Annotated in this window: 33 protein-coding genes and 5 pseudogenes; 22 read left to right on the top strand and 16 right to left on the bottom strand. The window is 68.6% G+C overall.

What is annotated here, in order from left to right; all coding sequences use genetic code 11:
• Positions 1–192: 192 nt before the first annotated feature.
• Complete coding sequence (locus GC106_RS49140) at positions 193–318, top strand: hypothetical protein (protein ID WP_281368802.1); 126 nt, start codon at positions 193–195, stop codon at positions 316–318.
• Positions 319–346: 28 nt separating this feature from the next.
• Here GC106_RS49140 and GC106_RS44950 read toward each other — a convergent pair whose 3' ends face one another.
• Both GC106_RS44950 and GC106_RS44945 read right to left on the bottom strand, forming a co-directional pair.
• Positions 347–1,453, bottom strand: coding sequence for an FAD-dependent monooxygenase (locus tag GC106_RS44950; protein ID WP_173142325.1), 1,107 nt, complete (start codon positions 1,451–1,453; stop codon positions 347–349).
• A 23-nt stretch (positions 1,454–1,476) separates the two neighbouring features.
• A complete protein-coding gene (locus GC106_RS44945) occupies positions 1,477–2,949 on the bottom strand; it encodes an MFS transporter (RefSeq protein ID WP_173142324.1) in 1,473 nt (490 codons plus the stop codon).
• 133 nt (positions 2,950–3,082) lie between these two features.
• On the opposite strand from GC106_RS44945, the gene GC106_RS44940 reads away from it, so the two are divergent.
• The 3 genes and pseudogenes from GC106_RS44940 to GC106_RS44930 all read left to right on the top strand — a co-directional run.
• Positions 3,083–4,018, top strand: a complete 936-nt coding sequence (locus tag GC106_RS44940) for a helix-turn-helix transcriptional regulator (RefSeq protein ID WP_173142323.1) — start codon at positions 3,083–3,085, stop codon at positions 4,016–4,018.
• A 49-nt stretch (positions 4,019–4,067) separates the two neighbouring features.
• Positions 4,068–4,290, top strand: a pseudogene (locus GC106_RS48545) (transposase); the annotation flags it as partial.
• 6 nt (positions 4,291–4,296) lie between these two features.
• Positions 4,297–4,439 (top strand): annotated as a pseudogene (locus GC106_RS44930) (cupin domain-containing protein); the annotation flags it as partial.
• On the opposite strand, the gene GC106_RS48540 reads toward GC106_RS44930, so the two are convergent.
• The 4 genes from GC106_RS48540 to GC106_RS44910 form a co-directional block, all read right to left on the bottom strand.
• A complete protein-coding gene (locus GC106_RS48540) occupies positions 4,432–5,031 on the bottom strand; it encodes a PucR family transcriptional regulator (protein WP_246368265.1) in 600 nt (199 codons plus the stop codon). The pseudogene GC106_RS44930 and the gene GC106_RS48540 overlap by 8 nt on opposite strands.
• A 915-nt stretch (positions 5,032–5,946) precedes the next feature.
• The gene (locus GC106_RS44920; protein WP_217281761.1) at positions 5,947–7,092 is read right to left on the bottom strand and encodes an NAD(P)/FAD-dependent oxidoreductase; all 1,146 of its coding nucleotides are present in this window, start codon (positions 7,090–7,092) and stop codon (positions 5,947–5,949) included.
• Between the two features lie 10 nt (positions 7,093–7,102).
• Entirely contained in the window at positions 7,103–7,930 is an 828-nt protein-coding gene (locus tag GC106_RS44915; RefSeq protein WP_173142321.1) for an SDR family NAD(P)-dependent oxidoreductase, read from the bottom strand.
• Positions 7,927–9,036: a trans-sulfuration enzyme family protein gene (locus GC106_RS44910; protein WP_173142320.1), complete on the bottom strand. Its 1,110-nt coding sequence runs from the start codon at positions 9,034–9,036 to the stop codon at positions 7,927–7,929. Before GC106_RS44910 ends, GC106_RS44915 begins: the two co-directional genes overlap by 4 nt.
• A 153-nt stretch (positions 9,037–9,189) precedes the next feature.
• Here GC106_RS44910 and GC106_RS44905 point away from each other — a divergent pair, with 153 nt between their 5' ends.
• Positions 9,190–9,654, top strand: coding sequence for a MarR family winged helix-turn-helix transcriptional regulator (locus GC106_RS44905; protein WP_312873412.1), 465 nt, complete (start codon positions 9,190–9,192; stop codon positions 9,652–9,654).
• 209 nt (positions 9,655–9,863) lie between these two features.
• Positions 9,864–10,679 (top strand): NAD-dependent epimerase/dehydratase family protein, encoded by an 816-nt coding sequence (locus GC106_RS44900; protein WP_173142319.1) that lies wholly within the window; start codon positions 9,864–9,866, stop codon positions 10,677–10,679.
• A gap of 345 nt (positions 10,680–11,024) precedes the next feature.
• Here GC106_RS44900 and GC106_RS44895 read toward each other — a convergent pair whose 3' ends face one another.
• The 3 genes from GC106_RS44895 to GC106_RS44885 form a co-directional block, all read right to left on the bottom strand.
• Positions 11,025–11,732: a TetR/AcrR family transcriptional regulator gene (locus GC106_RS44895; RefSeq protein WP_173142318.1), complete on the bottom strand. Its 708-nt coding sequence runs from the start codon at positions 11,730–11,732 to the stop codon at positions 11,025–11,027.
• On the bottom strand, positions 11,725–12,984 hold the full coding sequence (locus GC106_RS44890; RefSeq protein ID WP_173142317.1) for an FAD-dependent monooxygenase: 1,260 nt from the start codon (positions 12,982–12,984) through the stop codon (positions 11,725–11,727). The genes GC106_RS44895 and GC106_RS44890 overlap by 8 nt, the downstream gene beginning before the upstream one ends.
• Before the next feature lie 459 nt (positions 12,985–13,443).
• Complete coding sequence (locus tag GC106_RS44885) at positions 13,444–14,055, bottom strand: TetR/AcrR family transcriptional regulator (protein WP_312873411.1); 612 nt, start codon at positions 14,053–14,055, stop codon at positions 13,444–13,446.
• A 146-nt stretch (positions 14,056–14,201) separates the two neighbouring features.
• Here GC106_RS44885 and GC106_RS44880 point away from each other — a divergent pair, with 146 nt between their 5' ends.
• Genes GC106_RS44880 through GC106_RS44870 form a run of 3 tightly spaced genes read left to right on the top strand, consistent with a single transcriptional unit; the run spans position 14,202 to position 16,322 of the window.
• Positions 14,202–14,798, top strand: coding sequence for an NADPH-dependent F420 reductase (locus GC106_RS44880; RefSeq protein ID WP_173142315.1), 597 nt, complete (start codon positions 14,202–14,204; stop codon positions 14,796–14,798).
• A 4-nt stretch (positions 14,799–14,802) separates the two neighbouring features.
• The gene (locus GC106_RS44875; protein ID WP_173142314.1) at positions 14,803–15,804 is read left to right on the top strand and encodes a zinc-binding alcohol dehydrogenase family protein; all 1,002 of its coding nucleotides are present in this window, start codon (positions 14,803–14,805) and stop codon (positions 15,802–15,804) included.
• A gap of 56 nt (positions 15,805–15,860) precedes the next feature.
• The gene (locus tag GC106_RS44870) at positions 15,861–16,322 is read left to right on the top strand and encodes a nitroreductase/quinone reductase family protein (RefSeq protein WP_173142313.1); all 462 of its coding nucleotides are present in this window, start codon (positions 15,861–15,863) and stop codon (positions 16,320–16,322) included.
• Between the two features lie 486 nt (positions 16,323–16,808).
• On the opposite strand, the gene GC106_RS44865 is transcribed toward GC106_RS44870, so the two are convergent.
• Positions 16,809–17,270 carry a hypothetical protein gene (locus GC106_RS44865; protein WP_173142312.1) on the bottom strand — a complete coding sequence of 154 codons (462 nt, stop codon included), beginning with the start codon at positions 17,268–17,270 and terminating at the stop codon, positions 16,809–16,811.
• Positions 17,271–17,615: 345 nt separating this feature from the next.
• Here GC106_RS44865 and GC106_RS44860 point away from each other — a divergent pair, with 345 nt between their 5' ends.
• The 4 genes from GC106_RS44860 (at position 17,616) to GC106_RS44845 (ending at position 22,337) form a co-directional block, all read left to right on the top strand.
• Entirely contained in the window at positions 17,616–18,995 is a 1,380-nt protein-coding gene (locus GC106_RS44860) for an alpha/beta hydrolase (RefSeq protein WP_173142311.1), read from the top strand.
• Between the two features lie 54 nt (positions 18,996–19,049).
• Entirely contained in the window at positions 19,050–20,447 is a 1,398-nt protein-coding gene (locus GC106_RS44855; RefSeq protein ID WP_173142310.1) for an alpha/beta hydrolase, read from the top strand.
• 223 nt (positions 20,448–20,670) lie between these two features.
• Positions 20,671–21,699: a sensor histidine kinase gene (locus GC106_RS44850; RefSeq protein ID WP_173142309.1), complete on the top strand. Its 1,029-nt coding sequence runs from the start codon at positions 20,671–20,673 to the stop codon at positions 21,697–21,699.
• Positions 21,696–22,337 (top strand): response regulator, encoded by a 642-nt coding sequence (locus GC106_RS44845; RefSeq protein ID WP_173142308.1) that lies wholly within the window; start codon positions 21,696–21,698, stop codon positions 22,335–22,337. Before GC106_RS44850 ends, GC106_RS44845 begins: the two co-directional genes overlap by 4 nt.
• A 185-nt stretch (positions 22,338–22,522) precedes the next feature.
• Here the strand turns inward: GC106_RS44845 and GC106_RS44840 are convergent.
• Positions 22,523–22,665, bottom strand: a pseudogene (locus GC106_RS44840) (IS481 family transposase); the annotation flags it as partial.
• A gap of 361 nt (positions 22,666–23,026) precedes the next feature.
• On the opposite strand from GC106_RS44840, the gene GC106_RS44835 reads away from it, so the two are divergent.
• The 5 genes from GC106_RS44835 (at position 23,027) to GC106_RS44815 (ending at position 29,330) form a co-directional block, all read left to right on the top strand.
• Entirely contained in the window at positions 23,027–25,180 is a 2,154-nt protein-coding gene (locus tag GC106_RS44835; protein ID WP_173142307.1) for an MMPL family transporter, read from the top strand.
• 5 nt (positions 25,181–25,185) lie between these two features.
• A complete protein-coding gene (locus tag GC106_RS44830; protein ID WP_173142306.1) occupies positions 25,186–26,295 on the top strand; it encodes a sensor histidine kinase in 1,110 nt (369 codons plus the stop codon).
• Positions 26,292–26,930 (top strand): response regulator, encoded by a 639-nt coding sequence (locus GC106_RS44825; protein ID WP_173142305.1) that lies wholly within the window; start codon positions 26,292–26,294, stop codon positions 26,928–26,930. The genes GC106_RS44830 and GC106_RS44825 overlap by 4 nt, the downstream gene beginning before the upstream one ends.
• Positions 26,931–27,167: 237 nt before the next feature.
• Complete coding sequence (locus GC106_RS44820) at positions 27,168–28,715, top strand: alpha/beta fold hydrolase (RefSeq protein ID WP_173142304.1); 1,548 nt, start codon at positions 27,168–27,170, stop codon at positions 28,713–28,715.
• A gap of 330 nt (positions 28,716–29,045) precedes the next feature.
• Positions 29,046–29,330, top strand: a complete 285-nt coding sequence (locus GC106_RS44815; protein WP_312873410.1) for a hypothetical protein — start codon at positions 29,046–29,048, stop codon at positions 29,328–29,330.
• A gap of 71 nt (positions 29,331–29,401) precedes the next feature.
• Here the strand turns inward: GC106_RS44815 and GC106_RS44810 are convergent, their stop codons facing one another.
• Positions 29,402–30,358 carry an NADP-dependent oxidoreductase gene (locus tag GC106_RS44810; RefSeq protein WP_173142303.1) on the bottom strand — a complete coding sequence of 319 codons (957 nt, stop codon included), beginning with the start codon at positions 30,356–30,358 and terminating at the stop codon, positions 29,402–29,404.
• A gap of 91 nt (positions 30,359–30,449) precedes the next feature.
• Here GC106_RS44810 and GC106_RS44805 point away from each other — a divergent pair, with 91 nt between their 5' ends.
• A complete protein-coding gene (locus GC106_RS44805; RefSeq protein ID WP_173142302.1) occupies positions 30,450–31,025 on the top strand; it encodes a TetR/AcrR family transcriptional regulator in 576 nt (191 codons plus the stop codon).
• Between the two features lie 365 nt (positions 31,026–31,390).
• On the opposite strand, the gene GC106_RS44800 is transcribed toward GC106_RS44805, so the two are convergent.
• Positions 31,391–32,626, bottom strand: a complete 1,236-nt coding sequence (locus tag GC106_RS44800; protein WP_173142301.1) for an acyl-CoA dehydrogenase family protein — start codon at positions 32,624–32,626, stop codon at positions 31,391–31,393.
• Positions 32,627–32,914: 288 nt separating this feature from the next.
• Here GC106_RS44800 and GC106_RS44795 point away from each other — a divergent pair, with 288 nt between their 5' ends.
• From GC106_RS44795 to GC106_RS44785, 3 genes are all read left to right on the top strand, one after another.
• The gene (locus GC106_RS44795) at positions 32,915–33,250 is read left to right on the top strand and encodes a hypothetical protein (protein WP_173142300.1); all 336 of its coding nucleotides are present in this window, start codon (positions 32,915–32,917) and stop codon (positions 33,248–33,250) included.
• A 426-nt stretch (positions 33,251–33,676) separates the two neighbouring features.
• Entirely contained in the window at positions 33,677–39,496 is a 5,820-nt protein-coding gene (locus tag GC106_RS44790) for an RHS repeat-associated core domain-containing protein (RefSeq protein WP_173142299.1), read from the top strand.
• 5 nt (positions 39,497–39,501) lie between these two features.
• Positions 39,502–40,086 carry a HEAT repeat domain-containing protein gene (locus GC106_RS44785; RefSeq protein ID WP_173142298.1) on the top strand — a complete coding sequence of 195 codons (585 nt, stop codon included), beginning with the start codon at positions 39,502–39,504 and terminating at the stop codon, positions 40,084–40,086.
• A gap of 27 nt (positions 40,087–40,113) precedes the next feature.
• Here GC106_RS44785 and GC106_RS44780 read toward each other — a convergent pair.
• The 3 genes and pseudogenes from GC106_RS44780 to GC106_RS44770 all read right to left on the bottom strand — a co-directional run.
• Positions 40,114–40,236: pseudogene (locus GC106_RS44780) on the bottom strand (transposase); the annotation flags it as partial.
• A gap of 380 nt (positions 40,237–40,616) precedes the next feature.
• Positions 40,617–40,910, bottom strand: coding sequence for a hypothetical protein (locus GC106_RS44775; RefSeq protein ID WP_173142297.1), 294 nt, complete (start codon positions 40,908–40,910; stop codon positions 40,617–40,619).
• Between the two features lie 23 nt (positions 40,911–40,933).
• Positions 40,934–42,496: pseudogene (locus tag GC106_RS44770) on the bottom strand (hypothetical protein); the annotation flags it as partial.

Raw genomic sequence — 42,496 nt, 5'->3', positions numbered from 1 at the left:
CCGTGTTTCAAATGCCCGATCGCGATAGCCGGGCCGGATGCGGCCCCTGACGCCACCGCGGGACCGCCCAAAGACAACCAGTATTCGCGGCGATCCCGCGGCGACGCCAGGAACCGCCCCGATCCCGACTCTCATCGACCGGGACATTCGAAACACGACCTAGACCGCGGGCCTTGGAGCGAGCGTAACGCGGTGGCGTTGGGCACCGGCAGTACGAACGCCTGCCCGCGGTTCTCCGAGGTGCCCGCACTCGCGGTCCGGTTCCGCTCGCCACCGCTTACCGCGCAGCAGATCGTTGCCGCCCACGCCCGGCTGTGAACTCTGCCCGTCCGCCGTCGAGGTCCGCTCATTGTGCGGCGCCACGGGGCGCGAACGAGTTGCTGAAGTGCCGGCCCGAGCGGACGAGTTGGCGGGCCGGATCGAGCCGGGCCGCTTCGTAGCGGCGCAGTGCGCCGGAAATGCTGCCCCGGTTCCCGTTGCCGCCGAGCGCTTCGGCAAGGGTGAGGGCGTCTTGCGCGGATGCGTCGAAGCCGCTGCCGGTCATCGGTGAGGGCAGGTGGGCCGCGTCGCCGACGAGGCACACACGTCCGGAAGCGAGTCGGTGCGGCAGGTATTCGCCGATCGGTGTGCCGATCACTGCTCGCCGGCGGATGCAGTCGACGATGGCTTCCCGCCATGGGCTGGGCCAGATTTCCTGTGCTTCGTCGGCTAGTTCGTCGAAGGTCGTGCCAGGCACGTCAGCCGCTCGGAGCGTGCGCTGGACAACATCGTCGATCACGGCTCCGCGGGCGCGCAGGAGGTCGTTGCGACTGGAGTCGTACCATCCCCAGCCGATTCGCCGCTTGCCCTGGGCGAGAGATCCGTCCGCTCCGGGCAGGTAGTAGGCGTTGAGGCAGTAGTCCTGTTTGTAGAGGATCGCGAGGTCCGACGGCCACGGGCGGGACCGGATCTCGCGTTCGTCGACCAGGCCGAGCCAGATAACGTATCCCGAGAAGGTCGCGTCGGGCGCCTCGGGGGCGATGTGACGACGGACGACGCTCGCGTGACCGTCGGCCCCGACGACGAGGTCCGCGCGCACGAACTCGCCGTCGTCGGTGACGACCCACGCCGATCGCTCGTCCTGGCCCACATCGGTCACCCGCACCGGCGACCGAAGGGAGATGCCGGGGTCGGCCTGTGCGGCGGAGCTGAGGCCGGCATGCACGTCGGCCCAGGCCTGGCCGCCCGACGGGAGGATGTCCTTCCCATCGGGTGAGCGCCGGCCCGTCAGGCGCTCCAGCAGTCCGTCGCTCACGGGCAGGGCGGCGCCAGTCCGGACCTTCCGGGTCGAGCGCTCCAGCATCGTCACCCGCAACCCGATGCGCGAGAGGGTCAGTGCGCTCATCAGTCCGGCCAGGGAGGCTCCGACGACGATGGCGGAACCACGTGTCCCTGGCTGGTGGTCCTTGGTCATGTGCTGTCTCCTGGAACCGTTGGTCATTGCGTTCCTGCGTGCGCTTCGTCGGCTTCGGTGTCATGGGATGTGCGCAACGCCCACGCGGTCAGAATCGCTCCGACGACCGCGAGCACGCCGAGGCCGATCACGACGACGTGCAAGGCGGCGGCGAACGCCTGCCCTGTCGGCACCGGCACCGGCCGGCCTTGCACCGCCGCGACCGCTTGCGCGGTCGAGGTGCGGGCGGCGGTGATCGAGATGAGCACCGCGGCGGTGGCCGCCACTGCGAGCGACTCGCCGGTGATCCGCATGGTGTTGAACATCCCCGCCGCCGCGCCGGCCTTGCCCACCGGAACCGCGCTGACGGCGGCGTTGTCCATCACCGAGAAGGCCATGCCGACGCCGACGCCGAAGAGCAGGAGGGGAAGTGCGGAAACCCACGTCGAGGTGTCGCGTTCCACCACGACGAGCCCGAAACTTCCCGCGGCGATCACGACCGGGCCGGCGACCAGCAAAGTCCGCATCGACCAGCGGGACGTCAGCCATCGGGCAGCCAGTGGCACCAGCAGCACGGGGAGTTCGAGTGGGGTCAGCTCGACCGCGGCTCGCCACGGGCTGGCGCCACCGCTCTGCAGGAAGACGGGAAGGAAGACGTTCAACGCGGCCAATCCGAACGTTACCGAGAAAGGCAGGCACATCAGCGCCGTGAACGCGGGACGGCGGAACAGGCGGACGTCGAACATCGGATGGCTGCTGCGGAGCTCGACCAGGACGAACGCGCCGAGCAGAAGGATCGTCGCCACGAACGCCAGCAGAGTCCACACATTCGACCACCCCGCCTCACCGGCCTGGATGAACCCCAGGGACAGCACGAGCAACGCGCCACCGAAACAGGCCATGCCGGGCAGGTCCGGGCGAGGCGCGGACGGGTCGCTGGACTCCCGTGCATAGCGGGATGCGACGAAGGCGATGGCAGCTCCGAGTGCGATCACCACGAAGATCGACCGCCACCCCAGCGGAGCGAGTGCGCCGGCGACCAGGGGGCCTGCGGCGGTCCCGCCACCGAAACTGGCGCCGAGAAACCCGAACACGCGAACTCGCCGCGGCCCGGACGTGGCGTGTGCGAGCACGGCCGAGCCTGCGGAAACCGTGGCGCCGGCGGCCAGGCCCTGTACGCCTCGCAGCACGTCGATGACCAGGATGTCGGACGAGACGGCGATCAGTGCCATCGCCAGCCCGAACGTCGCGATGCCGATGCGCAGGACGAGCCGACGCCCGAAGCGGTCCGCCAGGCTACCGGTGGCGAGCACGGTGGCGGCGAAGATCGCGTTGTAGGAGTTCTGCACCCACTGGGTGCCGGCCGATGAAGCGTTCAGGTCGGCCGCCATGTCAGGCAGGACGATCGCCGGTCCCGTCACGGCGAAGGGCAGGAAAAAGGAAGCGAGAAGGACGGCGCCGATCGACGCTCGAGTCGCAGTCGCCGAGACCGTCGGCGCGCGGGGATCTGAATCCATGCTCCCAGAGTCGAAGATCCGGGAGCGTCCATTCAGGGCCGCTACGTACCACGGGGCGCCCGACCAGGGTATTGGCGAGCCTGGGTACTCGCATGACCACCCAATGCCGGCCTCTCGATGGCAGGCTGGCGGAATGACCGCGACAACGCCTGGCAACTGGAAGTCCGAGCTGGGGGAGTTCCTCCAAGCTCGAAGGGCTGCCGTGTCGCCGGCCTCGGCCGGACTGCCGGACACCGGCCGACGCCGGGTGCCGGGGTTGCGCCGTGAGGAGCTGGCCGCTCTCGTCGGCGTGTCGACGGACTACTACGTGCGGCTTGAGCAGGGCCGCGGTGGCCGCCCCAGCGAATCGCTGCTCGATTCCATCGCCCGTGTCCTCCTGCTCGACGACACGCAACGCGCCCACCTGTACGACCTGGCACGCCCCCGGCCCCGCCGTGCGCGGCGCGCGGTCAAAGAGCGCATGCCCGACGTGACGCGCCAGTTCCTGGAGACTCTCACCGTGCCGGCACTGGTCATGACTCGGACGATGCAGGTGATCGGCTGGAACCCCCTCGCGTGTGCGGTCTTCACCGATTACGCAGCCCGGCCCGAAGCCGAGCGGAACTCGGCGTGGCTGCTGTTCCTTGACGAGGAAATCGCTGCCCGGCACCGGGATTGGGAGGCGTCGGCACGCGGCACCGTCGGCATCCTGCGGAAGACCGCGGGTGAAGACCCCGGCAACTCCCGGCTCGCCGCGCTGGTCGGCGAACTGGCCGTCCGCAGCGAGACGTTCCGGCGGCTGTGGGCCGAGCACCACGTCTTCGAGAAGACCACCGGGGTCAACCTCATGCGGCACCCCGACGTCGGGGACATCGACCTGTCGTACATCGCCTGGACGACGCCGGGCGCGCCCGACCAGATGCTGGTCACCTACCTGGCCGAGCCGGGATCGAAATCCGCGGAGGCCCTGCGGATCCTCGGGTCGATGGCCGCCTCCTACCAGGGGACCGGTCGCGGCGACGTCCATACCCGGCGCCCCGCGCGGTCGGAGGACGAAACGCGCGAACAGTGGCCCGCTCAAGACGTCTGAGAGCGTGTCTTACGTGGTGATCAGTCGGTGATGAGCGATGGTCTCGGCTGTGGTTGATCGGCTGCCGGTGCGGTTGGTGCCGGGTGAGTCGTGGGAGCTAACGCCGGCCGCTGCTCCCGGCGTTCGAGCCGCGTCCGCAGGGCGGTGGCACTGCCCCGGTGGACGCCAGCGCGGTGTTCACCGCGATCGTGTACGTGCTGGCCAGCGGATGCGCGTGGCGGGATCTGCCGCCGTCGTTCGGGATGCCGTTCCAGACCGCACAGCGCCGCTTCAATCAGCGCGTCGGCGAACGGCGCGCGCTCGCGAATCCGGGGCTCGGTGGCAGACCGTACGCGACACCGACGCTGTGGGCCGCCATCCAGTACCTGATGCCCGGCGAGGACGCCCCGAGCACCGGCACGCGCGGAATGCCTTCAGGTTCCGGCAACTGTCGAGGCGGTCGTGCCGGGTAGTAGTCCGAGCAGGGCGGCGACGCGCAGTCCGAGGGTGAGGTCGAACCTGGTGTCGCCGTCGCGCAGGTTGGCTCCGGTGATGTCGGCGATCCGGTCGATGCGGTAGTAGAGCGTGGAGCGGTGCAGGTGTAGTGCTTCCGCGGCTGATCGGGCGTCGCCGCCAGTGCGGAGGTAGGCGTCAAGGGTGGTGATGAGTTCGCCGCGGTCGAGTTCGATGAGTGTGCGCAGCCCGGGGTGGAGGTTGGCGATGAGGTTCTCGTCGCCGACCTGGTGGCCGGCGAGTCTGGCCAGCAGTCGCCAGGGGCCGATGTCCGTCCACGACAGCAGTCCGTTGCCGTTGCCGGTCACCTGGGCCACCCAGGCCGCCACGCGGGCGCGGTCGTAGGCGTGGGGGATCTGGTCGAGGGAGACGGGTGCTCCGCCGGTACCCACGGCTGTCGGTGCGGTGAAGCAGGACCGCAGGGCGGTTTGGACGGCCTGCGCGACCGCGGTCTCGGTGACCGGTGCCGCGGGGTCGAGCAGCACGGCCAGCACGCCGGGCCGGTTGCCCAGGTGCACCATCCAGTGCACCGGCAGCCGCAGGTGCGGTAGCCGGTCCTGGACTTTCAGGGCCAGGTCGATCAGGTCGCCGCTGCCGGCCGTGACGTCCGGGCGTTCGAACGCCGCCACGATCACCTGGCTGTCCGGTGGCAGGTTCTGGGCCGTGGTCAATGAGGTGACCAGGTCGGTCTCCTCGTAGTCGCTGCCCAGCAGCCGTGCCAGTACCAGCTGTTTCGCCTGCTCGGCCGTTCGGCGCCGGCGTCGCTGGGCGTCGAACGTGGTCGCGATGAACAAGGCGCTGCGCTCGGCGGCAGCGACCTGCTCGGGTGACAGCGAACCTTCCGGTGCCAGCACCCACAGGTAGGCGAGCAGGGTGCGGCCCTGGCGGACGGGCACGCACAGTCGCGGCTCCGCCTTCCACTCGGGCAGCGCCGGTGTCCACATCGGCCTTCTCGCGGAGCTGATCCCCAGGCTCAGGTAGGCGCGCAGAAACCCGGGCTCCACACCCCGGTGCAGGATCACGTGCAGCCGGGCGCCGTCGATGTCGTCGGGTTGCCTGCTGTACACGATCGGTCTCAGTTCGGTGTCCTCCAGGATCACCGGGCGGCCCAGCACCGCTTCCAGCAGATCGACGCTCTGCTGAAGGCCTTCACCCAGGAGTTCGGCCTCGTCCGCTGCGGTCACCGCGCCAGTGTAGGTCGCTCGCACGGCTGTGACGGCCGTGCGAGCGAGCGCTGTCGTGGTGTCGCGGCGGATCCGATGTCCCAGGGCGAACGAAGCCGCGCTTCCGCGGCGACCCGGTTCGGCAGTCACTGTTGGCGCTCCCCGAACGTCTCAAGATGCACCGCCGTGTCCCGTCAACGGCAGGTGTGCCGATCTGGCCGGACGTGAAGACCCACTCGCCGCGCGATCGGTGGTGGCCCAACGGGATTGTCGTCAGAAGACCAGCGATGTCGCGGCAAGTCCGGCGTTGCCGAGCCGGTCGATCCTCAGCGGGTCGATGTCGACGCTGACGGCCCGGCCGCCGACGATCTCCTCGGCGGTCACCTTGCCCACCATCGGCGCCTGCATCACGCCGTGGCCGGAGAAGCCGCAGGCGTTGACCCACGTCGGCGTACCGGGCATCGCACCGAGGAACGGGCGGTGGTCCGGGGTGACCTCGTAGGTGCCCGCCCAGGAGGCGGTGTTGTCGATGGGAACGTCCGCCAGCCACGGGAACCGCTCGACACCGAGTTCCAGCGCGGTCTCCATCCAGCGCCAGTCCATCCGCGTGCTGTAGCCGGCCTTCTCGTCCGGGTTCGCGCAGCCCATCAGCAACCGGGAACCTTCGCTGCGCAGGTAGAACCCGGTGCGGACGTCGATGGTCATCGGCAGCTGCCCCGAGACCCCGTCTGGTGTGCTGGCGAAGATCATCCGCCGGACGTGCCCGACCGGAACGGACAGGTTCGCCAGCGCCGCGACCTCGCCCGCCCAGCCACCCGCCGCGTTCACGACGTAGCGGGCGCGCAGCTCCGTCGTCGGTGTGGTGAGCGTCCACTCGTCACCGAGGTGTTCGATGGCGCGGACCGGCTGCCGGAAGCCGACGATGACACCCAGCTGCCGGGCCAGGTCGAGATAGGTCGTGGTGACCAGGTGCGGATCGACTACGCCGTCGTCTCGGCCCCAGGTGCAGCCACCGAGGCCGGCTGTGTCGAAAGAGGTGTGCCGTTGGGCGTCCTGAGGGGTGAGGACGTCGACGTCGGCGCCGAGTGAGCGTTGCAACGCCACCGCCGCCAACTGCTGCTCCCAGCGGTCCTCGGGTACGAGCAGGAGGTAGCCCGATGCCCGGTAGCCGACGTCCACGCCGTGCCGGGACTCGAAGTCGCGGTAGATCTTGATGCTCTCCCAGGAGAGCTGGATGTTGGTGATGTCGGCCCACTGCGTGCGGATCGAGGCGAACGAGCGGCCGGTGCTCTCCATGGCCGGTCCCTCGTTGGCCTCCAGCAGGGCGACGCGCGCGCCCTGGGCGGCCAGGTGGTAGGCGCAGCTGGCACCCATGATGCCGGCGCCGATGACGACGACGTCGGCTTGCCTTCCGGACACATGCGCCTCCTCAGCCGGTCGTGGTGGAGTCGTCCTGCGGTACCTCGGGGAAGGCGCTCACCGGGAAGGTCTCGATCTGTGGGCTGCGCTGTTGCACCAGCACGCCGCCGTCGACCACGAGCCGTGTACCGGTCACGTAGCGGGCGTCCTCGGAGGCGAGGAAGACCGCCGGCCCGGCGAGGTCCTCCGCGACGCCACCGCGGCCCAGCGGAATCGTCTCGTCGCGGCGGCGCAGCGACTCGGTGGTCTCGTCCTGACCGGTCGCGATCAGGCCCGGCACGAGCGTGTTGACGCGGACGCCGTACGGGCCCAGTTCGAGCGCCAGCCCGCGGGTGACGGCCTCGATGCCGCCCTTGGAGGCGTCGTAGGCGATCATGCCGCGGTGTGACCTGGTCGCACCGCCGCTGGAGACGTTGATGATGCTGCCGGAACGCTTGCGCGCCATGATGGGCGCGGCGTGCCGGACGCACAGGTAGTGGCTCTTGAGGTTCGTGGTCAGGTACCGGTCCCACCACTGCTCGTCGGTGTCCAGGAAGTGTCTGCTCGGCCCCATCACGGCGGCGTTGTTCACCAGGACGTCGACAGTGCCGAACTCGTCGAGCGTCACCTCGAACAGCGTGTCGACCGAGGTGGACACACCGACGTCGGTGCCCACGGCGACGGCGGTCGCCCCGGACGCGCCGATGCTTTCGGCGGTCTCCTTCGCGGCGGGCTCGTCGATGTCGGCGACGACGACGCAGGCGCCTTCGGCCGCGTACCGCCGGGCGATCGCGCTTCCGATGCCCCTGGCCGCTCCGGTGACGATCGCGACCTTCCCGTCCAGCTGTCGATGGTTCATTCGGCTTCCTTCGTCAGGGCGTTGTCGAGGTCGTTCCACAGGTCCGTCACGTGCTCGCCGCCGATGCTGAGCCGCAGCAGGGACTCCGGCGCGGAGGACCCGGTGTACCGGGCCCGGCGGTCGATCAGACTTTCAATTCCGCCAAGGCTTTTCGCGTGCGTGAACACCCGCACCCCGCGGCACACCGACTCGGCGAAGTCGGCCCCGGCGGGTAGTTCGATCGAGAGCATCGCGCCGAAGCCGTCCATGAAGCGCCTGGCCCGCTCGTGGCCGGGATCACCGGGCAGCCCGGGGTAGTGCACCTTGCCGACCGCCGGGTGCGCCGACAGCCGCTCGGCCAGTTCGAGTGCCGTCCGTTGCGCGGCGTCCAGGCGCAGCGGCAGCGTGCGCAGTCCGCGCAGCGCCAGGTACGACTCGATCGCGCCGGGCGTTGCGCCGAGCTGTGCGCGCACGTGCCGCAGCTTGGCGTCGAGGTGGTCCTCACGGGTGGTCACCACGCCCAGGAGCAGGTCGCTGTGCCCGCCGATGAACTTGGTCGCGCTGTGCATCGAGAAGTCCGCGCCGAGCGCGAGCGGCCGCTGCAGCAGCGGGGTGGCGAACGAGGAGTCGACCGCCACGAGCACGTCCCGGTCGCGCAACGCCGCGCAGATCCGGTCCAGCTCGGCGATCTCGATCATGGGATTGCTCGGGCTTTCCAACCACAACAGGTCCGCGTCCTCGCACGCCTCCAGGGTCGCCTCGGTGTCCGAGGTGTCGACGGACGTGAGCGTGATGCGCCCGCTGTCGGCCCGCTCCCGCAACAGGCCGCGGGTCCAGGCGTACCCGGCGGCCGGTCCCACCACCTTCGCGCCGGCGGGCAGTGTCTCGATGATCGCCGTGCTCGCCCCGATTCCCGAGGCGAAGGACACCGACCGGCCGCCGTCCAGGGCGCCGACGGCCTCCTCGAAGGCCTCCCAGGCCGGAGCGCCCTGTTCCCTGGCGTAGCTGCCGCCGTGGAAGCTCGACGCGAGGGTCAGCGGAGGGTTGAGGGGAGCGCCCGGCGCGCGTGGGCCACGTCCGGCGTGGATCGCCACGGTGGACGGGTGCAGCGCTACGTCGTCGTTCATACCGGAAAAACTAGGTGCCGGGCACAGCCGGTCTCCTCGTGCAGCTGTCGGAAAACAGGTCGTCGACTTCGGACAGCGGCTCGACGACCATCGCGTCAGGACCGCTCACGACCACGCTTGACGGTCCTTCCAGGTGGCCCGCATAGTAGTTAGGTGGCTGACAAACAGGCTGATCCTCACCACGAGAGCGCTGGGGCGTGGGCGAAGAAGTACCACCTGGCAACCCGCATGATGATGGAGTCTGTGCTGCGGCCCCACGACCTGGGACCGACGCAGTGGTACGTCCTGTACCAGCTCGCGACGGTCGGGCCCACCTCGCAGCGGGACATGGGCCTGCTGCTGCAGGTGGAGCGCGCGACGCTCACCGGAGTGGTGGCGGCCCTGGTGCGCAAGGGCTTGGTGGAGCAGACGACCGATCCCGCTGATCAGCGCCAGAAGGTGCTGACGATCACCAAGGCCGGCAAGGCGTTGTGGCGCAAGCTTCCCGACCCGATAGCGCTCATCCTCGAGACCGCCTTCGCGGACGAGTCCGAGGCCGACATCGCCACCACCGCGCGCGTGTTGCGCACCGCCACCGGACGCCTCACCGAGTGGCTGTCCAAGGGAGACGACGCGTGATCGTGGTGAACCCGAGGAAGGCCTGCGGGTGATGCTGTGCGAGTGCCGCAGCCTGTCTGCTAGGCGGCTGACGAGTTGGAGTTCGCCAGCTGCCTGGCAATCCGTCAAGAGCTCTGGATCACGTCGCTCTCGGAGGCCGGCTTGACACTTCGTTAGGTGCCTAGCATTATTTGTTAGGTAACTAGCAATCAGTCGCAGCGAGGAACACCATGACGATCCTGCTCACCGGAGTCACCGGCCTCGTGGGAGCCCGCCTGCTGCCGCGCCTCGTCGACGCCGGCATCGACTGCCGCGCCCTCGTGCGTCCCGGCCGCTCCGTTCCCGACGGCGTCGCCGCGGTGGAGGGCGACGTCCTCGACCCGCAGTCGCTCGCCCGCGCGGTCGACGGCGTCTCGGCGATCGTGCACCTGGCCGCCGTCCTGCGCACTCCGGACCCCGCGCGGATCGAGGAGGTGAACGTCCGGGGAACGAGGAACCTCATCGCCGCGGCCCAGGAGGGCGCTCCTCTGGCGCGGTTCGTCATGGCCAGCACCGGCCTGGTCTACGGCCCCGGCCTCGACCGCCCCGCGCGGGAAAAGGACCCGGCCGAGGCTCCGATGCCGTACCCGGTCAGCAAGGTCAAAGCCGAGAAGGCCCTCCGCGAGAGCGGCCTGAACTGGAGCGTGCTGCGCCTGGCCTTCGTCTACGGCGACGCGGACGACCACCTGCGGTCCGCTCCCGCGCTGCTCGGCAACTGGAACTGGCACCCCGCCCAGCGGCTCAGCCTGGTTCACCACCGCGACATCGCCACCGCGGTGCTGCTCGCGCTGACCGGGGCGATGGACGGCCGTGTCGTCAACATCGGCGATGAGTCCCCGACCTCCGTGTACGAGATCGCCGGCATCGTCGGCGCCGACTACCAGGCCTCCGCGGAACCGCTCACCGACCCTTGGATGGGTCAGATGGACGTCACACTGGCCCGGCAGCTCGGGTTCCGGCCGAGCGTGCCGACCGTCTACCAGGCCGCGCGCGAAGGTGCTCTGTGACAGCCGCGTCCAGGTGACCGTGCCGGCACGCGAGTGCTCGGATCGCCCGCGGGCGGCGGCTCGGGACGAGATCAGCGTGGCGGGACCGCCGCCACGCGGAGAAGTGCGTGACCGGTCATGCTCGTCGGGCGTGCGGTGGTGAGGCGGGCGCCACGCACTCGTGGAACCTCTGCCGCCGCCGGGTCGGTTCGGCGTTGGTGCGCCGGGGATCAGGTCGAGCCGGCGAGGGTCACGAGCGGGAAACCCGCGTGGACGCGGGTTTTCCGGGCACCGGACGTGCAAGCACTCTCGACCCAGGGGATCGGCCGGGCCGGCCGATCCCCTCGCGTCCGCTGGCGTCGCGCTCTACCTCGGGGCGACAGGCTGGGAGAGGAGCTCCAGGACGACCGCCCGCTTTTCGCCGAGGGTGCGGATGCCTTCGGCGGCGGTGGCTCGCACCTGTTGCGGGGTGGCTCGTTCCGGTCCGAGCAGGGCGGTGACGGCGGCGGCGAGCACTCGTCCGGGGTCGTCGACCTGTGGTGCGGGCCTGCGGGTGGTGGTCAGCTTGAACCCGGAGACGAGCGAGTCGAGTGCCAGGGCCTGGTCGCCGAGGTGCCAGTCGGTCCTGGCCAGGTCGTTGGCGCGCCAGATCGGCAGGATCTGGCGCATGACGGCGTCCGGTCCGAGGGTGTCGAGCAGGGTCGCGGATCGTGGGTCGTCGGTCATGGCGCCGAGCAGCTCCTCGTCGTTGCCGCTCAAGGCGCTGACGTACGGGTGTGCCGCGGTGGCCCGGAGCATGTTCACGCACAGCCGGGAAGGGCGAGCCAGGTCGGGATCGTCGGTGACGGCTACGACGATCTCGTCGGCGAGTGACAGGAAGTCCCGGCAGACGAGGTCGAGCAGCAGGTCTTCCTTGGTCTTCCAGTACAGGTAGACGGTGCCTTTGCCGATGTGCGCCTTGCGCGCCACCTCGGCGATCGTGACGCCTCTGCTGCCGCGGGCGAGCACGAGCTCACCTGCGGCGGCGAGGACGCGCGCCGCCTTGGACGGGAGGTGTCCGGCCGGCTCAGGCAACTCTTGTCTCCTCCGGAGGGCTGACTGGGTCGCCCAGGATTTTGCCAACAATGTCCGCGCCTTTGTACTTGATAACCTCGTCGAACCGCATGATCCGGTCGGCGAGCCGCTTGCCGAGCCTCGACCTGCCGAGCAGGGGGATGGCGCGGCGCAGCTGGATCTGCGCGTGGTTGTCGGGGACGAAGATCTTGCGGTCGTCGGGCGCGGTGTCCTGGTAGTGGGTGATGTAGGGGCGCAGCCCGCGTTCCCACTCGGTCAGGGCCGTCGCGATGTCGCCGGGGTGGCGTTCGAGCATCGTGCCGAGCACGTCGGCTCCGGCCAGCGCGGACGAGACACCCATGCCGGAGTAGAGCGTGACGCACCAGGCGGAGTCGCCGACCAGGATCACCCGGCCGTTGTGCCAGCTGTCCATGTGCACCTGTTCGACCGAGTCGAACAGGACGGCGTCGGCGGTGTCGAGCGCGTCGAGGACCGAGCCGAGTGTGCCGCCGGGTGGCTGCGGGCCGAAAGCCGCGCGGACGCTCTGGGCGATCGGCCGGGTGAACTCCGCGTCCACGTCGTCGGTGCGGTAGCTGAGCAGGATGGTCGGGTCGCGGTCGGCGAACGCGAAGACCCACATCGACCGATCGGGCTCCAGCAGGGTTGCTCCCTGTCCCGGGGTCAGTCCGGCGGGCACGCCGGGGTACTCGAACGCGGCGAGCATGAACCCCATCCGCCTGAGGTACCGCTCATGCGGGCCGAAGGCGAGTGAGCGAACCGTCGAGCGCAGCCCGTCCGCGCCCACGACCAGGTCGAACCGCTCGGTGGTGGTGCTGCCGGTCACCGTGTCGCGCAGCGTCACGTCCACTCCGTCGGCGTCCTGGCTGATGGCTATGGGTCCGGTGGAGAAGCGCACCTCCACGTCCTCGGGCAACGCGGCGAACGCCGCCTCCTCGACGTCTCCGCGCACCATCAGCCACGGCTTGCCGGGCAGGTCGGCGTACGTCATGCCCGGCCTCGTGCCGCCTTTCCTGTCGATGGACAGACCCGGCAGCGGCGATGCGCGGTTGGGCACCTGGTCGAGGATGCCCAGGCGGCGTGCGGCCGCCTGGCCGGCGCCGAACAGCGCCACGAAGTAGCCGCCCGACCGCCGCTGCGGCGCGCGTTCGACGAGGACCGGAGTCCATCCGGCTCGGTGCAACCGCGCCGCGGTGGCGAGTCCGCCGATACCCATGCCGACGATCAGGACCCGTCCTTGCTTGTTTCGGTTCATACAAAAAGCGTACTGACCAATCTGGTCATCTGGTCAGTCTGTGGTGTGCGTCATAGTTCGCACGGCTCCGTGGCGACGGCCTCATGGCGCGTGAGTGAGCGCGCGGCCCGCCCGAACTGATGGCAAGGCGTGCGGACGGGGTTTCGGCACCTACACGCGCCGGGCAGCTGATCGCGCGGTTCGGCCTGCTGGCCACCCGGTCGGTGGAACGCGGAACACTGCCGCAGTTGCACGCCGCAACCGCCTCGGGCGTACGAGGCGGCCAGTTCTTCGGCCCGGCGCTAGGTGAGGAATGCGGCCGCGCGACCGAGGCCCGCCTCAGCCATCGGAGGGCGGCTCTGGGCAGCGACCGAGGAACTGACCGGCATCAGCTACCTCTGAGGCACCCACCGTTCCCTCGACGGGACACTCCTGCCCTCTCGCCAAGGCGTTGCAGGACCCACATCGCCCGCCGGGCGGTCAGAGCTTCTTGAGCCGCCGCCGATTGACCGTCAGCACCTCGTCCGACAGGTCCGGGGCGGCGTCGGCGACCGCCCGGGAGAGGACCAGCGCGCCGACCATCTGGCTGAACATCGCCACCGCGCGCTCGCGGGCTTCGGCGGGAGTGAGTTCGGTGCCGGACTGGCGTGCGCGGTCGAGCAGCATGTCGGTGATGGTGGCGAAATAGCCGTCGAGCCCGCGCCGGTATTCGGCCTGGGCGGCGGCGCCGTGGCGGCCGGCGTCGGTGACGAAGGCGGCTGAGGCGCAGCCGATCTCGGGGTGGTCGCGGTGCTCGGCGTTGACGTACCCGTCGACCATGTCGTGCAGGGCCGCGCGCGCCGAGCGGGGATGCGCTTCGCGGATGGCGTCGAGCGCCGCGAGCGAGTCGGTGAAGCCCTGGTGGAGAACTTCGAGAGCGAGGTCGTCCTTCGAGGCGAAGTGGTTGTAGAACCCGCCGTGCGTCATGCCGGCCGACTTCATCAGCTCCTCGATGCCGATGCCGTCGATGCCGCGCAGCCGGAATCCCGCGCCGGCCGCGTTGACGATCTTCTCGTGGTTGAGCCGCTTCTGCTCTTGCGTGATGCGGGGCACGTCGACCACCTTCCTGGCGAGATCGCTTCTGATGATACTCATCATCAAACCGAGTGTCCACGGAGGAGTCCGGCTTGACATTTAATGATGACGTCTACAATCATAAATTATGATGACGGACGTCATCGAAGACTGAAGGGACAGTCATGAACTTCGGAACCATCGGCGCCGGGACGGTCGCGCAGGCGATCGCCGGCCACCTCGTGACGGCCGGCCACAAGGTGACGCTCAGCAACAGCCGCAGCCCGGACACCCTGCTCGACGTCGTGACCCGGCTGGGCCCGCTCGCGAGCGCGGGAACGGCCGACGAAGCGGCCGCAGCCGATATGGTCTTCCTCGCCGTGAGGTGGCCGCAGGTCGGTGACGCGCTGGCCGGGCTGCCCGAGTGGGACGGCCGCATCCTGGTCGACACCACCAACAACCTGGAGTCGATGCGGCCGACCGTCGCCGACCTCGGGGTGGAGACGGCGAGCGAGTTCGTGGCCGATCGTGCGCCGGGCGCGCGCGTGGTCAAGGCCTTCAACACCCTCTACGCCCAGTACATCGCCGCCGACCCCCGGCACGCGGAAGGTCGGCAGCTGCTGTTCTACGCCGGTGACGACGAGGCCGCCAAGGCGGATTTCCACACCGTCGCCGACACCATCGGGTTCGCGCCGGTCGACGCCGGGACGCTGCGCGATGGCGGCCGCCTGATGCAGATCGGCGGCCCGCTCTCGGCGCTGCACGCCCTGAGGCAGGGCTGAAGCCGTGAAGGCGCTCGCCTACGAGAAAGCGCACACGCTCGACGCGTTCGCCATCACTCCGGCCGAGGTCGCCGAGCCTCGGCTACGCGACGGTGACCTGCTGGTCGAAGTCCGTGCGATCGGCATCAACCCGGGCGAAGCCGCGATCCGGCAGACGCGCAGCGCCGAGCCCGGCGGGCGGCTCGTACTCGGCTGGGAATTCGCCGGGGTCGTCGCCGCGGCCGGGCCCGCGGCCACCGGATTCGCGGTCGGGGACCGGGTGATGGGCACCGGCGACTTCACCCGCGACGGCAGCTGGGCCGAGCGCGTCGCGGTCGACCACCGGGTGGTGGCCAAGATCCCGGACCGGCTCGCGTTCACCGACGCCGCATCGCTGCCCATCGGTGTCCTCACGGCCTGGGAATCGCTGTTTCGCGACCAGGATGCGTTGCCGCCCGGTGTCGGCCGCGTGCTCGTCGTCGGCGGAGCCGGCGGCGTCGGGTCGATGGCCACGCAACTGCTCAAGGCCATGACACCGGCCTTCGTGATCAGCACGGCCTCGCGGCCCGAGTCGCGGAAGTGGGCGACGGCGATGGGCGCCGACCTGGTCGTCGACCACCGCGGCGACCTGGCCGGACAGCTCCGCACGGCCGGGATCAATCACGTCGACCTGGTGTTTTCGACCTCGGGCACCAGCGGCCACCTGGGGGCGATCGTCGAGGTGCTGCGCCCCTTCGGTCACCTGGCCGCCATCGACCTCACCGGCCCCGTCGACCTGGGGGCCTTCACGGGCAAGTCGCTGTCGCTGCACAGCGAGATGGTGTTCAGCAAGATCGTGGCCGGCGGTGACGTCGGCAGCCAGGGCCGCATCCTCGCCCGGGCGGCGGACGACGTCGCGGCGGGCCGGCTGCGCCCGATCGTCACCACCACGCTCGAGGGCCTGACCGCCGAGACCATGAAGACGGCGCACGCCCTCGCCGAGAGCGGCCGGACCATCGGAAAGACCGTGATCCGGGTGACCGGCTGAAGCCGGTGAACCACGGCGGCGCGTGAAAACCCCTCAATGAAAGGAAATTCTCTGAGATGACAAAAGATCTGCTCGACGGTGAGTACGTCCCCAGTGCCGACGCGACGACCCGCAGTCAGGTCGAGCTGTACGAGCGCACCGACGGCCGCGAAGGCGCGACGATGGGGGGTGGCCCGGTGGTCGTGGTGACCATGCGTGGCGCCCGTTCGGGCAAGCTGCGCAAGGTCGCCCTGATGCGCATCGAGCGCGACGGCGTCTACGCCATCGGCGCGGCAGCCGGCGGCCAGGCTCGCAATCCGAGCTGGTTCCACAACCTCGTGGCGAACCCGACGGTGCAGCTGCAGGACGGTCCCGATCGCCGGCTGATGACCGCCCGGGTGGCCGAAGGCGCGGAGCGGGAGGACTGGCTGGCCTACACCGACGAGCTCTACCCGTTTTTCGCCGACTTTCGCGCCCGCGCCGCCGAGGCAGGCAACCGCGAGGTGCCCCTGATCCTGCTCGAACCCACCCAGAGCTGACCGAACTCGCCACGGACGCCAGGCTCACACCCAGGCGCCCACCACCCGGCCGACGCCGACCGGCCATCCGGTGAAACGACGGCATCGCGCTGCGCCACGGCCGACGCCAGAGCCGACGAGGGCACGGCGGATTCTTTTGCGCACCGCGCGCAAACCGTTGGCGTCCGGGGAGCGCGGTGGTTTCTCGTACGAGCCCGCGCAGGCGTTGACAGCCGGTCGACGCCGCGGACGTGCGCCAGGGAAGTGCGCGCAACGGCACCCGGTTGGCCTGTGGTTTCCATGTTTCTGCCGTTGAGAGTCCTTTGTGGACTTGCTGGGGGTTGGAGATCGCAGGTTCTCATCGTGTCGTCCCGACGGCCAAGAGGGTCCTCGCAAGTCAGAGCCGGTGAGGACCCTCCTTTTATGATCTTGCCGAGTTCTTCGAGGTCAAGCGCGCCGCTCGGCGACTCCTTGACTCCATCCGACCATCGCCGCGGGAGCTGGTGATCATTCGGAGGTCAGCTGTTTCGCCAGCTTTTCCAGGCCGTCCCTGATGAGTTGCCCGTACTCGTCGTCGCCGAGCGCGCCGATCGTGTCCCGCGCCTGCTGGAGATGCTCGCGGGCGCGGCCGAGATCGCCCAACTTGCGATAGCACTCGCCGACGCTGAGATACAACGACGGGTACAAGCCAGCGACCGAAAGCGTCACCCCAGCTTGTGCTACCCGCTCGTCGGTGACCAGATCGGCGGCGGCAAGCGCTCGAAGGTCCCAGACCAGCTCCTGGCGCACGTCGTCCTGCACGTCGGCCATCGAATGGGCAAGGACGCACACGTGCAGCGGGTCGCCCTGCTCGCCGCCGATGTCGTCCCAGATCTGCGCGAACAGGTCGCGAGCGGCCTCACGCTGACCTCGATGATGGTGCAGCTCCACCCCTTGGCCGATCCGGGTGATGACTGGGTCAGTGATCATCGGCGGTCCCTTCACCGGCTCATCTCACGACGGTCACACGGATCGTAGTGGCGCGGATGACTCATCCCGAACGGCACGCGACAGCAGAAACCTCGCCGACACCCCGCAATACGCGACACCCGAATACGCGCTCCACCTGGCGGCCCTGCTCGCCGCACCGCGATCGGATCAGACTGGCACTCCTGCTCGGGTATGACCGACGCATGTCCTTGTGACCAAGAGCCACCGCAAAACGAGGGTATTCAGCGCGGACGAGCAGTGCTCGGCCACCGCTGACCACGTTTCCCTGAAAGATCTATCGGAAGACGGACGCGCGCCGGGCCACCGATCGACCAGCCTGGCGGCATGAGGAAGACGACCATGTGGCTGGCCGGTCTGCTCGCCACGTTCGCGGTGGCAGCGCCAGCCGAGGCGGCGCCGCGCACCGGACTGTCCTGGCAGGACTGTGGTGACGGGCTGCTGTGCGCACAGCTGACCGTGCCGGTGGACTGGACCGACCCGGACGGCGCCCGAACCACCCTGAGCCTCACCAAGCTCCCCGCCCGGGACCAAGCCCGCAAACAGGGCGTTCTCTACGTCAACTCCGGTGGTCCGGCCACGCAGGCTCCCCTGCTGCGCAACCCGGCCTTCGCGGGGTTGACCGACGCGTTCGACCTCGTCGTCTCGGAAACACGGGGCTTCGACACCATTTCCTGCCCGATGGGTCCACTACCGGCGGGTGGGGAGTGGGTGTTCCCGGACCGGTCCGCCTACGAGACGTACGTCGAGGAGAACCAACAGGTGGGCCGTGCATGCGCCGAGGCGGCAGGTCCGCTCGCCGGCAAACTCGACTCCCGGCAGGTGGCCCACGACCTCGAAGCCGTCCGAACGGCGCTCGGTGAGCGGAAGCTCAACTACTTCGGCAACTCCTACGGCACCGTGTACGGCCAGGCCTACGCCGAGCTCTTCCCCCGCCGCGTCGGCCGGATGTACCTCGACAGCGTCAAGGACCACACCAACCGCTCGATCCTGGACTGGGTCCTCCCCCGCGCGACCACGGCCGAACGCAACTTGCACCGGCTCGCCGAATGGTGTGCGCGCGAACCGAGCTGTGCGCTCCACGGCCGGGATCTGCTGGCCGTGTGGGACGACGTCATCAGGCGGGCCGAGCAGGAACCGATCCCTGGCGGTGGCACCACGGTCAGCGCGACGAAGATCCTTTCGCGAACCGATCCGCAGGTCGAGCAGCAGTGGCCGATGCTGGCCACCGCGCTCGCGCAAGCCAGCGCGGGTGATGCCACGGCGTTCGCCGGGAGTCCGCCGCCGGGAGCGGGTGGCCCCGGACTGGGCCGTCAGCTGATCTGCGCCGACTTCCCGTACCCGAGTGACTACCGGGAACTGAAGTCCCTGGAGACGAAGCTACGGACAGTCGCGCCCCGGCTGGGCTGGGTGTACGCGTGGCAGGCCGCAGTGCACTGCGCCGGTCTGCCGGTGCCGCCGACGTACGCGCCACATCCTTTCCGTGCCAACGGGCTGCCGCCGGTGCTGATCGTCAACGGCGAGGGCGACAGCACCACCCCGCCCCAGTGGGCCCGCCGGCTCGCCAGCCAACTGCCCGGCGCACGCTACGTGCCGGCCTCCGGCGGCCATGCCCGGTACCTGAGTGGCGACGCGTGCGTTCGTGGGCATGCGGACCGGTATCTGACCACGGGCGCGCTGCCGCCCGCGGGCACACGCTGCGGGTGAAGATCTGCCGAAAGGCAGACGCGTGCGGGCTGACGACCGAGCAGCCTGTACGGCATGAGGAAGATACTCAAGGTCGTCGCCGGCGTGTTGTGCCTGGCCACCGTGTTCGGTGGGATGGCGAGCACGCCGGCCGCGGCCACCCCGAATCTGTCCTTTTCGGACTGTGGGGACGGTCTGCAGTGCGGTGAGCTGTCGGTGCCGGTCGACTGGGACCGTCCTGGCGGTGCGCGGAGCACGCTCGCCCTGGCGAAACTGCCCGCGCTGGACGCCGCGCGCAAACGCGGTGTGCTGCTGGTGAACCTCGGCGGTCCGCAGGCGCAGATCTCCGCGTTCCGGCTGCCGGTCTTCCAGGGCAAGGTCGCGGAGCTGCGGCAGTGGTTCGACGTCGTGATCTTCGATCCGCGGGGGTTCGAGGCGAGCGGCGGCATCTCCTGCCCGCTGCCGGCTCCCGCCGAGGCGGACTACGTTTTCCCGGACCAGGCCAGCTTCGACGCGCATGCCAAGCAGAACGACCGCTTCGGTCGGTCATGCGCGGAGGATCCACTGGCCGGCAACCTCAACGCCCGGCAGGTGGCCCACGACCTCGAAACCGTCCGAACGGCGCTCGGTGAGCGGAAGCTCAACTACTTCGGCAACTCCTACGGCACCGTGTACGGCCAGGTTTACGCCGAGCTCTTCCCCCGCCGCGTCGGCCGGATGTACCTCGACAGCGTCATGGACCACACCAATCCCTCGCTGCATGACTGGCTCGCCCACCGGGCCAGGGCGACCGAGGACACCCTGCACCGGTTCGCCGCGTGGTGCACGCGGGATGCCGGCTGCGCACTACACGGCCAGGACGTGCTGTCCATCTGGGACGAACTCGTCGCACGGGCCGAGCAGCAGCCGATCCCCGGGGGCGGAACGACGGTCAGCGCCACCCAGCTCGTCGCTCGCGCCGACGTCAGGTCCGAGCAGCGGTGGCCGGCGTTCGCGACGGCGCTCGCCGAGGCGTACGCGGGTGACGCCACGAAACTCGCCGTCAAGCCGACGTTCCCGCCCGACCCGGGCGTGATGCGGCTCGCGATGTGTGCCGACTTCCCTTATCCCGACGACTATCGGGCGGTGAAGGCGGTGGAGAACGCACTGCGCACGGTGGCGCCCCGGCTGGGCTGGCGGCAGGCGTGGATCTTCGCCATGAACTGTTCACGGCTGCCGGACAACGGGACGTTCCCGCCGTACCGGCCGCACTTCCGTGGGCTGCCGCCGATCCTGGTCGCCAACGGTGAGCAGGACGACAACACGCCGCCCGAGTGGGGACGGCACCTCGCCGCACAGCTTCCCGGTGCCCGCTACCTCACGGCCAACGGCGACCACGCGCTCTACCTGGACGGCAACCCCTGCGTCCGCGCCCACACGCACCGCTACCTGACGACGGGCCAGCTGCCACCGTCCACTGCGTCCTGTGCGTAGTGCCCCGTCCAGTCGATCACGGGACGAAATCGATGGCCTGCGATACCGCGAAAGGCTCGTTCGGGACACCAGCGATGTTGCGAAAGGACCGTTCGGGGCACTCAACGTCCCCCATGGCGCGTTCGCGACACCTGCCATGTCCCGAACGCGAACGCGCCTTTCACGACACGACGAGCGGGGCGGTTACCCCCGCACCACCTGGACGCGACACTAGTGTGTCGACATGAGACACCTGCGGGAAGCGCTGTTGGTGGTCGTGACCACGGCTCTGCTCGTCAGTTTCACGCTGTGGGAGGGGCAGGCGGCGAGCGTGGAGCTGGTCCTGGTCAGCCTCGCCGTCTGCCTCCCACTGCCGCTGCGGCGGAGACTGCCGGTGACCGTGGCGATCCTGACCTCCACGGTGTCGGTGTTCGGCAGCGTGATCCCAGGCTGGCCGGGCCGGCTGGTGGCGATGGCGGCGTTGTGCTGCGCCGCCTACTACCGGCCGCTGCGGCTGCCGTGGGTCCTGGCCGTCTCCGTGGCCTGGATGCTCGGCTACGGGGTGGTGGCGCAGAAGATGGGCACGGTCGCCGACCTGGTCGTCCTCGGCGTGGCGCTGCCGGCGGTCGGGTACGCGCTGCGACTGCAACGTGACCGGGCCAGGCAGACGGTCGAGCTGCGCCTCGCCGAGACGGACCGTCTGGCCGCCGAGGACCGTGCCCGTCTGGCCAGGGACGTGCACGACAGCGTCGGCCATCATCTGACCGCGATCCGGTTGCAGGCCATGGCGGCCCGCCGGGCGCTGGCCGGCACTCCCGCGCTCGCCGACCGCGTTCTCGGCACCATCAACGACCTTTCGTCGTCGGCGTTGGGTGAGGTGCGGGCACTGCTGACCACGTTGCGGACGGCGCCGGGACTCGCCGAGGTCGGTGACCTGGTTCGCCGACTGTCCAGTCCGGACAGGCGGATCACGGTGCACGGCACGGCGGTCCCGCTGCCGCCCGCCGTCGACCACGCCGCCTACCGTGTCGTACAAGAAGCTCTGACCAACGCCGTGCGGCACACCGACGCCACCGAGATCGAGGTGTGCCTACGGCACGACCGGCACGGAATGGAGATCACCGTCACCGACAACGGCACCAGCGCCGACGAAGTCGTTGAAGGGCACGGTATTCGCGGCATGCGCGAGCGGGTCCGCGCACTCGGCGGCACGATGTCGATCGGCCCCCGGCACCCGCACGGCTGGTCGGTACAGGCGAGAATCCCGGCATGATCCATGTGCTGATCGCCGACGACCAGGAACCCGTACGCGAGGCGCTGCGGCTGGTACTCGACGGCGAGCCGGACATCGAGGTGGTCGACGAGGCGGCCAACGGCGCCGAGGCGGTGCGGAAGGCGTTGTGGCGGCGGCCGGACGTCGTGGTCATGGACCTCCGCATGCCACATCTGGACGGGATCGCCGCCATCCACCAGCTCGCGAACTCAGAGCCGGCTCCTCGCGTGCTCGCGTTGACGACCTTCGATCTGGACGAGTACCTGTTCGGCGCGTTGCGGGCCGGAGCGGCCGGGTTTCTGCTCAAGGACAGCGATCCCGAACTGTTGCTGGATGCGGTGCGCGCACTGCACGCCGGGCACGGGTTGATCGATCCCCAGGTGACCGGACGGCTGATCAGCCGCTTCGCCGCGTTGTCCCCCAACCCTCCCACGCACGAGCTGGACCTGCTCACCCCACGCGAACACGAGGTGCTGCGGCACATCGCCCGAGGGCTGAGCAACGCCGAAATCGCCGACACGCTGGTGATCGAACCGGGCACGGTGAAGACCCACGTCGCCCGGGTGCTCAGCAAACTGGGCCTGCGCACGCGGGTACACGCGGTGATCTACGCCTACGAACACGGACTTGTCGATTAGGCCGTGTTTCAAATGCCCGATCGCGATAGCCGGGCCGGATGCGGCCCCTGACGCCACCGCGGGACCGCCCAAAGACAACCAGTATTCGCGGCGATCCCGCGGCGACGCCAGGAACCGCCCCACCGAGCCGATTCCGGCCTCCGGCCGGGGCAGACTCTCATCGACCGGGACATTCGAAACACGACCTAGGTGTACTGACCTGAGAGGTTGGGACGCGGCTGGCGGGTGGGTGGCCGCCGAGTGCGGTGTGGCCGCGGTAGTGATTGTAGGTGTGTAGCCATCGCGGCAGTGCCTCGCGGCGTTCGGTCTCGGAGCGGTAGGGGCGGGCGTTGACGTCGGCGCACAGGGTGCCCGGCCAGTCCGTGCCGAAGACCATCTTCGTGGCCAGGCGGGCGAGGTCGAAGCGGGCGTAGTACTTCGGCAGGTTCTCCGGGGGCAGGCCGCGAGCGCCGGGAAGGGTGGAGGTTCCCGTGTGGACGATCACCGTTCGGCGAGCAGGTGCGGATAGTTCCGGGACGAACGGTGCGCTCTTTGGCACGCGATCGGCTCGATGCCGGGCCCGCTGCGTACGAGCTGCCCAGCGCGGTCATCTCCGGCAGGGTTGGTGCCGTTGTCCACCGGTTGGTGGACAACGGGTGTCGGTGGGTCAGCCGTGTCAGGCGGGGCGGACGCGGCGCGAGTCTTGGGGCATGAGGAACCTGTCTGTGCGGGTCGCTCGGTGGAGCGCCCGTCATCCGTGGCGCGCGATCGGTGGCTGGCTCGTGTTTGTCGCGGTCTGTTTGGGTGTCGGGATCGGGGTGGGGAACAACGCCGCTGTCACGGCGGATTACCGCGTCGGTGAGGCGGGTCGGGCCGAGGCGATCGCCGCTGAGGGAGGGGTGCAGCGCCGGCCGGTGGAGCACGTGCTGATCACGGCCCGCGACTCCGCCGAGTTGGATGCCGGCGCGGCACGAGCCGCTGCGGCCGACGTCGCCAGCCGGATGTCGGGGCTACCCGTGGTCGGTTCCGTGGGCGAGCCGGTGTGGGCGAAGGACCGCAGGGCGGTGCGGGTCGATGTGACGTTGGAGGTCGAGGAGCGCGAGGCGTCACGAGTGGTCGATGACCTCCAGGCGCGGACCCAGGCGGTCCAGGACGCGCACCCCGAGGTGGTGGTGACGCAGACCGGTCGTGCGTCGATCACTCGGGCGGTGGAGAAGCAGCGCGGCGAGGACATCGCCCGCGTTGAGCTGATCACGCTGCCGATCACCCTGGTCACGTTGCTGTTGGTGTTCTGGTCGCTGAGCCTGGCGCTGGTGCCCGTGTTGCTGGCGCTGTCGTCCATCGTGGCCGCGATCGGTCTGTCGATGGTCGTCTCGCACGTCTTCCCCGACGCGGGCGTGGGAATGAACATCATCCTGCTGATCGGGATGGCAGTCGGTGTCGACTACACGCTCTTCTACCTCAAACGGGAACGCGAGGAGCGCGCTCGGAGTGGCGGAAGGCTCTCAGCCGTCGCTCTGGTGGACCTCGCCGCGGCGACGTCCGGACGCGCGGTCGTGCTGTCCGGGCTCGCGGTGGCGGTCTCAACCGCCGTCCTCTATCTCGTCGACGACGTCATCTTCTCCTCCATGGCCACCGGAACCATCCTGGTCACGCTGGTCGCGGTGGCCAGTTCGATGACGATCCTGCCCGCGACACTGGCCAAACTCGGCGCCATCGCCGAACGTCGAGCCGAGCGCCGTCACCGGCCTGTGCGGACGCCGAAGGCCGGGCGGATCACCGCCACGCTGACGCGTGCGATCGACCGGCGACCGGGTCGCACGCTGCTGCTCGCGGTCCTGCTGATGCTGGCGCTCGCGGCGCCGATGCTGGGCATGAAGATCACCGACATGGGGCCGGAGACCCACCCGCGCGAACTGGTGGCCGTGCAGGACTACCACCGGTTGACCGGTGTGTATCCCGAGGTGAAGGCGGTCCACCAAGTCGTTGTGCGCGGGTCGGGACTCGCGGTGACCGACGCGCTCGCCAAACTCCAGGACGTCGCGCTGCGCGACCCGGTCATCGGCGAACCGGCGACGGTGCGCACCTCCGCCGACGGCCGCACCCACGTCCTGAACCTCGCGGTGCCGCACTTCGTCAGTGAGCAGGCCGCGCCGGACTCCCTGCAACGCCTGCGGGAGCAGTACGTCCCGGCCACGCTCAGGCAGGTGACCGGCGTCGAGTACGCGGTCACCGGCGACGTCGCCCGGTATGTGGACTACCCGCGACACCAACAGCAACGGCTGCCCTGGGTGCTCGGCGCACTGCTGCTCGTGACGTTGCTGATCACCGCGCTGGCGTTCGGGTCGGTGGTGCTCGGACTGATCGGAGTGCTGCTCAACCTGCTTTCCGCGGCGGCGGCGATCGGCGTGCTGGTCTGGGTGTTCCAGGGGCAGTGGGCGGAAGGGCTGCTGGACTTCACCTCGACCGGCTCGATCGGCTCCCGGGTCCCGCTGTTCCTGTTCGTGATCCTGTTCGGCCTGTCGATGGACTACCAGTTCTTCCTCATCAGCCGAATCCGCGAGGCGGTGCTGAACGGCGTGCCCACGCGGCAAGCGGTCTTCGACGGTATGCGCCAGTCGGCGTCGGTGATCACCAGTGCGGCGATCGTGATGGTCACTGTGTTCGCGGCGTTCGTCGGGATGCACCTGATCGAAATGAAGCAGACAGGTCTCAGCCTCGCCGTGGCCGTCCTGCTGGACGCGTTCGTGGTCCGCACCCTGATCCTGCCCGCACTGCTGATCCTGCTCGGAGACCGGGTGTGGTGGCCGACGCGCTTGCGTCGTGGCGAACCGATCACGGCGCCGCTCGAGTCCGTACGCTGAGCGGCATGCGCGGCTGGTACGCCCTGGTCTGGGTGGTCTTCGGGCTATGTCCGGGCTTGGTCGCCGTGTTCGGTGACACGGGCACTCAGCGGTACGGGACCGTTGTGGTCCTCGGTGCAATGGGTGTCGGCTACGCGCTTGTCACCTTGCTGCCCGATCACCGGGCGATCCGGCTGACCTATCTCGTCCTGCTCGTCCCGGCGCTGGGGGCGATGGCCTACCTGCCGGGCGGGGGTGCCGCGTTGTTCGTGCTAACCCTGCCGCAGTTCTGGTTCCTCGCCGGTACGCCGTGGCCGGCGGGCTGCCTCAGCGGTGCCGCCGCGACGGCGGTGGTCGTCGGCGCGGTGACAAGGGAGGCGGGCGCGGTTTCGGGCAATGCCATGGTGGCCGCCAGCGCTTTCGTGATCTCCGTGCCGTTCGGGCTGTGGTGGCTGCGGAACGAGCGGCGCACCCGCACGCTCGGTGACGAGCTGGCGCGGGCCCAGCAGGAGCTGGCCGAGGCCCACCGGCGGGAGGGTGCCGTCCGAGAGCGCGACCGGCTCTCGCGGGAGATCCACGACACGTTGGCCCAGGGGTTCGCCTCGATCATCGCACTGGCCGAGGCCGCACGCGTCGCTCCGGACCCGGAGCGACGCATGGGATACCTCGCCTCGATCGAGACGACCGCGCGGGAGAACCTCACTGAGGCACGAGTGCTCGTCGGCTCGGTGCCGGCGGCCGCCACTGGCTCGCTTCCCCAGTCCCTGCGGCACACGCTGGAGCGGTTCGCCGAGGACACCGGTGTCACGGTGTCCGCCGATCTGGCCGAGGTCGACCCCGATCCGCACCTCCGCGGCGCGTTGCTGCGTTGTGCGCAGGAGTCGCTCGCCAACGTCCGCAAGCACGCCTCCGCCTCGACGGTCACGGTCGTGCTCACCCAGCGCCTGGACACGGTCGAACTGGAGGTCACCGACGACGGCCGTGGGTTCGTCGTGGCGGACGCGCGTGGCTTTGGCATCAACGGCATGCGGCAACGGCTCGCGGAACTTGGCGGCGACCTCACCGTGACCAGCTCGGTCGGCGATGGGACCAGGGTCCTGGCCGAGATTCCGATCTCGAAGGGCGGACATCGATGACCGTGCGTATCGTCGTCGCCGACGACCACCCCGCTATGCGAGCAGGCGTGATCGCCCTGCTTGCCTCCGCACCCGACCTCGAGATCGTCGGTGAGGCCGCCGATGGCCACGAGGCACTTGAACTCGTCGCGCGGCTGCGGCCCGACGTCGCGGTGCTCGACCTCCGCATGCCGGTACAGGACGGCGTCGCTCTCACCACACGGATCGTGGCCGAACACCCCGCCACAAGGGTCCTGATTCTCACCACCTACGACACCGACAGCGAGATCGAACGCGCGGTCGAGGCCGGAGCGCTCGGCTACCTGCTCAAGGACGCCGGCCGTGATCAGCTCACCAGCGCTGTACGCGCCGCCGCCCGCGGCGAGACCGTACTCGCACCCAGCGTCGCCGCCCGGCTGGTCGCCCGGATCCGAGCCCCAGCCCCGATCACCCTCACACCTCGCGAGGTGGACGTCCTTCAAGCAGTCGCCGACGGCCTCTCCAACCCCGACATCGGCGCGCGCCTGTTCATCACCGAAGCCACCGTGAAAACCCACCTCTTGCGAATCTTCGCCAAACTCGACGTCAACGACCGTACCGCCGCCGTCGTCGCTGCCCTCCAACGAGACCTCCTGCCCCGCCACCGCGACCGATAACCCGTGTCCGCCACAGCGGCCGGAGTTCGCCGGAGGGCGCCCGCCTGGCCGGAATGGGCCAATTGGGCTTGGAATCAAGGATTTCCAGACAGTACTGACCGGTATTTCGTCATCCCGTCACATACTGCTCCGGCATGACCGGGTAGGCGAGAGGGAGGTCCTGTGTCGGTAGCGAAGGGGAGACGACTCACAGCGATTGGGTTGAGTCTGGTCGCGGCATTAGGTTTCACGCCGTCGATGTCGGCGGCGGCAGCGCCGGATCTGTCGGAGTTCTACAACCAGCAAGTGCAGTGGCAGCCGTGTGGCGAGGGCGAACTCGCCAAGCTCCAGTGCGCCGCGGTCGTGGTGCCGATGAACTACCGCAAGCCCGACGCGGAGCGGATCTCCGTGGTGATGAGCAAACTGCCTGCCAAGGATCCGGCCAAGCGGCGGGGCGTGCTCCTGCTCAACCCGGGCGGACCCGGCGCGGAAGGCGTTTCGCTGCCGTTGCTCTTCGAGGACCGGCCGATCACGCAGTCCTACGACCTGATCGGGTTCGACCCGCGCGGTGTCGGCCGGTCGACGCCGTTGCGGTGCGAGGTCGCGCCTTCGGTGGGAACACTGAGCAGCCGGCCCTCGGATGCCGAGTTCGCCGTGTGGGCGGCTCAGGCCCGGGCGGAGGAAGAAGGCTGTGAACGCGCCGCCGGTGGCCTGCGGCCGTACATCAACACCCCGAACACGGCGCGCGACATGGACGTGATCCGGGGCGTCCTCGGCGAAGCGAAGATCAACTATTTGGGCTTCTCCTACGGCACTTACCTGGGTGCGGTCTACGGCAGCCTGTTCGCCAAGAACCTGGACCGCAACGTGCTGGACTCCGCGGTACACCCGGAGTGGATCTGGCGGGAGCAGTTCAGGCAGCAGGCAATCGCCATCAGGTCCAATGTGGACGAGTTCACCGCATGGGTCGGGCAGCGCGACAAGACCTACGGCCTCGGCAAGTCGGCCGCGGAAGTGCTGGCCACCAGCGAGGCGCTGGCGGCGAAGCTCGCGGTGACGCCGATCGAGGACCCGACGTTCGGCCGGGTCGACCGGACCATCTACGACCTGATCCTCGGTGCCAACGCCCGGTACCGCCCGCTGTGGGACGCTCTGGCGGAACTCGTGGTCACCTTCAAGGCGGCCGTCGAGAGCAAGCTGGCCGCGGGCTCGCCGGAACTGATTGACGCCCTGAAGGCCGCGAAAGTCCTGTACGACATGGCAATCCCGCCGACCGTGGACGGTGTGTTCACGACGGTGACATGCGAGGCGCCGTGGCCCAAGGATCTGAACACTTACTACTCGGACATGCGCGTGTTCCGCGAGAAGTATCCGTACGGCTTCGGGGTTCTCCGGGTGGCACCGTGGAACTGCACGTTCAGCGAGTTCAAGCGGCCGGACAAGCTGACCGACCTGCGGCGTACGGGATACCCCACCGGCTTGGTGATCCAGGCCGAAGCCGACCCGCAGACGCACTACGACGGTGGACCGGCGCTGGCGGCGAAGCTGAACGACCATCTGGTCTCGGTCCCCGACGACGGTACACACGGCCTCTACATCAGCAACGCGTGTTCTCAGGCGATCATCGACAATTACCTGATCAACGGTGTCCTGCCGGGTACCAGGGTGGTCTGCCCGGGTGACCCGCGCCCGAACGTCCCCGCCGACACGGAGGCCACGGCCGGCCGTCCGCTGGGCACGGGCGAATCGCTTGAGTCGACAGTGCGCGATTTCGTGGCCGAGAAGAAGGTGAAGACCGGCTCCTGAGCTGGTCAAGATCGACGGGCCGGTCGGGCTTCGTCCCGCTCGGAAATCAACACGGCAGGATGACCGGCCGTGCTGCCGCGACCGGCCCACCTCGGCCTGACCGACACCTTCGCCCTGCTGCCGTCGACCGCGAGGACAAGACACCAGGATTCAAATCCTGTCGTCCCGACCAGATGTAGTACGTCGGAACCCCGCTTCACCGCAAGTGAGGCGGGGTTTTGGCGGTCCAGGGGGTATCGCGCCGTGCGGACGCTCCACCCACAGCCGCTCAGTCAGTTCGGCTAGGTCATCCTCGGCGCTCAGATCGTCACTGCCACCCGAACGACGGCGGTGGCCAGCTACATCACCCCGTGGGACGAAACGCCGGATTGGGAACGTGCCAGCGCCGCAGCCGTGTATGACCAAGTTCGCGCCTTCGTCGACATCAGCGACGGCAACACCGCCAAACTCACTCGAGAGCAGAAGGGCCGATTTGTCGCCATCTGCTGGATCGCCCAGATCTACAAGCACATACCCGACCCGAAACCGGCATATGTCGCAGACTGGTCTGAGATGCCGGAATGGCAACGCGAAACTGACGCTGACATCTTCGAACACATCGAGCGAGAGATGTAACGAGCCCCGGTGTCGGGGAACGCTGATGTCGGCGATCGCGCGGATGGTCGCAGCGGAGGTCATCGCGACGGCTAGAGGTCGATGACGACCTTGCCGTGTACGTGCCGGCCAGCCTGGAGTTCGACCGCACGGCGGATCTGCTTGACCGGGAAGCTCGCCGCGATAGGCACCTGGAGCCGGCCCGCCGCGACCAGACGAGCGATCTCTTCCAAGGCCCCGACAGCGGCGTTGGCGCCGTTGGCCGCCGACACGCCGTCGACTTGCGCGGCGACGGTGCAGATGCGGCCGTCCGGAACGCCGAGTTCCCGCGCGGTGTGCACTGTCTCTGTCCCGTGCAGGTCGATGGCGGCGGTGACACCGCCGGGCGCGAGGGCCCGGACCCGGTCGGCCAGGCCGTCGCCGTAAGCGACCGGCTCGGCTCCGAGATCGCGCAGGAAATCGGCCGATGTCGCCGAACCTGTCCCGATCACGCGCGCGCCCGCGATCCGGGCCAGCTGGACGGCGAACACCCCGACCCCGCCCGCCGCGCCGCCGATCAGCACAGTGTCGTCCGGGCCGGGGTCGACCACGGCGAGAGCGGTGGATGCCGTGCGGCCGGCGATCGTGAGGGTGGCGGCGGTGCGGTCGTCGACGCCGTCAGGGGTGTGATGGGCCTCGTTCGCGGCGGTTTCACCAGCCGCGTCGATCACGACGAAGTCGGCGACCGCGCGGGACAGGGCGCCGCCGAACACTCGGTCGCCCGGCGCGAAGCCGGTCACCCCGTCGCCGACCTGGTCGACCACTCCCGCGTAGTCGGTTCCGAACCCGGCCGGGAGGCTCAAGCCGAACCGGGCGGCGGTGTCCGCGTCGGCGGTCATGATCCAGTCCATCGGGTTGAGACCGGCCGCAGTGACCCGCACGCGGACTTGTCCCGGGCCTGCCTGCGGAGCGGGAACCTCGCGAATGTCCAGGACTTCCGGGCCGCCGAAGGAATCGAGCTGGACCGCCCTGCTCGTGCCCGTCAGCTGGTGATCGCTCTGTTGCTGCATGGACGCCTGTCTCCTGGGAATGAAGGGAACGCAGTGAAACGGACTATGCTCCGTTTATAGGGACTCTAACACAACCGGAGCGTGATCCGTTTTGGCTGAGGTGGGGACGCGCGGACCACGGGCGGACGCGACCCGTAACCGCGACCAGTTGCTCGCGGTGGCGACCCGCATGTTCGGATCGGCTGACGCCGAGCCGTCGATGCGGGCGATCGCCCGCGAGGCCGGAGTCGGCATCGCCACGCTCTACCGGCACTTCCCGACCCGCGAGTCGCTGGTCGACGCCGTCTACCGGGACCAGGTCGTGCGACTGACGACCGGCGCTCGTGACCTGCTCAGCCGGTTGCCCCCGGCTGTGGCGATGCGGCGCTGGATGGACTTGTTCGGGGACTGGATCGCGACCAAGAACGGCATGCTCGACACGCTGCTCGCGATGATCGAGTCGGGGGAGATCGCCCACGCCCAGACCTGCACCGAGCTACTGGCGGCCATCACCACGATTCTCGACGCCGGACACGCGGCGGGCGACCTCCGCTCCGACGTCACCGCCGACGACATCGCCGCTTCCCTCATCGGCATCTTCACCGTGGCTCCCCGGCCCGAGCACGAAGCCAAGGCCAGTCGCCTGCTGAACCTCCTGATCGACGGCCTCCGGCCGCCGCCCGGCTGACCCGCCTCGAATCGGCGGGCCGAATACAGATGGGTTCGCCGATTGGTCACGGGCGGCTACCGGGACGAGTCTTCGACTTGTCGGGATTCGAAGCAGACGGAGAACCAAATACTCGCGGCCGGTGGCGAGCTTCAAGCGCTCCTCTTCGTGGGAGCGGTGCGTTCGCGGCAGCCGCAGTCGGTCAGGGTGGCGGACTTGCGGTCCGGCGGCACATCGACGCGGCGATGGGGGACCGCGTCGATCAGCACCGTCGCAACTGAACGCAGCACGCGATCGAGGTTCGGTGGGGTGGCCGGTCTGGCTGGCCACCCCAATGTTCCACCATTGTCCCGCACCTGTTTGTCGCCGAGTTGCCGCCGCAGTGGTCAGGCCATCCCGGAGGCAGAGAGTGGGTTGTAGCCTGGAGTCCGGAACAGTGTCTGCAGTTGTCTGCGGCGTACGCCGACGTTGCTTCCTTCGATGATCGGATAGGACAGGGTGTCCATCAGGTGGCGGATGATGGGGAACTTCTCGTCGTAGGCGGTCACGCCGATGATCTTGATGAGTTCGTTGATGACCTCGACGCCGGTTTCGGAGCCGAAGATCTTGGCGTGCAGGGCGAGTTCCGTTCCGCTGGGATGCATCGACATGACGGCGTCCAGTGCGCGCCACGCCAGTAGCCGGACGGCTTCGATCTTTCCCTTGGCGTCGGCCAGGATGTCGGACACGGCCTGGTACTCGATGATCGGCACCGGGCCGCCGCGCTTCTCGGTGAGCGCGAAGCGGTAGGCGATGTCGAAGGCCTGTCGCATGGCGGCGGTGGCGAAGATGCCGATCGACGCGCCGCTGGGGAGGAACGCGTTGCGGGTCAGGTCCGCTCCCTGACCTTCCGCACCGAGGATGTTGCCGCGTGGAACGCGCACGTCGGTGAGTCTGACTCGGGTGGTCAGACAGCCTTTGAGCCCGGGCAGGTCGTAGTACTCCTCGACGTCGATGTGGCCGGCCAGGTGCTGGCGTTCGGCGACGATGAGCGAGATGCCGCCCGGGGTCCGGCAGACGATGGTCATGATGTCCGGGCCGTCACCGTCCCAGCCGCACAGATGTGAGGCCCAGGCCTTGCGGCCGTTGATGACCCACTCGTCGCCGTCGGGGACTGCGGTCGTGCGTATCCCGTGGCCGGGCACTTCGGTGTCGAAGTTCGCGCTGCCCTCGGGCTCGCTGAAGGCCATGGCCGCCAGCGGTGCGCCGGAGTCGGCCAGGAAAGGTCGTACGAAGCGGTCGACCTGTTCCGGGGTACCGGCCTGGTAGACAGGCGCCAGCGCGATCAGCGGACCGGCCATCGAGATCACGAAGTCCGGGCTCTGCGCTGCCCACTCCTCGATGAAGATGGCGGCGTCGACGCCGCTGGATGCCGCTCCGCCGAACGGCATCGGAATGAGGCCCTTGAGGAACCCCGCCGCGACAGCGTTCTCGAACACCGGCCGTTGCAGCAGCGCCCGCGTCCGAGGGTCGGGTTCCGCACGTGTCGCCGCGGCGAGCGGCCGTAGCTGTTGCTGAGCGAAGGCACGGGCGGCTGCTTTGAGCTGTTCTTGTTCCGGGGTGAGGAGGAACGAAACGGCCATTGGTGGGCCCCTTTTGTCAACGTCTCGGTGGTGCGAGTCAGCGTCACCCCGGAGTGTCGCGCGTCAAGACCTTTCGCACACCCCTGCGGCCGCTACGACCGCCGCCAGTCATGTGTGTTCGTCGGCAGCCTGGACACCCGCACGCGGATACCGCCGTTCCGTGGATCTCAGTCGCCATGCCGCCTCCTCACTTGCTCCTGGCCGCAGGTCTGCACTCGCGTACCTGTGTCCACCTGGCGCATTCTGATGGCGCTTCTCCGGAACTGTGCCGCCCAACGGAGGTGTCAAGTGGACGAACGCAAGCTGAAAGCCTTTGAACTGGCCAACGAGAGTGCGAAGCAGCTTGTCACGTTGGCGGTGGCGATCTTGGCGTTGACGATCACGCTGGTGAAAGAGGTTGGCACGCTGTTGGACATAGTGCGCGTGGCCTGGGTGCTGTACCTGGTTTCGATTGCGGCTGGAGTGTGGCGGTTGGACGCGCTTGCCAGTGAATTGGAGCGTTCCGAAGGTGATCACCAGCCGTCGACGCGAGCGCGCATGGTCCGCATCCCTACGGTGCTTCATGTCCTGAGTTTCGTCGCCGCGTCAGCGATGCTGGTTTATTACGGAATGGTTGTCATCTGAAGGCTGTCTTCTTTGTAGGTCCTCATCCTGGCCAAGGACCTTGCGGTGGGTTCTGGTGAGACCTTCTTGCCAGCCGGGCGAAGCAGTACCTTTGGTGCGCTTCCGACACGGCATGATCACGGTCGTCGATGACTTCGCGCCAGTGGGCCGCTCGTACCTGTTCGCGGGCCACATATTGGTGGCGGACGGTGCTATACCCGGCTTCGCCGGGGACCCGTCCCCGTGCGATTACCTAGGGTCTGGTGGCGCCCCGGTTCACCAGCGATACGGGCCGGGACACAGCTCGCTCTTGCTCACAGAATGCCGAAAGGACAGCACATGAGCAGGGTTGCCACCAAGACCCACCGACCTGGCCGAAGACACCGTGCACGCACTGGGCGAGCAGACTCGCGCCAGGGCGGAGAGCCTGACGGGGCGAGAACTGTCGTGGGCGGATTCGGGCGGGTCCTGTCCGCGGGACTGATGGTCGCGTCGTTGGTGGTACCGACCTCCTGGGCCACGGCTCATGCCGCTGCCGCGCCGGTCGGTGGTGCAGCGGAGTACTCCCACGACGCGGCCGGCCAACTGGTCGGCGTGCGGGACGCCAGTGGCGGAGGCGTGCGGTACGACTACGACGAAGCAGGAAACCTCCGAGGCACCGACATCGTGGCGGCAGGGCAAGTCGCGGTGTTCTCCGTCGTGCCTGAGCAAGCGGCGCCCGGCGCTTCGGTGACGGTCAACGGCACCGGGTTCGGCACCGGCAGCACCGTACGCTTCGGAGACACCAATGCCGAAGTCACGCAGACAAGCCCGTCCCGGCTGACCGTGACTGTTCCCGCGGGCGCGAGAACAGGCCCGGTCAAGGTGACCACCCCGGCAGGCGCCGCCGACAGCCCGCGAGAGTTCCGCGTCGTCCCGGCCCGGGGCGCGCCCACCATCAGTGGATTCGCGCCAGCCTCAGCCGCTTCGGGGACGACGGTGACCATCACCGGCTCCGGCTTCGAAACCGTGCCCGAACGCAACATCGTGACGATCAACCGCACTCAGGCACAGGTGATCTCGGCGACGGACACGAGCCTGGGCGTCGTCGTGCCCGAGGGAGTCGTCTCCGGCCCGGTGTCGGTCCGGACGGCGAACGGTGTCACGGGGACAACGTCGGACCTGGTGGTGACGAGCGCGCCGTACAAGCCCGCGGACGTCTCTACGGCCGCCGCTTTGGCGGTCGACGGTGCTAGCCAGACCGTGAACATCGGCTCGGGCAAGGTCGCGCTGCTGCGCTTCTCCGGAACACGGGGGCAGTCCCTGAGCCTCGGGCTGACCGGATCCACAGTGTCCACCGATTTCACGATCGAGGCCTTCACTCCGTACGGCACCCCGTACGCCCGCTTGGGCCTGAACACATGGAAGTCCTCGAACTTCAGCGGTTCCCTGTCGATGGCGCCGCTGCCCGCCACGGGCATGTACCAGGTTGTCCTCGACCCGGAGAACACCGGCTCGGGCAACGTCACCGCGACCCTGTCCACCCATGCGACCGGCACGCTGAACCTCACGGGGTCCGCCACGTCGGTGACGTTCGGGCGCGCGGGCAGGCACACCGCCCTGACCTTCGACGCCGTCGCGGGCCAGTGGATCGGCGTCGGGTTCACCGATCACGAGCTCGCGGCGAACACGAACGTCTCGGCGCACGTGCTCGACCCGAACGGGGCCTATGTCCTGCTGGGTAGCGATTGGAGCCGGGTGGCGGTCCCCGAGACCGCGGACCTGGGCTTCCTCGCGAAGCTGACCGGCCGGTACACCGTCGTGCTGAGCACCAGCAACGGCAGTACCGGGTCGGTGAAGGTCACCGGCTCCATCGGCGTCGATCGCGGGACGATCAACCAGGGCGGCGACGAGAGCAGGACGTTCTCCACGAGCCGCCCGGGGCAGGACGGTCTGTTCACCTTCAGCGGTACCGCCGGTCAGAAGCTGACCTTCATCACGACCGACTCCACGTTCGACAACACTCCCGAGATCGTGATCCTCCACGAGGACGGCACGTTGTTCTGGCGGCCGGAGGGCTACAGGTCGTTTTACTACGACGCCGAGCCCTTGCCCAGGACGGGGACTTATCGCCTGGTGTTCAACCCACAGGCGCCCGATGGCTCGGCGAAGATTCGGTTCACCCAGCGGGCCGACGGCGGCACCGTCACCGTCAACGGCAGCGACAAGGAAATCACGATCGGCGAGGAATACGTAGCGAATGAGACCACCTTCTCGGTGGCCTCAGCGGGGGATTACGTATCGCTGGGCCTCACCGACTCGGATTTCGACGATTCGGACATGCGGGCTCTGATCATCGGCCCGGACGGCAGCCGGATCGCGCACCGCCGGATCCCGCGCTACGCCAGTTCCGACTTCACCGCGCCGTTGAAGGGCACCTATCGGCTGATCGTGCAGCCGTACTCGCACGATTCCGGATCGATCACGGTCACCCTGTCCCACCCGTTCAAGGCCGGCGACATCCGCCGTGACTCCGCCAAGAAGCTGACGTTCGACCGTCCCGCCCAGCGGGCGCTGCTGGCCTACGAGGGCACGGCCGGGCAGAAGCTCAACCTCACTTTTTCCGACTACTCGTCCTTGAGGTCCCCGCCGGGGGTGACCGTGTGGAAGCCGGACGGCTCGGAGCTGGTGGATCAAGGGGGCAGCAGTACCATCGAGATCCCCACGTTGCCGGTGTCAGGGGTCTACCAGTTCGCCGTCACCCCGCGCTCCGACACGGGCTCCGCCACGCTGCGTCTCACCACGCGTAGCTCGGCAACGGCCGCCACAGGCGGGGCACAGTCACAGGACGCCAGGGACTGCCGGTGCGCCAACGGCACCGTGGATGAGGCCTCCCATGACTCGGTGATCGCCGCGGCGCCAAGCCAGCCCGAAGCGAGCCCGCAGACTCGTGGCTTCTTGCCGTCCAGCGTTCCCAACACGCCCATCCCCGGCGTGTCGTGGTCCGACGATCTTCTCAACGCGCTCGCGGGCGACCCTGTCGAGCTCTCGACCGGACTGCTCACCGACACGCACACCGACCTGGGGCTGTCCGACACCGTGCCGATCGCGTTGAACCGGACGTACTGGCAGGGCGACGGCCATTCAAGGAGCTTCGGGCGCAACCAGACGTCCGACTTCGACCTGCTGCTGACCTCCGCGCGGCCCTACCAGGAATACGACCTCTACGTGCCTGGCGGCGGGAAGGTGCACTTCGTCCGGACCTCGGCCGGTTCGGAGCACATCGAGGCCGTGTTCACCGCGGTCGACACGGCGGGGCGCTTCCAGGGCGCGACCGTCCTCGTCCAGGGCTACGAGTGGGTGCTGCGGCTGCGGGACGGGACGTCCTACTACTTCCCGTACAACGCCAGAGTCCGCGCGATCAGCGACCGCAACGGCAACAACGTCAGCCTGACCCGCACGGGCGGCAACAACGGCGAGGTCACCCAGATCACCTCACCGAACGGGCGCTGGATCGCCCTGGAGTACGACTCGGCGAAACGCGTGACCAAGGCACGCGACAACATCGGCCGATCGACCTCCTACGCCTATGACGACGATGGCAGGCTCGTCACCGTCGTGGACGTGGCGGGCAAGGCGACGAACTACGCCTACGACTCGGCGCACCGGATCACCAAGATCACCGACGCCCGCGGCATCGACTACCTCGCTGTCACCTATGACGACAAAGGCCGGGTAGCCACACAAACCCTTGCGGGCGGGCAGAAGTATGCCTTCGCCTACACCCTGGACGCTCAGGGCAAGGTCACCGAGACCAAGGTGACAAACCCGAACGGGTCTGTGCGGCAGGTGGTGTTCACGGGCGGCCGCGTCGCCAGCGACACGCAGGCGTTCGGCAGTCCGCTGGCCCGCACGACGACCTATGTCCGCGGCACCAGCAACCGGCTTGACGCCGTGATCGACCCGTACGGCCGTCGCACCGAGTACACCTACGACGCGGAGAACCGGCCGACTGAGGTCATCGAACTCGCCGGCACGTCCGACCGGCTCGTCGTCGGGCGCAGCACCTACGGCGCCTTCGACCTGCCGCTCACGGTGACCGACGCGGCGGGCAAGGTGACCCGGCATACCTACGACGGCAACGGGAACCTGCTCACCACCACCGACCCGCTCGGGCTCAGGACCACGATGACATGGACGCCCGACGGGCGGATCGCCACGGTCACCTCACCCGCGAACGCGGTCACGACGTTCACGTACGCGTCGGGCTCCTTGGCCACCGTGAAGGACCCGCTTGGGCGGATCGCGAAAGAGTTCTCCGATGCGGCTGGGCGGCCGGTGTCGGCGACGGATCCAGCAGGGTCCGTGACGACGACCGCCTACGACGCGCAGGACCAGCCGGTCGTGGTGGTCGACCCGCTGGGCCGGTCGAGCACCTACGCCTACGACACCAACGGAAACCTCGTCTCGTTCACCGACGCACGCGGCAAAGTCACCCGGTGGGGCTACGACGATGCCGACCGGCCGGTTTCCCGGACCGATCCGCTGGGCGCGACCAGCAAGATCGAGTACGACGACGGCGGCCGTGCTGTGGCCACGGTGAGCAAAGCAGGCGTCCGCAACACAAGCGCCTACGACTTGCTGGACCGTCCTACCACCGCGCGGTTCGGCGTGACGGACTCGGGGGCGCAGTCGGAGATCGGTTACGCCTACGACTCCGCGGATCGGTTGGCTTCCATGACCGACACTGCGGGTGGCACGACGTCCTACACCTACGACGTACGTGACCGGGTCATCTCGGCGACCGGCCCCAACGGCACGGTCGGCTACGGCTACGACGTGATGGGCAGGCGGACGTCAACGGCCCTGCCCGGCTTGGCCGCAACCTCCCACGGGTACGACGACGCGAGCAGGCTGACCTCGGTCGGCCGGGGCTCAGACGCGGTCGCCATCACGCGGGACGCGGAGGGCAGGCCCACCAAGGTGACTCTGCCTGGAGGGTGGACGCGGACCGCCTCGTATGACGCGGCGGGACAACTCACCAACCTCTCCTATGCCCACGGCGGCGCGGTCAAGGGCGCGATCACCTACACCTACGACGCGATGGGTCAGCGAACGTCGGCGACGGGCACCCTCGCCAATGTCACCCTGCCCCAAGCAGCGTCCAGGTTCACCTACGACGACGCCAACCGCCTCACCACCGCGGCAGGCACGCCGCTGACTTATGACGCTGACGGCAACCTGCTCTCCGACGGCACGACGACGTACACCTGGAACGCACGTGGACAGCTCACCGGCACCACCAAGGCTGGGTTGACCGCGTCGTACCGCTACGACGCCGTGGGCGTCCGATCGGCCCGCACAGTCGGTGAGACCACTACGCGGTTCTTGCTCGACGGGCCCAATGTCGCCGCCGAACTCGACGGCACGGGCGCGGTCACCGCGTCGCTGCTCACGGGTGACGTCGACCAGGTATTCGCGCGGACCCGCGACGGGATCACCGACACCGTCCTGAACGATGCACTGGGATCTCCCGCCGCGCTGGGTCGTTCCGACGGCACGTTCTCGGCACGGCAGGGCTACGACCCGTTCGGCTTGCCATCCGCTGAGGGTGACCGACGCGGTTCCGACGTGTCGTTCACCGGCCGCCATGAGGACGGCAACGGCCTGCTCGACTACCGCAGCCGGTACTACCGGCCGGACCTTCGGCGGTTCATCTCCGAGGACTCCATCGGCCTCGCCGGCGGAACCAACCTCTACAGCTACGCGGCGAACTCCCCCGCGACGCTCACCGACCCGTCGGGCAACAACCCGTTCGTGCTCGGCTGCGTCATCGGCGGCGGGCTGCACCAGATCGCCAACACCCTGGCGGGGCGCAAGACCGGGTGGGGCAGCTCCGGCTTCATCGCCGCCGGCGGCTGCGTGATGGGCGCGCTGCGGGTGTGGCCCCTCGCCGGCCAGACCTGGAACGAGGCGGCGAACCTGCTCGGCAAGGCGGGCGAGAACTGGGCCGGGGTCAAGCAGAAGGGCAAGGTCGCCATCCCGTCACTGACCGGTACCTCGAAGAACGGCCGCCGGATCCCCGACGCGCTGACGGCCACGACACTCACCGAGATCAAGAACGTCGGACGGCTCAACTACACCAACCAGCTGAAGGACTTCGTCCTGTACGCCAAGCAGAAAGGACTGCAGTTCGACCTCGTGGTACGGCAGAACACCCGGCTGTCGAAGCCTCTGCAGGAGCAGGTGGACAACGGCAGCATCAACCTCATCAGATCACTACCGTAATGGCCATGAGGACGCCCACTCCGCTGCTGCGCGACCTGGCGGACGTGGGCGTCCACGTCGGCGACCTGTGGGACCTGGTGAACACCGACGCCACCTACCGGGCGGCCGTCCCGGTCCTGCTCGACTGGCTTCGGCACGCGGACGACCGCGTGCCGAGTCAGGAGAGCGCACAGATCAAGGAAGGGCTGCTGCGAGCGCTGACAGTTCGCGAGGCCAGGCCGGCAGCCGCTCCGGAGATCATCCGCCAGTTCCGCGAGATCCACGACCCACTGGTGCGATGGGCCGCGGGCAACGCGTTGTCCGTCGTGGCCGACGACTCGGTGTTCGACGAACTGGCGTCCCTGGTCCGCGACACCCGCTACGGCACAGCACGGCAGATGATCGTCCAAGGGCTCGGGCGGTCGAAGGACCCCCGAGCCCCTGGGCTGTTGATCGGTCTGCTGCCCGATGACGACGTGGTCATCCACGCGCTGAACGCGTTGGCCAGGGTGAAGGCGCCCGGAGCTCGTGCCGCGGTGACAGAGCTGCTCGGCCATCCCCGTGTCGTGGTGCGGAAGACCGCGGAGAAGGCACTGAAAAAGCTGCCCTGACGGGAACACCCTTCACCGTGGTTTGCCAGACAACACAACCTCGTCCACACTGCCCAGCCGACGCTGCCGCTTCTTGACGATCACCGGCTCGAAACTCGAGTCCCGATCCCGCGGCACCGCGACCTCCACCTCACCCGCCGCGTCCGACACCACGGCCCAGCTGTGGCACGACTGGTTCGCTCCATCCACCGAAATACCACAACCCCGATTCATCCCGCTGACCTGATCTGTGGTCCAGTACGGAAACCCCGCTGGCTCTAGTGTTCGTCCAGAGCCAGCGGGCGTCGCTATGCGGTGAGGTCCGAAGACCTAACGGACATGTTGGGCCTGTCCGCCCGTCTCTGCACCGTTTGTGATTATGGTCAGCGTATGATCATCAATGGTTGGAGGCGCCTCTCGTCGGATTCAGGTCGGATACCGCGTGTTTGGCGTAGGTGAGCAGCCGGGCCATCGGACTTCCTTCGAGCGAAGCCCGATGACCCGGAACCTGTCTGCGCACGCGACTACCGAGCACGCCCCAGGTCTGGCCATTAGTCCCCGGAGATCCAGAGGTAACCGCCCATGCGGCGGACTTGCTCGAACAGTTCCAGCAACGCGTCCACGTCAGGCCGTACCGCTGGTGATCGGTCGGCTATCTCGGCGAGTTCTTGTTCGATCGCATTCAGCTGCGGAATATTGAACATCGTGTCGCCATGCTGGTATATGCCCGCCAGGGTGCCGCCACGTGCCGCCTCGGTTACGACACGGGTCAGCCACTGTCCGGCATCACTACCGGCGTAGGACCGTTCGTGTATCTGATTCTCCACGTATACGGCTAGGCCCATGCCTTCCTCTTTCCTTAGTTCTATCAATTCGGTTTGGCGATCGGGTACATGGTCCTTACCGAGCCGAACCTGTCCTGGACAACCTTGTACCACGTGGTCGGCATGCCACCCCTTTCCACGGAAAGGTTGCCGATGATCCGACCAGCATCCACATCCCGCTCAAAGTGGCCATCCGCGTTCGGGCCGCGGCACTCGCACTCGTTCGCCGCTTCGGCCAGGGCGTCCAGATCGACGCGGTCGTCGAAAGTGGACTTGTCAGGGGTGTAGTTCTCCCCGTTTTTGAAGTGCTTGCTCCGAACGTATTTTTCTCCCTCGGAGTCCAGCACCGCGTCCAAGCAGTTGACAGCCGGAAGCGGGTCGGTGGCGACGACATGGTCCCCGGCTGCGATGTTCTTGATCAGTCGTTGTGTTTTGTCAGCCAGCATGGCTGGCGCGAAGCTGGCCGCCTTGCAGGTGGAGCGGAGCTTGTCGACTTGGTCATTGAACTTGCTCAGCAGCCGGCGACCTGCAGCGGAGCCTTCTAGGAACTTCGTGAGACCAGCGACGATCTTGGCGATCGCCGAGGCGACTTGTGGCAACTTGGCGATCAGCGTCAGCAGTGAGCCGACGTTGATCACCGTCCAGAGACAGGCCGCGACGTCGCCTTCGCCGAAGCACTTCTTGGCGTCGGTGTAGCCGATCTCGTCGAGAAGGATCTGCCCGCCGTTCTGAATGATGAAGTCGATCAGGCCGTTCTTGGCGTCGTTGAACGCCTTCTTGTACTGCGCGACACACGCCTCGATGTCCGTGGTCTCAGTGCGGCAGGCTGCCCTGAACGCTCCATCGTCATCCTGAGTCAGGTCTGGGCCGGGATCGCTACCCGCTGCCTCCACCGCAGCCTTTTTCGATTCCTGAGCGCGCTTCCGTTCCGCTTCTTCGGCGCGGTCGGCTGCTTTGCCTGCTTCGACGGCGGCGTTGTAGGCGTTTTTGGCTGCTTCGGCGGCGTTGTCGGCGTGTTGTTGGGCGCTGTCGGCTGCGGCGGCTGCTGCGGTGGCGTCGGTTTCGGCGCGGTCGGCGGCTCCTCGTGCTGCGGCGGCGTCGGCTTCGGCTTTGGTGGCGGCGGAGCGGGCGGCTGCGGCGTCGTGTTCGGCCGCGGCGGCGGATCGTCCGGCGAGGGCGGCGTCGTGGGCTGCGGTGTTGGCCGCGTTGCGTGCGATGCGGGCGTCTTCGCGGGCTTGGGCGTCGGCCTGGTTGGCGCGAGCTGCCGCGGCCCGGGCGGCGGCGCCGTCGGCTGCTGCGTCGGCGGCTGCTTTTTGGGCGTCGGCGGCGGAGCGGGCGGCTGCCGCTGAGGATTTGGCGGCGGCTGCGGCGGCGTCGTAGGCGGGTTTGACTTCCGCGGCGGCCCGGTCGGCGGCTTCTTGGGCTAGCCGGGCGGCGTCGAGTGCTTCGGCGGCGCGGCGTTCGGCCGCGGCGGCTTGTTCGGCGCCGACCGCGCGGGCTTGTTCGGCGACCCGGACGACGAAGTCGGCGTCGATGTCCTGGCCGGTGAACGGCGCGACCACGGTGATCGCGGTGTTGGCTGGTTGGGTGATCGCCTGCGACGAGGC

Source organism: Kibdelosporangium persicum (assembly GCF_013280595.1).
In the GTDB taxonomy this organism is placed as follows: domain Bacteria; phylum Actinomycetota; class Actinomycetes; order Mycobacteriales; family Pseudonocardiaceae; genus Kibdelosporangium; species Kibdelosporangium persicum.
Note: the sequence above shows the minus strand (reverse complement) of the source record. Positions and strands in the feature narration are given on the sequence as shown.

Bases quoted from the DNA above. Each gene is read 5' to 3' on its own strand.
- GC106_RS44950 (WP_173142325.1), bottom strand. From the start codon at position 1,453: ATGACCAAGGACCACCAGCCAGGGACACGTGGTTCCGCCATCGTCGTC.
- GC106_RS44945 (WP_173142324.1), bottom strand. From the start codon at position 2,949: ATGGATTCAGATCCCCGCGCGCCGACGGTCTCGGCGACTGCGACTCGA.
- GC106_RS44940 (WP_173142323.1), top strand. From the start codon at position 3,083: ATGACCGCGACAACGCCTGGCAACTGGAAGTCCGAGCTGGGGGAGTTC.
- GC106_RS48540 (WP_246368265.1), bottom strand. From the start codon at position 5,031: ATGGTGCACCTGGGCAACCGGCCCGGCGTGCTGGCCGTGCTGCTCGAC.
- GC106_RS44915 (WP_173142321.1), bottom strand. From the start codon at position 7,930: ATGAACCATCGACAGCTGGACGGGAAGGTCGCGATCGTCACCGGAGCG.
- GC106_RS44910 (WP_173142320.1), bottom strand. From the start codon at position 9,036: ATGAACGACGACGTAGCGCTGCACCCGTCCACCGTGGCGATCCACGCC.
- GC106_RS44900 (WP_173142319.1), top strand. From the start codon at position 9,864: ATGACGATCCTGCTCACCGGAGTCACCGGCCTCGTGGGAGCCCGCCTG.
- GC106_RS44890 (WP_173142317.1), bottom strand. From the start codon at position 12,984: ATGAACCGAAACAAGCAAGGACGGGTCCTGATCGTCGGCATGGGTATC.
- GC106_RS44880 (WP_173142315.1), top strand. From the start codon at position 14,202: ATGAACTTCGGAACCATCGGCGCCGGGACGGTCGCGCAGGCGATCGCC.
- GC106_RS44870 (WP_173142313.1), top strand. From the start codon at position 15,861: ATGACAAAAGATCTGCTCGACGGTGAGTACGTCCCCAGTGCCGACGCG.
- GC106_RS44865 (WP_173142312.1), bottom strand. From the start codon at position 17,270: ATGATCACTGACCCAGTCATCACCCGGATCGGCCAAGGGGTGGAGCTG.
- GC106_RS44860 (WP_173142311.1), top strand. From the start codon at position 17,616: ATGAGGAAGACGACCATGTGGCTGGCCGGTCTGCTCGCCACGTTCGCG.
- GC106_RS44855 (WP_173142310.1), top strand. From the start codon at position 19,050: ATGAGGAAGATACTCAAGGTCGTCGCCGGCGTGTTGTGCCTGGCCACC.
- GC106_RS44850 (WP_173142309.1), top strand. From the start codon at position 20,671: ATGAGACACCTGCGGGAAGCGCTGTTGGTGGTCGTGACCACGGCTCTG.
- GC106_RS44845 (WP_173142308.1), top strand. From the start codon at position 21,696: ATGATCCATGTGCTGATCGCCGACGACCAGGAACCCGTACGCGAGGCG.
- GC106_RS44835 (WP_173142307.1), top strand. From the start codon at position 23,027: ATGAGGAACCTGTCTGTGCGGGTCGCTCGGTGGAGCGCCCGTCATCCG.
- GC106_RS44830 (WP_173142306.1), top strand. From the start codon at position 25,186: ATGCGCGGCTGGTACGCCCTGGTCTGGGTGGTCTTCGGGCTATGTCCG.
- GC106_RS44825 (WP_173142305.1), top strand. From the start codon at position 26,292: ATGACCGTGCGTATCGTCGTCGCCGACGACCACCCCGCTATGCGAGCA.
- GC106_RS44820 (WP_173142304.1), top strand. From the start codon at position 27,168: ATGTCGGCGGCGGCAGCGCCGGATCTGTCGGAGTTCTACAACCAGCAA.
- GC106_RS44810 (WP_173142303.1), bottom strand. From the start codon at position 30,358: ATGCAGCAACAGAGCGATCACCAGCTGACGGGCACGAGCAGGGCGGTC.
- GC106_RS44800 (WP_173142301.1), bottom strand. From the start codon at position 32,626: ATGGCCGTTTCGTTCCTCCTCACCCCGGAACAAGAACAGCTCAAAGCA.
- GC106_RS44785 (WP_173142298.1), top strand. From the start codon at position 39,502: ATGAGGACGCCCACTCCGCTGCTGCGCGACCTGGCGGACGTGGGCGTC.
- GC106_RS44775 (WP_173142297.1), bottom strand. From the start codon at position 40,910: ATGGGCCTAGCCGTATACGTGGAGAATCAGATACACGAACGGTCCTAC.